Origin of the sequence: Pseudomonas fulva (assembly GCF_023517795.1) — a bacterium.
Classification (GTDB): Bacteria; Pseudomonadota; Gammaproteobacteria; order Pseudomonadales; family Pseudomonadaceae; genus Aquipseudomonas; species Aquipseudomonas fulva_D.
Map to the genome: position 1 here is coordinate 3,243,749 of NZ_CP082928.1, position 57,671 is coordinate 3,301,419.

Annotated in this window: 41 protein-coding genes and 3 pseudogenes (2 of these 44 running past the window's edge); 25 read left to right on the forward strand and 19 right to left on the reverse strand. The window is 53.1% G+C overall.

The features are described from left to right. The 5 genes from K8U54_RS14835 to K8U54_RS14855 all read right to left on the reverse strand — a co-directional run. Positions 1-372: the beginning of an FAD-dependent oxidoreductase gene (locus K8U54_RS14835; protein ID WP_249906534.1), read on the reverse strand. 900 nt of this gene lie to the left of the window's left edge; only the first 372 of its 1,272 coding nucleotides appear in the window; its start codon is at positions 370-372; the stop codon falls past the left edge of the window. 60 nt (positions 373-432) lie between these two features. Beyond that, positions 433-1,887 (reverse strand): APC family permease, encoded by a 1,455-nt coding sequence (locus K8U54_RS14840; RefSeq protein ID WP_249906535.1) that lies wholly within the window; start codon positions 1,885-1,887, stop codon positions 433-435. Between the two features lie 117 nt (positions 1,888-2,004). Continuing rightward, positions 2,005-3,186 (reverse strand): cytochrome P450, encoded by a 1,182-nt coding sequence (locus K8U54_RS14845; protein ID WP_249906536.1) that lies wholly within the window; start codon positions 3,184-3,186, stop codon positions 2,005-2,007. A gap of 13 nt (positions 3,187-3,199) precedes the next feature. Continuing rightward, positions 3,200-3,634, reverse strand: a complete 435-nt coding sequence (locus K8U54_RS14850; RefSeq protein ID WP_249906537.1) for a flavodoxin domain-containing protein — start codon at positions 3,632-3,634, stop codon at positions 3,200-3,202. A 64-nt stretch (positions 3,635-3,698) separates the two neighbouring features. Next, complete coding sequence (locus tag K8U54_RS14855) at positions 3,699-4,604, reverse strand: phytanoyl-CoA dioxygenase family protein (RefSeq protein WP_249906538.1); 906 nt, start codon at positions 4,602-4,604, stop codon at positions 3,699-3,701. A 616-nt stretch (positions 4,605-5,220) separates the two neighbouring features. Between K8U54_RS14855 and K8U54_RS14860 the strand changes: the two genes are divergently transcribed. Both K8U54_RS14860 and K8U54_RS14865 read left to right on the forward strand, forming a co-directional pair. Continuing rightward, positions 5,221-6,066, forward strand: a complete 846-nt coding sequence (locus tag K8U54_RS14860; protein WP_249906539.1) for a fumarylacetoacetate hydrolase family protein — start codon at positions 5,221-5,223, stop codon at positions 6,064-6,066. Positions 6,067-6,178: 112 nt separating this feature from the next. Further along, positions 6,179-6,958 carry an AraC family transcriptional regulator gene (locus tag K8U54_RS14865; protein WP_249906540.1) on the forward strand — a complete coding sequence of 260 codons (780 nt, stop codon included), beginning with the start codon at positions 6,179-6,181 and terminating at the stop codon, positions 6,956-6,958. 57 nt (positions 6,959-7,015) lie between these two features. Here the strand turns inward: K8U54_RS14865 and K8U54_RS14870 are convergent, their stop codons facing one another. From K8U54_RS14870 to mdoH, 5 genes and pseudogenes are all read right to left on the reverse strand, one after another. Further along, positions 7,016-8,323 carry an MFS transporter gene (locus K8U54_RS14870; RefSeq protein ID WP_249906541.1) on the reverse strand — a complete coding sequence of 436 codons (1,308 nt, stop codon included), beginning with the start codon at positions 8,321-8,323 and terminating at the stop codon, positions 7,016-7,018. 68 nt (positions 8,324-8,391) lie between these two features. After that, positions 8,392-10,497, reverse strand: a complete 2,106-nt coding sequence (locus K8U54_RS14875) for a N,N-dimethylformamidase beta subunit family domain-containing protein (RefSeq protein ID WP_249906542.1) — start codon at positions 10,495-10,497, stop codon at positions 8,392-8,394. A 365-nt stretch (positions 10,498-10,862) separates the two neighbouring features. After that, complete coding sequence (locus tag K8U54_RS14880; RefSeq protein ID WP_249906543.1) at positions 10,863-11,726, reverse strand: LysR family transcriptional regulator; 864 nt, start codon at positions 11,724-11,726, stop codon at positions 10,863-10,865. 205 nt (positions 11,727-11,931) lie between these two features. Further along, positions 11,932-12,960, reverse strand: coding sequence for a proline racemase family protein (locus K8U54_RS14885; RefSeq protein WP_249906544.1), 1,029 nt, complete (start codon positions 12,958-12,960; stop codon positions 11,932-11,934). Between the two features lie 251 nt (positions 12,961-13,211). Then, a pseudogene (mdoH, locus tag K8U54_RS14890) lies at positions 13,212-15,506 on the reverse strand (glucans biosynthesis glucosyltransferase MdoH); the annotation flags it as partial. Between the two features lie 222 nt (positions 15,507-15,728). Between mdoH and K8U54_RS14895 the strand changes: the two are divergent. From K8U54_RS14895 to K8U54_RS14920, 7 genes and pseudogenes are all read left to right on the forward strand, one after another. Then, a complete protein-coding gene (locus K8U54_RS14895) occupies positions 15,729-16,832 on the forward strand; it encodes a dihydrodipicolinate synthase family protein (protein WP_249906545.1) in 1,104 nt (367 codons plus the stop codon). A 181-nt stretch (positions 16,833-17,013) separates the two neighbouring features. Then, positions 17,014-18,252: pseudogene (locus K8U54_RS25360) on the forward strand (PDC sensor domain-containing protein); the annotation flags it as partial. 390 nt (positions 18,253-18,642) lie between these two features. Then, a pseudogene (locus tag K8U54_RS25365) lies at positions 18,643-19,158 on the forward strand (methyl-accepting chemotaxis protein); the annotation flags it as partial. Positions 19,159-19,314: 156 nt separating this feature from the next. Next, the gene (locus K8U54_RS14905; RefSeq protein WP_249906547.1) at positions 19,315-20,481 is read left to right on the forward strand and encodes an ABC transporter substrate-binding protein; all 1,167 of its coding nucleotides are present in this window, start codon (positions 19,315-19,317) and stop codon (positions 20,479-20,481) included. Between the two features lie 113 nt (positions 20,482-20,594). Further along, the gene (locus tag K8U54_RS14910) at positions 20,595-21,446 is read left to right on the forward strand and encodes an ABC transporter permease (RefSeq protein WP_249906548.1); all 852 of its coding nucleotides are present in this window, start codon (positions 20,595-20,597) and stop codon (positions 21,444-21,446) included. After that, complete coding sequence (locus K8U54_RS14915) at positions 21,446-22,231, forward strand: ABC transporter permease (protein ID WP_249906549.1); 786 nt, start codon at positions 21,446-21,448, stop codon at positions 22,229-22,231. Before K8U54_RS14910 ends, K8U54_RS14915 begins: the two co-directional genes overlap by 1 nt. Before the next feature lie 9 nt (positions 22,232-22,240). Next, positions 22,241-23,326 (forward strand): ABC transporter ATP-binding protein, encoded by a 1,086-nt coding sequence (locus K8U54_RS14920; protein ID WP_249906550.1) that lies wholly within the window; start codon positions 22,241-22,243, stop codon positions 23,324-23,326. 133 nt (positions 23,327-23,459) lie between these two features. Here the strand turns inward: K8U54_RS14920 and K8U54_RS14925 are convergent, their stop codons facing one another. Further along, entirely contained in the window at positions 23,460-24,497 is a 1,038-nt protein-coding gene (locus tag K8U54_RS14925) for a substrate-binding domain-containing protein (RefSeq protein WP_249906551.1), read from the reverse strand. 352 nt (positions 24,498-24,849) lie between these two features. On the opposite strand from K8U54_RS14925, the gene K8U54_RS14930 reads away from it, so the two are divergent. Beyond that, on the forward strand, positions 24,850-26,337 hold the full coding sequence (locus K8U54_RS14930; protein ID WP_249906552.1) for an aldehyde dehydrogenase family protein: 1,488 nt from the start codon (positions 24,850-24,852) through the stop codon (positions 26,335-26,337). 106 nt (positions 26,338-26,443) lie between these two features. Further along, a complete protein-coding gene (locus tag K8U54_RS14935; protein WP_249906553.1) occupies positions 26,444-28,093 on the forward strand; it encodes a choline dehydrogenase in 1,650 nt (549 codons plus the stop codon). Between the two features lie 1,105 nt (positions 28,094-29,198). On the opposite strand, the gene K8U54_RS14940 is transcribed toward K8U54_RS14935, so the two are convergent. From K8U54_RS14940 to K8U54_RS14950, 3 genes are all read right to left on the reverse strand, one after another. Then, positions 29,199-30,569, reverse strand: coding sequence for a purine-cytosine permease family protein (locus K8U54_RS14940; RefSeq protein WP_249906554.1), 1,371 nt, complete (start codon positions 30,567-30,569; stop codon positions 29,199-29,201). Positions 30,570-31,023: 454 nt separating this feature from the next. Next, positions 31,024-32,040, reverse strand: coding sequence for an Ldh family oxidoreductase (locus K8U54_RS14945; RefSeq protein ID WP_249906555.1), 1,017 nt, complete (start codon positions 32,038-32,040; stop codon positions 31,024-31,026). 88 nt (positions 32,041-32,128) lie between these two features. Next, positions 32,129-33,697, reverse strand: coding sequence for an aldehyde dehydrogenase (NADP(+)) (locus K8U54_RS14950; RefSeq protein ID WP_249906556.1), 1,569 nt, complete (start codon positions 33,695-33,697; stop codon positions 32,129-32,131). 383 nt (positions 33,698-34,080) lie between these two features. On the opposite strand from K8U54_RS14950, the gene K8U54_RS14955 reads away from it, so the two are divergent. Next, entirely contained in the window at positions 34,081-34,779 is a 699-nt protein-coding gene (locus K8U54_RS14955; protein WP_249906557.1) for a GntR family transcriptional regulator, read from the forward strand. Positions 34,780-34,852: 73 nt separating this feature from the next. Here the strand turns inward: K8U54_RS14955 and K8U54_RS14960 are convergent, their stop codons facing one another. Further along, on the reverse strand, positions 34,853-36,139 hold the full coding sequence (locus K8U54_RS14960) for an MFS transporter (protein WP_249906558.1): 1,287 nt from the start codon (positions 36,137-36,139) through the stop codon (positions 34,853-34,855). 221 nt (positions 36,140-36,360) lie between these two features. Between K8U54_RS14960 and K8U54_RS14965 the strand changes: the two genes are divergently transcribed. From K8U54_RS14965 to K8U54_RS14975, 3 genes are all read left to right on the forward strand, one after another. Continuing rightward, positions 36,361-37,122, forward strand: coding sequence for a GntR family transcriptional regulator (locus K8U54_RS14965; RefSeq protein WP_249906559.1), 762 nt, complete (start codon positions 36,361-36,363; stop codon positions 37,120-37,122). Between the two features lie 116 nt (positions 37,123-37,238). Further along, positions 37,239-38,483 (forward strand): NAD(P)/FAD-dependent oxidoreductase, encoded by a 1,245-nt coding sequence (locus K8U54_RS14970; protein WP_249906560.1) that lies wholly within the window; start codon positions 37,239-37,241, stop codon positions 38,481-38,483. A gap of 18 nt (positions 38,484-38,501) precedes the next feature. Then, positions 38,502-39,503, forward strand: coding sequence for a 4-hydroxyproline epimerase (locus K8U54_RS14975; protein WP_249906561.1), 1,002 nt, complete (start codon positions 38,502-38,504; stop codon positions 39,501-39,503). Between the two features lie 21 nt (positions 39,504-39,524). Here K8U54_RS14975 and K8U54_RS14980 read toward each other — a convergent pair whose 3' ends face one another. From K8U54_RS14980 to K8U54_RS14990, 3 genes are all read right to left on the reverse strand, one after another. Then, a complete protein-coding gene (locus K8U54_RS14980) occupies positions 39,525-40,220 on the reverse strand; it encodes a GntR family transcriptional regulator (RefSeq protein WP_249906562.1) in 696 nt (231 codons plus the stop codon). A gap of 456 nt (positions 40,221-40,676) precedes the next feature. Beyond that, positions 40,677-41,735 carry a HAMP domain-containing sensor histidine kinase gene (locus tag K8U54_RS14985; protein ID WP_249906563.1) on the reverse strand — a complete coding sequence of 353 codons (1,059 nt, stop codon included), beginning with the start codon at positions 41,733-41,735 and terminating at the stop codon, positions 40,677-40,679. A gap of 2 nt (positions 41,736-41,737) precedes the next feature. Continuing rightward, the gene (locus tag K8U54_RS14990) at positions 41,738-42,433 is read right to left on the reverse strand and encodes a response regulator (RefSeq protein WP_249906564.1); all 696 of its coding nucleotides are present in this window, start codon (positions 42,431-42,433) and stop codon (positions 41,738-41,740) included. A 235-nt stretch (positions 42,434-42,668) separates the two neighbouring features. On the opposite strand from K8U54_RS14990, the gene K8U54_RS14995 reads away from it, so the two are divergent. From K8U54_RS14995 to K8U54_RS15025, 7 genes are all read left to right on the forward strand, one after another. Continuing rightward, positions 42,669-43,880, forward strand: coding sequence for an efflux RND transporter periplasmic adaptor subunit (locus K8U54_RS14995; protein ID WP_249906565.1), 1,212 nt, complete (start codon positions 42,669-42,671; stop codon positions 43,878-43,880). An 8-nt stretch (positions 43,881-43,888) separates the two neighbouring features. Next, a complete protein-coding gene (locus tag K8U54_RS15000) occupies positions 43,889-45,847 on the forward strand; it encodes a MacB family efflux pump subunit (protein ID WP_349654556.1) in 1,959 nt (652 codons plus the stop codon). Next, the gene (locus tag K8U54_RS15005; RefSeq protein ID WP_249906566.1) at positions 45,844-47,337 is read left to right on the forward strand and encodes an efflux transporter outer membrane subunit; all 1,494 of its coding nucleotides are present in this window, start codon (positions 45,844-45,846) and stop codon (positions 47,335-47,337) included. The genes K8U54_RS15000 and K8U54_RS15005 overlap by 4 nt, the downstream gene beginning before the upstream one ends. A gap of 244 nt (positions 47,338-47,581) precedes the next feature. Continuing rightward, on the forward strand, positions 47,582-48,214 hold the full coding sequence (locus tag K8U54_RS15010; RefSeq protein WP_249906567.1) for a paraquat-inducible protein A: 633 nt from the start codon (positions 47,582-47,584) through the stop codon (positions 48,212-48,214). Next, positions 48,211-48,825 (forward strand): paraquat-inducible protein A, encoded by a 615-nt coding sequence (locus tag K8U54_RS15015; RefSeq protein ID WP_249906568.1) that lies wholly within the window; start codon positions 48,211-48,213, stop codon positions 48,823-48,825. The genes K8U54_RS15010 and K8U54_RS15015 overlap by 4 nt, the downstream gene beginning before the upstream one ends. Further along, positions 48,818-50,485, forward strand: coding sequence for an intermembrane transport protein PqiB (locus K8U54_RS15020; RefSeq protein WP_249906569.1), 1,668 nt, complete (start codon positions 48,818-48,820; stop codon positions 50,483-50,485). The genes K8U54_RS15015 and K8U54_RS15020 overlap by 8 nt, the downstream gene beginning before the upstream one ends. Positions 50,486-50,489: 4 nt before the next feature. Further along, entirely contained in the window at positions 50,490-51,098 is a 609-nt protein-coding gene (locus K8U54_RS15025) for a PqiC family protein (RefSeq protein ID WP_249906570.1), read from the forward strand. A 100-nt stretch (positions 51,099-51,198) separates the two neighbouring features. On the opposite strand, the gene K8U54_RS15030 is transcribed toward K8U54_RS15025, so the two are convergent. Then, positions 51,199-51,816: a TetR/AcrR family transcriptional regulator gene (locus K8U54_RS15030; protein ID WP_249906571.1), complete on the reverse strand. Its 618-nt coding sequence runs from the start codon at positions 51,814-51,816 to the stop codon at positions 51,199-51,201. Between the two features lie 104 nt (positions 51,817-51,920). Between K8U54_RS15030 and K8U54_RS15035 the strand changes: the two genes are divergently transcribed. The 3 genes in view from K8U54_RS15035 to K8U54_RS15045 are tightly spaced (at most 9 nt apart) and all read left to right on the forward strand, a layout consistent with a single transcriptional unit that may run on beyond the window. Then, positions 51,921-53,084 carry an efflux RND transporter periplasmic adaptor subunit gene (locus tag K8U54_RS15035; RefSeq protein ID WP_249906572.1) on the forward strand — a complete coding sequence of 388 codons (1,164 nt, stop codon included), beginning with the start codon at positions 51,921-51,923 and terminating at the stop codon, positions 53,082-53,084. A 9-nt stretch (positions 53,085-53,093) separates the two neighbouring features. Further along, positions 53,094-56,285 (forward strand): efflux RND transporter permease subunit, encoded by a 3,192-nt coding sequence (locus K8U54_RS15040; RefSeq protein ID WP_249906573.1) that lies wholly within the window; start codon positions 53,094-53,096, stop codon positions 56,283-56,285. Further along, positions 56,282-57,671 carry the 5' portion of an efflux transporter outer membrane subunit gene (locus K8U54_RS15045; protein WP_249906574.1) on the forward strand. Its footprint extends 83 nt past the window's final position, so the window shows 1,390 of its 1,473 coding nt (coding positions 1-1,390); the start codon lies at positions 56,282-56,284; the stop codon falls past the right edge of the window. The genes K8U54_RS15040 and K8U54_RS15045 overlap by 4 nt, the downstream gene beginning before the upstream one ends.

Below are 57,671 nucleotides of genomic sequence, written 5' to 3' on the forward strand. Positions count from 1 at the left end.
AGCCCCAGCACCGACGACATACCCTGGAACGTCGGAAACAGCTTCAGGGGTTACATCTGCTTCCAGGCCCGTTGCGACAATGACCACGTCGAACGCTTCAGACAGTACTTCCAGAGGGATGTCACGGCCTACGGCTACGTTGCCAAGAAAATCTACACGCTCACGATGAAACAGCCGGTCGAACTGATCGATCACCGCCTTGGCGCCTTGGTGATCGGCGGCAATACCATAGCGAACCAGGCCGTATGGCACTGGCAATTGTTCAAAGATCGTGATCTCTGCCGTTGGCCATTTCTTCCGGCAAAATTGAGCGCTGTAGCAGCCCGCTGGGCCACTTCCAACGATCGCCACTTTCAGGCTATGCGGGTTCATATTCACTCCTGCTGTACAGAGCGTGCAGCGAAATGCTGCACATGGTGATCGTCAGTGCCGTCAGCCCAGTTGCCGACCAATGCAGCTGTAGATAGAGGGTTTGTTTTTCCGGTAGTACATGCCCAAGCCCACGCCCAGCAGGAACAGGCCGTACAGCAGCCCAATCACCAGAAGTGCGATCCCCTGACTGCCATCAATCAATATGGCGAAGTTCATGCTCCCTAAGACCAGTGCAACGAGCATTCCCAGTACTGCCAGAGCAGGGGCAATTTTGCTCTTGAATGCGCCAATCTTGAGGTCGCGCCGGCGATGTAGGTAGGTGATCACGGCGATCCCGGTCAAGAGCATTAGGAGGATCAGTGCGTATGCACCGACGCCGGCGAAGGCGATGTAAACCTTGGAGACGCTGACGTTGCCAACAAACGAGCACAGCGTGAATATGAGGGTAATGACGGTGACGATGGCCGACGCTCTATAGGGCGAGCCTTGTTTGGCGTGCACCTTGGCGAAAGCTCTGCTCAACACTCCGTCCACACTCAGCGAGTACACATAGCGGGTAGTGACGTTGTGGGTCGACAGTGCGCAGGCAAATAGGCTTGTAATCAACAGTGCATTGCACATGCCCTGAACTGTCTTGCCCAGCGCTACACCGATAGCGGTCAAGGTCGTGCCAGCGGGGTCGTTCAGGGTGGCATCAATAACCGTGCTGCTGCCTACTGCCGTGACGATGACCCAGCTGCAGATCGCATAAAGCAGGCACATTACGATGATCGAGAGGTACGTGGCTCGAGGAATGGTCTTTGACGGGTTGGCAGCCTCTTCATGGTAAATAGCTGCCGCTTCAAAGCCGCCAAAGCAGACGATGCAAAACAGCACTGCCAGGCCAATATTGGCACCCTCAAGGCTGCCGAGGCTGAGCGGTGCGAGGGTAATGCCTTCTGCTCCGCCGCTGGCCAGTGTGGAGATGTTAAACGCGAAGATCATCACCATTTCAATCGCGAGTACCATGGTCAAGACTCTCGCCGAGAGGTTAATCTTGAAGTACCCCAGCACACCAACCAGTCCGATGAGGGCCAAGGCAAACAGCCAGCTCGAGAGCGCCGGTATGCCAAAAGTATGTTGGAGGAAGAGATCTACCGTATAACCGGCAAAGGCATACACCCCGATGGCAATGCTCAGATAAGCAAGTAGTGCCAAAAATGCACCGCCTAAGCCAGCAGGCTTACCCAGACCGGCGGTGATATAGGAGTAGAAGGCACCCGGGTTTTCAAGGTGTTGGCCCATGGTCGTGAAGCCCACGGCAAACAGCATGAAGAACACACCACATAATAAAAATATAAGTGGCACGCCAAGGGTATGGCCTACCCCGATGATCACCGGGGCATACCCGGTCACGACAGAAAAAGGGCCATTGAAGGCGAGTACCGAGCAGACGATTTCCGTCGTGCTCATGGTGCCTTTAAGCTTTTTGGTCTCAGTTTCAGGCAGGGTTGCCTGCAGTGAAAGAGTACTCATGATCCACTCCGAAAGTTGAGTTATCCATTCGGATCTGCATCAGGCAATACAGATCGAGCACACGGGTTAAATCTAAAATTTGGCAAGGAAACATCTAATTTTTATAGGGGTATGGCGTCAGGCGAAGAAACGCAGTGGCAGCTCAAGGTAGTTGCGTATCCGGTCATCACTCAAAGTCAATGGCTCACCCGCAGACTCAATTCTGCTGTAGCGCTCGGTGACGATGTTCAATACAGTTTCTACTTCCGCGCGAGTAATAACTTGTCCTGCGCAAGAATGAGCGCCAATGCCGAATGACACCTGCTGGCTCTCTTGGCCACCGCGTAGTGGGTTGAAGGTGTGTGGTTGTGCGAATACCGCAGGGTCGCGGTTCACCGCTGCCGTCATGAACCGCAGGCAGGAACCTCGCGGTAATAGCTGGCCGTGGATTTCCAGATCCTCTGTCAGGAATCGAGTAAACGACATCTCTGGGGGATACAGTCGGATGAACTCGTTGATCATGGCCGCGCGTTGCTCGGGGCTCTCACGGTACATGGTCAGCAGCTCTGGCTCACGAGTGAAATGATCCAGTATCGATGCCAGGATGAACGCGGGGTTTGGCGCACCTGAGAAGTAGAACAGCAGCAGCGTTTCCAGTACCTCTTTTTCACTGAGCTCTCCCTTATCTTGAGCGCTCAGCAGGGCGTCCAGCAGACCATCTCCGGGCTGTTCGCGCTTGGCCGCTATCATTGCCCGGCATTTCCCAAAGAGAAAATCGAACCCTTCGCGGGCTGTTGCCTTGTTTGCTTCAGTGGCGGTGGGGCTTTGGGCCCCGACTATTTTGAGGGTGTTCTGAATAACGCGGTCGACATCCCCTTCATCAACCTGCAGAACGCGGCACATGGTTACGTGTGATGGCATCACGCAAAGATGGTGGTGTGCCTCCAGATAGCCAGCGGCGTCCACATGCTCAAGCGATTGCAAGGTAATCTCCGCAGCGTGTTTCACCCACTCCTTTACCAGCTTGGGTGTAAACCACTTGTTGCTGTGTCGACGCAAACGCGTGTGGTCAGCGCCTTCTGTACCCTGGACGGTGCTTTCGATTGCGCGCCATGGGTGAGTACCAACCCATTCGGGCTCGACTATCGTCATTGCCGGGTGGCGTACAAATTCCATGTAGTCGCTGTAGCGAGTAATGACCCAGGTTTTATCGTTTTCACGATAAAGCGGGTGCTCTTTCTGGAGGCGGGCATACCAGGGATACGGGTTCTTACGAAAATCCGTATTGCCCCAAGGCAGTAGGTCGTGATTGATGTTCATGTCTGTCCTGCCCTCAGAAGCTTTGGTTAAACCAGGTTTGTGCTGCGCTGGTAAGACCCACTCCGCTATTTCCATCGTGCATCCCGATGTTGCCGATCAGCGTTGCGCCCAGGCCTTGTAAGCTATCGGTCAATACATGAATTGCCCGGTTGTAATTTGCGTAGGTACTGTCCCCGAGACCAAACGCGAAAAACTCGACACCAGCGAGGCTCGTTACGTCTTTTAGGGCATCGAAGAATGGCTGTGTGGTTTCTGGCAGCTCGCCCTCACCGTAAGTCGAGGTGATGAACACATAACGCTCACTGGGCGAGATCTCATTTGCTGCGAACTCGTCCATGGGAATGGCTGCGGCTTGCAACCCTTGGGCCATCAGCGCGTCGACGATATCGTCCGCAATGACCTCTGCGTTACCACTCTCTGTCCCAAATAAAACTTTATAAATACTCATATTTAAAAACCCAGCCTTACTGCATCCAAGAAAGAGTACGATACTGCCTATGGGGGCAGTCCGTTTATTGTTTCGAAACGAAGTTGAATACACCCTTGGCATTTTCAGAGTAGGCTGATGCTTTCTCCAATAATTGCATGAAGATTTTTCCGTCGCCTTTTCTCTCTGGGTAAAGAGAAACGATTGGGTCTTCGAATTCGCGAACATAGCCGAGCGCGGCGGCACCGAAGTCATAACCGATCAACCGCTGCATATCTTCGGGGAGTTTCTTGGCAAGCTCAGGGGGAACTACTAGGTACTGGTTTTCTTCTTGGCGCAGCCAACCAATGCAATAGTCAATGTTAAGTGCGCGACGCCAGTTGTCGGTCTTGTTGGGGCCTCCGCCATGAATTGTTTTGCCGGAGTAAACTAGCACCGAGCCTTTTTTCATTTCAGCCGCTACTGTATCTGCCAAACCGAAATCGGTTGGGATCTTTGTGTGCTTGTGGCTGCCCGGAATGAGGCGTGTAGCGCCATTGGCGTCGGTGAAGTCATCCAGTGCCCAGATGGTGCTGATCTGAGTTTGAAACTCGAGCGGAAAGTGATCAAACCATTCCCAGCAGCCCTCATCACGATGGAGGAATTGTTCTTTGTTACCCGGGCCAATGGAGATGACTTGCGTAAGGTGTAGCTGGATTTTTGAGGCATTTCGCCCCAAATACTTCTGAGCAGCACCCACAACTGCTGGGTGCATGATGACTGGGTGCGCCGCAGGGCAACGGGCAATGATGGCACCGCTACGGCGTGTTTGTTTACCCAATGCATTGTTGGCACCGTCATCGGTCTCGCCAACGTAGGGTTGCATCTGATCATTTATTGCATCAACCATCTCTTCAGAGATGGCGTTGTCGATAATGCAGTAGCCTTCGGCGTCCAAGCAGCGGACGACGTCTTCAACCGAGGCATCGTGTGGAAGGTGGATAAGCGACATAAGTACTCCTAGCAGGCATTTATGGGCTGATCGCAGCAATGACATCAAAAGCGAATGCTAGCGAACGTTCGTTAGGTTTCAGCAAGCGGTGTGCCACCTTGATGCTCAAAAGCGGGTTTGGAAGGTGATCGCATCCATGCCTTGCAACGAACACTTATATTTAGTGCATATAAAAATCAATCGGTTAGTGTCTTTGTGATCGACATAAACTGGTAGGAAAAAGCAACGCGTAACCGAGCGTGACAGCCCCATAGGTCATCAGTGATGAGGCGGCGTGTGCTGATGTTCGGTGCGCTTTGTGCACCACATTTCAGCGTGCTGGCCCTGTTTTGATGCACGGGATTTCGTGGAATCCTGGTTTGGATTGGGGATTCTGACCGGGGCGTGGCACGTCATTTGTTTTCTACGACGCGCAGAGGGCTTAGAGCTATCATCGAGTCGACATGAGTCGGTGCTTCTCCAGATGGCAGCCGTAATTAGGCGGCGGGAAGATTCATAAAATATTTTCAAATGCGCTACACCTCAGTACGAATTTATACCTGGGATGGATGAAAACGATTACACTGAGCATCAGTTAAATCATTAAATCTATCTTAGTGTTTAGGTAGGTATATCTATGAAGCTTCTCCGTTTCGGCCCTCTAGGTCATGAGAAACCAGGTATTCTTGATGATGCAGGAAATATTCGTGACTTGTCCGCCCATGTGCGTGATCTCTCTGGTGAGGTGCTTTCGCCAGAAGGGTTGAGGAAAATTTCTGAGCTGGACTTAGGGCAATTGCCTCTCGTGGAGGAGAATGTGCGGATTGGTGCCTGCGTTGCGGACGTCGGAAAATTTGTCTGTATTGGACTTAACTACTCCGATCATGCTGCCGAGACTGGATCTGAAGTACCTTCAGAGCCAGTGGTTTTCATGAAACCAACCTCTGCGATAGTCGGGCCTTACGATAATGTGCGTATTCCGCGCGGATCGAATAAGACTGATTGGGAGGTCGAACTGGGTGTTGTGATCGGCAGTGCTGCGAAGTATGTGAGTCCGGAAGATGCGCTTGAGTACGTAGCGGGCTACTGCATTGTTAACGATATCTCCGAGCGTGATTATCAGTTTAAGCGCCAAGGAACTTGGGATAAAGGTAAGTGTTGTGACACCTTTGGCCCCATCGGCCCATGGCTCGTGAGTCGCGATGAGATACGTGATCCACAAAATTTGAATCTGTGGCTAGATGTAGACGGAAAGCGATTCCAGGACGGATCTACAAAAACAATGGTTTATGACGTCTCTTTCTTGGTGTCGTACCTGTCGCAGTTCATGACGCTACACCCCGGCGATATTATCTCAACGGGCACGCCACCAGGCGTTGGTATGGGACAACGCCCTGAGGTGTACCTGCGTGCAGGTCAGAAAATGCGGCTCGGTATCTCTGGGTTAGGAGAGCAACAGCAGATCGCAGTTCAGGATGAGTAATTTAAGGATTTGGCTGTATGCGTGCTCACTAATGGATTAAGGTTGCGCGAAGCGCTTTTACTACAATAAGTAATCGCAATAAGTAAGGCTTATAAAAGCAGTCGGGGCAATAGTGGATATTTCGGCGAGAGTTGAAAAGGTAAGCCTGTATAGAAAAAAGGAGGTCAATGGCTATGCTCAATTGGTCTTTCCAATTGCCGGTCAAGTGAATTGTTTGACTTCAAATCGCTGCTTTCAACTTTCGCCGGATACCGCACTGCTTATACCGATATCCGAGCTATTTGAGTTTGAGGGGGAGGGTGATGAACAAGAGGTGGTGTTACTTGAAATTCCTCCGCATGACTCCTACTTGGAAGCCTTGAAGTTCACCGAGCATTTAAACTTCACGCCATGGCTTAATCAGAGTGTGATATCTGCACAGATAGGTGACTTTGGGAGGCAATTGGTGGCCTATATCTCGAGCAAAGAGATGATGAGCCGTCAAAATACATTCATTTTGCGGCAAAGTGCCATACTCTTAATGGCTATATTCTTCGGCGACCCTGCAACCCCACAGCAAACCCCTGAGGGCCGGCTAGGCGTTACGAAACAACAAGTTGATCTTGTGATTGATGCACGAATAGGTCGGCATATATCAAATGAAGAGCTGGCAGAGTTGCTGCATATCAGTAATAGCTCTATGACGGACATTTTCAAAAAGCTTTTTGGGGTGCCGCCTCAAAAATATGTAGCGAGTAGGCGTTTGGAGTGGGCCAGGTTCCTCATTCAGAATAGGGGGGATAGCCTGGTTGAGGTCGCCTACGACTTAGGGTTTTCTAGTCAGTCAGTATTTTGCAGGGCCTTTAAAAGGCATTTCGGATATAGCCCGAAAGTGGCAAGAAGAGGCGGGTGAACTAAAAGAGGGGAGGCGGTTTGTGCGCCTCCCTCCGAAATTGTTGACTTTTATCTTTTAGGTATTAGCCAGCTTGAGGTTTCTTTTCTTAAGGCCTGCAGGTGCGGTTTCCCTCATGGAGACAACGCTGATAATTGCGATTAACCCTGTCGCAATTACTAGGATTGAAGGGGAGAGTGGTGAGCCTGTCAGGGATATCAGCCAGGTAGCAATGAATGCGGAGCTTCCCCCGAAAATTGCAATTGCCAAGCCGTAGGCAATGGAAAATCCTGCATATCTTACTTTGGCTGGGAAAATTTCCACCAAAGCAGCACCGGATGCAGACATGAATGTAGCAAGGCATATACCTAATGCAGTGTGTCCAAGAATAATCAAGGAATACTCTTTGGTCGAAAATGCTAGGAAGACAGGGTAGATTATCGCCGTGCTGAGTGCGGCCCCCATTAACATAATGGCGCGTCGGCCATATTGATCTGACAAGTACGCAAAGAGAAAGATGCTTACTGATGCCGCACAAAGGCATGCAATGTTTGATATGGATGCCTGCATGTAGTTTAGGTCAAGCTCTACTCTTAGGTAGGTCTCTATGTATACAAATATGAAGTAGAACGCCGCACCTTGGAAAGCCATGCAACCAGTTGTTTGCAGTACTTCTTTTAGGTTTAAGCTCAGCACGTCCTTAATCGGTGATTTGCTTTTTTCGTTCGCAGCCTCTAGAGCTAGGAACGTAGGAGTTTCCTCCAGTTGACGTCTAATTAAGTAAGCGATTACGCCAAGAGCCCCTGCAAGAAGAAAAGGGATTCTCCAGCCCCACGCTTCTAATGCCTCTTCGCTGATTAATGAGGTGAGGCCGAAGACGAGCGCGGAAGCCGATGCGTTAGCTAGGAAGCTTGAGCAGTGCCAAACACTAACTGTCATCGCTCGTCGAGCCGGTGCCGCCGACTCAGCTAGTACTGTTGCTGCTCCGCCTGGCTCACCTCCAGATGCGAATCCTTGCAGCATTCGAAATAGAACCAGGATGATAGGGGCGGCAACGCCTAAGGTTTCGTAAGTAGGGAGTAGACCTATGGCAAACGTAGATCCGGACATGAGCAGGATGACTGCAACCAGAATTCTCTTACGCCCTACCGTATCGCCGAGTCGTCCAAAAAAGAGAGCGCCGAGAGGAGCCATCAGAAAAGAGACGCCAAATGCTCCAAAGGTCATTAGCAATGCCAAACCTGGGGAGTCCATAGGGAAGAAAATTCTGCTAATTACTACAGCGAGAAAGCCATATGATGCAAATTCGAACCAGGTTATGTAGTTCCCGATTGCGGTAGCGATTACTACTTTTAAGGGGATTTTTTTAGGAATATTTGAGTTCATGAGTTTTCCTGATATCTATATTGGTATTAGGGTGATATCGAGTAGGCATGCTCGGGTTTTCAAATTTCTTAAGTTGTTGTTTTAATGTTGTGCGGTGTTGGCTCGGAAAGGAAGTCGAGCAATACGTTCGTAGTAAGTTGTGCGACAGAATTTTTATAATTCCTGTGATCTAAGCTTCCACACCAGTTAATGGAACTCGCTGAGAAAACTTTACCACCCGTTTTTCGCTCTAGAATGCATACCTCCGAACGTACGCGGGAGTTTCTATCTCCTCCCAATTCGTGTTGTATTTCTAGCTCCTCTTCAATGCTTGGCATGAAACTACGGCCGTGGGTTGATCTGGCCAGGATGACGGTTTCTTTTGGTGTTCCTACTTCAAAGTTTGTGGCGTCAAGCTCATCGCCTGCTGCTCCGCCGAAATATCCATGGTCTCCTATTGGGTCTGTAACACCCTCGAATAAATGAGCGTACTTCTCCGAAAAGCAGACCCTTGAATAGCTTGATGCTTTCGAGAAACCTACTGCAGCAAAACCCACTCCAGTTAGTTCATTGGGTGCTAGTCCTCTGTGACGCCAGAGGCCACCCGTTTCACCTGTACTTGATAGCCTTAGCTCTAGTGGGTCAGAGTTCCAGTTGCGAGTCCCGGAGTAGCCGCGTCTTGCTTCGATTATTCCAGTATTCTCAGGGTCAGCACCTGTCACCCAATAAAATCCATTGGCCCCCAAATACATGATCTTGCCTTTGTGGGCGTAGCCATGCCATGCAGCCAGCATTTTTGTAGTTACGTACTCAGGGTGTGTGCCAGTCAGCACAACCTTGTAAGCATCTAGAAGATCTTGTCCTTGAGTGTGAAGGTCTTCATCAGTAGCAACATCGAACGGTTGCTGGATATGTTCGAGCCACTTAGCGATATTCAGATCTGCGAGGAAGTGTCTGGGCGCGTTAGTGCACCACCACGCTTTATAATCCGAGGATAGGTTTAGTATTGGACGATGACGGGAAGAGTAGTGAACGCCTGAACCGTCACTGTGACGATCGTAAAGGGATGCGCCTAAGCATTTCTGGCGATCCAAATAATGATCCAACTCTGACAAAACCATACCATCGGTTTCGCTGCACAGAGCTTCTCCTCGATCGCTGAATGCGAGACGCTCATTTGCATATGCAAGATAGGTGTAGGTGGGCAATATAAGTAAAATCTTTTCCCGAGTGTCTGCATGGGCGCGAACAACAAACGGTAGGTGTAGGCTTTCACCACCAGAAGTGATGGAAATTGTGTATATCCCACTTTTGAGGTTTTTAGGGAGAGAGAATGTGGCTGAAGGCTCCCAGTTCGCATCTGTCAGATCATATCGGTGGCAATGAACTGCGGTGTAAGCGCTCGACTCTATGTCTTGGTAACCTTCAATAACATTAGGTCGATGGTGGCCAATTATTCTCCTAGTCGGGTGGTTAATGAACTTTCCTTCAATTGCTGCTCCCTCTGTCGATCGGATTACTTGCGTTGAGAAATCAGAGGTGAAGTCAAAGCTGGCCACTACAGACTGTGAATCGTCTGCGCCATTTACGGCTATGATGCGCGGGCCTTCAAACTTACAGTATGAGCCATTTCCTGATCTTGAGTAGTCACGCCCTAGTCTAATGCTGGTAGGGGCGTTATCTGAACGTGGAGCGCTGGTCTTTGTTCTTTGATGAGAGGCTGAGCCAGCATGTAATACTCCGTTCGCTTCACAGGTTATTACTAGTCTGAACCATTCTCCTACGGGAACTGCGACTGACTCTGATGTATACCCAGGGTTTTTCCAAAAAATCCCGTCGCTCGTCACCATTAGCGTGTAAATCGCTCCAGATATATTCAGGGCGGCCAGTGCATGCTCTGATGCTTCAATCTTCGTGATTAGCATCCAGGTAGAGACTTCAAATGTTTTGTCTTTGGTGTGTAGGAGGGGAACTTCGAAATCGAAGCAGCTGCCAGTGTCAGGTGTTTGCTTTTCTAGCTCGATTTCTATTTTCTGTATGTCTGGTATGAGCTTGAAAGAGCACTCGCGATCCTCCGCTTTATGTAGGGAATGGAGTTGGATTTCTGCGCTCCCACAACCGGAAAGATATGCCGATAATTGGTCTCCGGCCAAAACGCTTAAGTGGCTGAGATAACCTGTGATTTTGTTGTTCATTGTTTTTCTCGCGGTTTTATAAAACTATGGGCGTGCAGTATCCAGAGCCCGGATTAGAGTTCTATTAGTGAAAAGGCAGGGTTGTATTTCTAGAGGGTGTGGGATGGTAATACTATTTTTTTTTATGGGTTCAGCTGGTTGTAAATTCACTCTAAGATTTAGATGCAAATTAAAATTTGCATTTTTTGTCTATGTTTTTGCAGATTTTGCGATTTAGTTAGGCCTTGATTGACCTGTGCAGACCTGGCGTAAGTGTTCGTCTACTGCTCGGTAGCGGTAGGCGGGTTTCTAATGCTAGATGGTTGCAGGGAGGCGTACGTGCCGCTAGGTAGTGCTATTGAGGGGGGAGCGTTCGAAGGGAGTGATCAGATGGCGCGTTTCAGCGAGGCAATGATGAGATTGTGCAGGTGATCAACTGAGCTCTTTCTGGCCGAGGTTCTGCTTCTCAAGACTGACACCTCCAGTGGCTTGATATCTCCGAGCCCTTGTTCCTCTCCTAGTATTTTCAGCGAAGAAGGCACGCTGCATTGGGTGAGAGCTGCGATTGCCAACCCTCCTTCTACGGCAGCATATTGCCCAGCAAGACTAGCGCTGTGATAGACGATCTTAAACTCTCGCCCTTGCTGTACCAAGGAGCTAATAGCGTTATTTCGTGCGAGGCTGTGCTCTTCGAATACAGCCACAGGAATGGTTTTTCGTCTCCAAAGCTCAAAGTAGGGAGAGCCAACCCAAACCATGGGCTCCTCGAAAAGAAAAGTACCCTGAGCGGGCGAGCTCCGGGAGACCAATGCGAGATCAAGTTTTTCACTCTGAATGAGAGGGATCAACTTGCTTGACTGGTCACATACTAGTTCTATTTCGATTTCAGAGTGACGCGAAGAAAAGCGCTTTAATAGAGGCGTGAGATAATGTGCCGCGTAGTCCTCTGTTACGCCTAACTGAATTTTTCCGTGAAGCTCACTGCCATGGAATACTGTTTGAATCTCTGTGTGTAGTGAGACCATCTGTCTTGCATAGCTAAACAGCGTGAGTCCATCCTCAGTGAGGTGCATGTGTTTTGGGCTGCGGCTTAAGAGTTGTCGCCCGGTAGCGGCTTCCAACTTCTTTATCTGCATGCTGACAGCAGATTGTGATCTGTTTACTTCAAGTGCGGCCCTGGACAGGGAGCCAGTGTCAACGACGGCGAGGAAGCACTTTAACCAATCTAGCTGCAACTCATTGTTGGTCATCTGCAAAGCTCCTGTTCAATTTCCGAATGAGAGCCACCAGAGATATTTTTCCTTCGCATGAGATCTCTTGCCATCAGGTTTTCGCTTGGGAGTGAAGCTCTAGGAGCCTGAGGTGTACGAGGTAGTTAGAATCGGGGCGCTGGATTAATAGCGGGTATATGAGAAACCTTGGGGGGATAATTTATCCCCCCAAGGTCTGTGCTACTTACGAAAACCAGGTGTCGTTCAGGCGGTAGCCGTTCGGGAATGGATCTTCTGGGTCTACGCCGTAGTTCGAGATACCGGTGACCCAAGCACGGCCAGTGACTTGCGGGATGACCGCGTCAACTGGGCCCGCCTTGGCGGTCGAGATGACGCTGCTCTCGAAGACGGTGTCAATGATCGACTCGTGGTGAAAGACTTCCCCTGCTTTGATGTCACCGCGTGCGTGGAGAAGGGCAAGACGTGCGGATGTCCCTGTCCCACATGGGCAGCGATCAATCCGGCCCGGTGAAACCACAACAGCATTCTTGGAACGTTTCTGGCCGTTCTCGATGCGAAGGGGGCCTGCAAACAACGTCTGGTTAACAGTGTGGATGCCTGGATTCTCAGGGTGTACCGATTTGAGCTGCGTAGCTGCCGCTGCTTTCACAATCTCCCCAACACGTACCAGTTCGCGTGCTTCGTCCCGGGCCAGTGTGAAGCCAAGCTTGTCGGCGTCCACAATCACGTAAATCATGCCGCCGTACGAAACGTCGACCTTAACGGAGCCGTAGCCTTCGACTTCGATCATCGCATCGCGGTGCATTACAAAGGAGGGGACATTACGGAATGTGACTCGACGGCATTTGCCGCCTGTGCAGTCAGCAACGACTTCCACCAGGCCGGCCGGAGTATCCACGCGAACGATGGTATTGGCGCCGCGCATAGGAAGCATGCCTGTTTCCAATGCTGCCGTGACCGTGCAGATCAAGTTTGAGCCAGACATCGGTACGTAGTAGTCAGACTCGATCACGATCATGCCGATATCGGCGTCAGGATGGATCGGAGGGGTGATCAGGTTGATCGCTGTGTTGACGCTGCCACGCGGATCGAAAAGCAGCATCTGGCGTACCCAGTCGTCTTCACGTTGAAGCGTCTCCATGCGCTCGAACATGGTTTTGCCCTTAGGGGGCAGGATGCCACCTGTAATAACGCGACCCACTTCGCCTTCAGCGTGGGCGCCGACAACCGTCACCATACGATCCAAATGCACTTTATTTTCCTCGTGAAGAAATTTCAGAGTAGTGATCAGCGTTCATCGCATCTGCCTGCAAAAACGCATCTTCTCAAGTAGCTTATACGGCAAGTAGGATACTGGATACAATATCCTCCTTGCTGTTGTTTGGATTTTTTTTGATAGGGCGCGAGTCTTTGTCCTCTCTACCTCCCGGGTACGCTCCGTCCTGTGCGCAGCCTTGGTGAGGGTGAGAAGAGTTTAGGTGCGCGCCGTCAGTCCTGCCTTGTCCAGCTGCAGGCTGGCGTTTTCACGATAGCGCTATGCAGCATCTGCAATTGAATGGGGTCACTGAGGATGCTCAGCTTGAGCTCGTCAGTCGTGTTGTTAGGCCCGAGTCCAAGCGCTTCTGCCACGTTTCTAGCTCTGGCCCGCTCTATCAGCGCTGTGCTGCGGTGACGGGCCGGTGCCATCGCTGCTGAAAACTCATTTTGAGTCCTTTCTGTGACTGCTTTTTTGAAGCCGTCCAGAGGAGGACGCTCTCTATTCAGCTTGGTGTAGTGCATCGTCGAGGCGAGTGCTTGGGGAGTATCGAACTCCTCGGGTATGAGAAATAGATTTCTCGCACGGTAGGCCATCCCTAGCTTTGAGCGGCTGGTGATGACCGATACAGGGATCGAGAGAGTCATTGCGATAATGATGGGGGCAATCCACCACAGAAAGCTTGGATCGAGCGAAACGATCAGTCCGGCCCAGACAAGTCCCAGGATGGTCTGTCCGCCGTGTTTGCTGGCAGCTTCACTCCACGGTGTGGCATCGTCATCACGCTGAGGGGATTTCCAGTGGAACTTCCACCCTAGAAATGCCGCAATCACGAACCGGGTGTGGAAGATCATGCGTACTGGGGCTAGCAATGCAGAGAGCACTGTCTCAATGCAGACGGAGAGAAAAACCTTCCAGGGCCCGCCCAGTTCTCTTGAGCCCTTCACCCAAACAAGAATGACGCTCAGCAGCTTTGGCAAGAAAAGCATAGTCATCGTGGCGCAGAACAGCGCCACAGCTTGCCCTGGATTCCATTGAGGCCAGACAGGAAAGAGCTGTCCTGGGCTCAAGAAATACTGCGGTTCAAGCAGGGTATGCACGGCAAGGAGCGTGGTCGAAAGGAGGAGGAAGAAAAACCATAGGGGGGCGGACAGATAAGACATTACGCCAGTAAGAAAAACGGCCCTATGCACGGGGTGCATGCCCTTCGCCAGAAAAAGCCGAAAATTCATCAGGTTGCCCTGGCACCACCTGCGATCACGCTTAAGCTCATCAAGAAGATTGGGTGGCAGCTCTTCATAGCTGCCAGGCAGGTCATAGGCAATCCATACGCCCCATCCTGCGCGGCGCATTAGAGCAGCCTCCACAAAGTCGTGAGAAAGAATTGCTCCAGCGAACGAGCCTTTGCCGGGGAGAGGGGCGAGAGCACAGTGTTGCATGAATGGCTCTAGCCGAATGATCGCATTGTGCCCCCAGTAGTGAGACTCTCCTAGCTGCCAGTAGTGAAGGCCGGCCGTGAACAGGGGGCCATACATGCGTGTGGCGAACTGCTGCATGCGTGCATAGAAGGTGTCCATGCCAAACGCTTTTGGCGAGGTCTGGATGATGCCGGCGTCGGAGTTCTCCTCCATGAGCCTCACCATTCCTACGAGCCCCTCACCTGTCATGACGCTATCGGCATCAAAAACAATCATGTACCGATACTCGGCGCCCCAGCGGCGACAAAAGTCGTCGATGTTGCCGCTCTTACGTTTGACCCTTCTACGGCGGCGCCGGTAGAAAATTCTTCCAAAGCCACCTGTGTCTTTACACAGCTGCAGCCACGCATTCTGCTCGGCAACTGCAATATCTGGATCGCTCGTATCGCTCAGGATGAACATGTCGTATAGAGCATGATTCTTCTCTAGCTTAAGGGACTCGAAGGTCGCCCTAAGGCCCGCGAACACGCGCGTCGTGTCCTCGTTGCAAATGGGCATGACAATGGCCGTTCTCGCGCCGACATCGATCGGGCCGCTGCTTAGATTCTTACCTGAAATCCTGTACTTATCTTTGGTGCTCAGTAGCTCCCAGAAGCCCATCAGTGCAGTCCAAAAGCCAGCTGAAACCCAGCAAAACAGGATGGCAAATAGAGTCAGGATTACGACTTGCAAAGCGTAAGGGCCTGCCTTCTGTAGGGTGAGCCAGAATCCGTCACTCATGATCAGGTCAGCATCGAACATTCTCCATCCCTGGTAAGGCATGAGCTTCGACATATAGAAGGACGCGGCGCTCGTTTGGATGATAAGAACACTGAGCAGCAGCAGCCTTCGAATCAGACCGATCAAACGCCATTTGCTTTCCCCTGGGCGAGTCCTGTGCCGATTACTGATCTGCTCCTTTCCTCGCATCCGTTGCACGAGTCGCACGACAGGATTCGTTATCCAGGGCTCGGGAAGCATGGATGTGCGCTTCAGGGGAGGGGACACATTGCGCACATAGGCGATGCCGTTCTTATCCGTGTCGTACAGGTGGTCGTCAAAGAGACCCAGGGGCTCGCTGAGCGTACTCGTGCCCGCAGTCTTGAGCGTATTCATAAATCTCCGTGCGCTTGGCTAGCCAAAAAATCGTAAATTTTCGAGAGCTCGCCTATATATGGGCTTTAGGATGCGGTATATCGGATCATGTCATTTGTCATCTTGATGTCGAGAATTGTGGGGCTTCTTGCGGTCAGTGCTTGATGTTTTCCTACATAACTCACTGAAAAATATCGAAAATAATTCGTTTTTTTGAGTGATTCACGCTGTGGGCGCATTCAGATCGACATCCAGCTTTTCCAGGAATTCAAAATATTCTCTCCGTTCGTGTTGCGGGGATCCTGGATCCAGGATACATTCAAGCCATCGACGGATCGGTTCGTCGACTCAAAGGCCTCTAGTGACGGTTTCGCTGAAGTGCCTGAAGAATTCTTTCTATTTCAGAGGTTGAAAATGGCTATCAACTGGCGCGGTGTGTTCCCAGCTGTTACTACAAAACTGCAAGCTAACGGTCAGCTGGACGTGGTTGCTATCAAGGCAGGCCTGGAGCGTCTGATCGAAGGCGGCGTCAGCGGCGTGGTCATGATGGGGATGGTTGGCGAGAACGCCTCCCTGACTCATGAAGAGAAAGTGCAGGTGCTTCAGATCGCAGTCGAGACCGTAGCCGGTCGCGTTCCGGTCATCTCTGGTGTTGCAGAAACCAACACTCAGAGCGCCATTGCTTTCGCCCGCAAGGCTGAAGAAATCGGCGTGCAGGGTCTGATGGTTTTTCCGGCCCTGACCTACAAGTCCGATGATCGTGAAACCGTCGAGTTCTACAAGGCTGTCGCTCGCAGCATCAGCATCGAAATTCTGCTGTACAACAACCCGCGCGGCTACGGTGTTGACCTGACTCCAGATGTTCTGGATCAACTGAAAGACGCCAAGAACATCACTGCCATCAAAGAAGAGTCTTACGACACTACTCGTGTTACCGACATCTTCATCCGCTTCGGTGATCGCTTCAACGTCGTTTGCGGCGTAGACAACCTGATCCTGGAAAGCGTTGCTCTGGGCGCTGTGGCCTGGGTTTCCGGTATGGCGAACGCGGTGCCGCGTGAGTCGGTTGACCTGCTGAACAAGGCGGTCGCCGGTGATTGGGAGCAGGCTCGTAAGCTGTACCGTATCCTGACTCCGCTGTACCACCTGGATGTCCACGTTAAGCTCGTTCAGTACATCAAGCTGTCTGAGCACATCACTGCTGGTTATTCCGAAGAGCTGAAGGCGCCTCGTCTGAAGCTGGAAGGTGCTGAGCGTGAAAAAGTGATCAGCATCACCAATAAAACTGTAGAAGACCTGAAGAAATTCTACAGCTAAAAGCGGTACTGGCAGTGAAGGATTCGTCCTTCACTGCCCTGAATTAATAATAAGAAGAGAGACGTTGTCTCTCAAAGAAGTCTACGCGCTCTCGCTCTGTGGAGTGCTAACCACCTAGGTGGATTTCTCTTATTGTCTCTGCACCAGGATTGCTTACCCATTTATCCTAGAGGCATTCGGCATGTTTACTCAGAACATATCGATCAAGTGGCGTATAACTGTTTTGTCCGGCATATCGCTACTTTTGGTGGTTGCAGCCGTTGTCGGATTTTCAATATATCGAACCCAGGCGATTGCCCAGGTTGTCGGTACATCAAGTTCTAAGCTGTTCCACGACAGTGCTGTGCTCTATTTACAGCAGCTAGGGCGTGGGCAGTCCCGTGACTCCTCCCGCAGGTTCGAGCAGGCCTATCTGGTTGGCAGGGAGTTGAGTCGGCAAGTTCTTCATTTGCGCGAAAGCGTTTCCCGTCAAGGCGAAAACCTGTCCTTGTCTCGGCAGAATTTAGCCTCGCTGATCGAACGCACAGTTTCCGGAAATCCTGAAATCCTGGGAATTGTTGTTGCATTTGATAAAAATGCATTTGATGGTGAGGATGCTTCTTTTGTCTCCCAGTCTCTCCCCGGCGTGAACGACGCGGGGCGGTTCTCTTGGTATGTGGCTAATACGGATACCGGGAGTGTGGTAGGGAAACCCATTCCAGAGAGCGAGATTCTAGATACAACAGTTGGGCTGAGCGGTGATCCTGCAAATATCTGGTACAGCTGCCCTCGAGCTTCAGCTAAGACGTGCGTACTTAATCCGTATGTCTATCCGATTGCTGGTGTCGATACTCTAATGACAAGCATTGCGATACCGCTAATCGATTCAGGGCGAGTGATTGGTGTTGTCAGTTTGGACATCTCACTTAAGGGAATTCAGGATGCAGTTTCTAGAGTAGGGCAGTCTCTCTTTGACGGAAAGGGGGTGGTGACTGTCATAAGCAGCAACGGGTTGGTTACCGGAAGGGGTGGACAGCCAGAGGCTTTAGGAAAGCCATTTACAGGCACAGATCCTGACACTTCTAGTTTGGTCAGGTCGACCATCGAAAGCGGGAAAACTTCAGTTGTTGAGGGGGAGGATACGCTTAGCGTAATCACGCCCTTCACACCTGTTGACGGTGCATCCCTGTGGGCGACCGTAGTTGATGTTCCACAAGAAGTCCTCTCTGTGCCTGCACGTCAACTGCAAGCGCAATTCGATTTAGAAAACCGTACCAGTATACTTTGGCAAATATTGATTGGTATTGCTGTATCTGTAGTTGGTCTCTTATTGGTTTATCTTTCTGCTGTCAAAATTACAAATCCGATTGCGCTGGTGTCAAACTTACTTATGGAGTTTGCAACAGGGGATGGCGACCTTACGAAGCGTCTTTCTTACAGTAGGAAGGATGAGTTGGGCGTATTGTCTGGTTGGTTCAATCAGTTTCTAGAAAAAATCCATCCGATTATTGCAAAAATTGGTAGCTCGGTTGAAGTTGCGAGCAGAACCGCCGCAGTGTCTGCAGAAATTTCTAGCAGAACAAGCGAGGGTATGGCCCAACAGTTTCGTGACGTTGACCAGGTTGCGACTGCTGCGCAGGAGATGAGCAGTTCTTCTTTAGAGGTTGCTCGTAGCGCGTCAAGTGCCGCTGAGGCAGCTAGGCAGGCAGATAGAGCGACTCAGATCGGCTACGAGGCGATTGAACGTACTACTGGAACGATAAATAGGCTGGCTGCTGAAGTTCGTGTCGCCATGACAGAGGTTGAAGGCCTTTCGGAAAGCAGCACTGAGATTGATCTCGTACTCGAAGTTATCCGTTCTGTGGCGGAGCAAACGAATCTTCTTGCATTAAATGCTGCTATTGAGGCCGCTCGGGCTGGTGATATGGGCAGAGGATTTGCTGTCGTTGCAGATGAAGTTAGAAGCCTGGCACGGCGGACACAGGATTCTGTGGTGCAAATTCAGGGTGTCATAGAAAGAATTCAGCAGGGTACTCAGTCGGTCGTCAAGAGTATGGGGTCTAGTTGTCAGTATGCGGGGCAAGGTGTTTCTGATGTAAGTAGCGCTGCTGTTGCACTAAAAGCTATTGGGCAGGAAATGGACGTTATAGCCGAGATGAGCGTTCAGATCGCAAGTGCTGCCGAGGAGCAGAGTCAAGTTTCCGAGGAAATAAGCCGAACAGTGGCTGGGATTCGAGATGTCACGGAGAAGTTGTCAGAGCAAGCATTCGAGGCGGAAAAAGCGAATTCAGCTCTCACTGTAATGGCGAATGAGCAATATGAGCTGGTGGGGCAATTTAAGGTTTGATTGCAGGAGGGATATACAAGAATAAAGCAACTCAACGACCGTCATGGTCAGTCGCACCTAGCGTCAAAGGCAAATTTCTACGGCGTCTACGTCGATACAGAATTTAGCCTGCTAGATTTTTTTACTGCCGTTATTCTCGCTAAGGTAAATAAATATATGAAAAATACAAGCGTAATGAGTGGTGATCGGGTGGCTTCAGTGTTTTTGAAGTCTCAATCAAACAGTGCAGTAAAAAAAGCGGCTCGCATGTGTGTGTGTGCAAGCCTGTTCGCGGGGCTCGTTGGGGGCGCTCAGGCTGAAGATGTTGGTGGGGAGCTGCAGGTCATGGCTTGGGAAGGCTATGATCTTACTGTTCAGGCAGAAGCCTGGCGGAAAGCTCATAACGTAACTCTCGAGTCGGCATCGATTGCATCTCAAGATGATGTTCATACGAAATTTCTAACACCAAATCCACCAGCCATTGATTTGGCTGAATATAATCAGGCTTATAGTGATTTATACATAAATAAGCTAAAAATTGCCAAGCCTATAAATCTTGAGAACATCCCGAATTACAGTGCGGATAAGGTCTATAGCGTATTTTACGATAAGCCTACTTGGTCGCAAGATGGAAAGCAGTGGGGTATTCCATGGATTTGGGGGATGTCTACAATTCTTTTCAATCCGGCAAAAGTTTCTGCTGAGCCTACATCTTACACAGATCTTCTTAAGCCGGAGTATAAAGGGAAAATTGCAATCATGGATGATGCGACCGGCTCCTGGCCAGTCGCTGCTCGCGTAGCAGGCTTTGGTGAGAAGTACCCACTGCTAACCCGCGATGAACTTAAGGCCGTGTTTAAGGAGTTCTCGAAATATAGAAATCAAGCCAGGTTGATTGCTCTGAACCAGGGCGACTTGGCGAATTTCATGGCCTCGGGTGAGGTAATTGCGGCGCTCAGCGCTGATCCGGCAATCATCTCTCAGGTCGAAGCGCAGGGTGTTGAAATTAAGACTGCCAAGCCGAAGGAGGGTGTTGTTCTCTGGGTTGACGCATGGTTCATGCCGCCTGGTGCTGATAATGTTGCGACCGCTGAAGCCTACATGAACCAGGCACTTGACCCTAAAGTGCAGGCTGAAGTTGCAATGGCCTTATCACAAGCGCCGGTCTCCAAAGATGCTCAGAAATTTATGGATCAAAAAAGTCGTGATCGTTACGACTTAGATAACATTGATCAGACATTTGATGCAGGCTTACCGGGGATTCCTCCCGTCGAAGATGATGGTGCTCACGCGACTTATTCTGACTGGGTTTCTGCATGGCAGGAATTTAAAGCAGGAATGTAATCTAGTTTTTTGTTAGCGACGTTGCTGTCGACTGATCTGCTGGTCGACAGCAAAGACCTAAAACTACTCGTGAGGTAACTGCCGTGAGGCTGTATCATTTTAGGTTAGGAGCCTTGCTGGCTTCCCCTGCAGTGCTGTATCTGTTCCTGTTTTTTGTAATTCCCACCGTTTTCCTGTTTACCTACAGTTTTTGGACTGCTGCAGCCTTTAAGATCACGCCCGGGTTTGATTTTTCGAACTACTTGACTTCGCTGCAATCGCCTTTGTTCTGGAAAGTGACTGTCAATGCTATTTTTATAGGTTTGTTGACCGCCACTGTGACGTTGGTTCTGTCTATTCCTGTGGCGTATTATCTGGTCTATGTTAAAAAGTCTCAGTTTATACTCTACCTGGTGTTGATAACTTGGTTTTCAAGCTATTTGGTGCGCATCTATGCATGGCGCACATTGCTGGGGACAAATGGGTTGATCAATACTGTATTGCTACAGCTGGGGATAATTGATACTCCGGTTGAAGCATTCTTGTTTAGTCCGTTTGCTGTAACGTTGACGCTGATACACATCTACTTGCCTTTCTCTATTTTGCTAGTGGTCTCCGCGCTTAGTGAAATAAAAAGCGACTTGATTGTTGCTGCCAGAGATTTAGGCACATCATCCTTTGGGGCCTTCTGGAGGGTAATTGCTCCTAACGCAGCAAATGGTTTAATAGGGGCTTTCATGCTTACCTTCATCCTCGTCGCAGGAGACTACGTAACTCCTCAGATGTTGGGAGGCTCATCTGGTCAAACCACAGGGCTTTTGATTGCAGATCAGTTTAGAAAAACCGGTAACTGGCCTATGGGGGCCGCTCAGGCTTTCTTGATGTTTCTGGTCAGCCTGGCTGTTTATCTGGTTCTGATTAAGCTTGGGCACTGGAGCGGCATTGTTGTTAAGCGTCGTAGGGCCCATAAAGGGGAGGTCGCGTGATGTTTTTGAGAATCATGGTATTCGGCACGCTGGGTTTCTTGATTGCACCTATTTTAATCATCGTGCTTTTTAGCTTTAACGGGTCTCAGTCCTTATCGTTTCCTATCCACAGTTTGAGCCTTCGGTGGTATGCCCAGGTGTTTCAGGATGCTCAGCTGGCAAAAGCTCTTCTGAGTAGCCTGAACATCGCTTTCTGGACAGCATTCACTACGCTTTTATTAGGGACAGGGGCCTCATTAGCTTGGCTTCGAATTACCAGGCGGCAACGAGTGGCCCTTGAGTTTCTCAGTGTTACCCCCATCGCCTTGCCAGGTTTGTTCTTAGGGGTTGCTCTATTGGTAATGTTTTCTCAACTAGGGATTACGTTGTCTTCATTCACGATTATTCTTTCGCACGTATTATTGACGCTGCCTTTGCTGATCGTTTCAATGAAAGCCCGCTTGGGGTTGTTTGATAGCTCGCTGGAGGAGGCATCTCGCGATCTTGGTGCATCCGTTTTGCAAACGTTTCGTCGCGTCACCTTGCCGCTCATCGCTCCTACTTTAGTTGCTTGTACGCTCTTGGCATTTGCTGTGTCCTTTGATGAATTTGTCGTTACTTCTTTTGTATCTGGCACAGAAACGACGTTGCCAATGTATATTTGGTCGATGATGCGACGCACAGTTACCCCGCTTATTAACGCTATCTCAACGTTGGCACTATTGTTTTCAATCCTGCTTCTGGTGGGTGCATGGCTTGCTGGGCGTCTGAAAAGGGCTTCCGCAATTGCGGAACGTGTTTCTTGAGGTGTTGAAATGACTACTAAAAATATTATTGAAATTTCCAACGTACAAAAGCACTTTGGCCCGTTTCAGGCGTTATTTGATATAAACTTGTCTATCCGAGAGGGTGAGATTGTTACACTTCTCGGGCCCAGCGGCTGTGGCAAGACCACTCTTATGCGTCTTATCGCAGGCTTTGAAGATCCCACGGGTGGTTCAATTCGAATTGACGGCGCTGAAATGTCTGGGATCGCACCTGAAAAGCGCCCGGTCAATATGGTGTTTCAACGTTATGCTCTGTTCCCGCACCTAGATGTTTTCGAGAACGTATCTTTTGGTCTTAAAGTTAAGGGGTTGGGTAAAGCGGAGGTTAAAGATAAGGTTAATCGGATGCTGGAAATTGTTCAATTGGATAAATTTTCAAGCCGATACATCGATGAGCTCAGTGGTGGCCAATGCCAGCGTGTCGCGCTTGCACGTGCTTTAGTCAATGGCCCAAAGGTCTTGTTGCTTGATGAGCCCTTGGCCGCGCTTGATCTTAAAATCCGACAGCACATGCTCGCGGAGATGAAAAGGATTCACGCCGAAACTGGAGCGACTTTCGTATACGTAACCCATGACCAGGATGAGGCAATGATTCTCTCTGATCGGGTTGTCCTGATGGAGAAAGGAAAGATCGTCCAAGTGGATCAACCGCAAGATCTCTATTCAAAGCCTCGGACTATTTTTGCCGCCAAATTTCTTGGAGAGACAAACATCTTCGAGGGGGAGGTTATCGAGAAGGGGCCTTCGCTTATCGTCGTGCAGACGCCGGCCGGGCAGCGCTTTGCATCGTCTGCTCATCAAGGAGGGGCTAAGTCAGATCAGGTATTTGTCTCGATTCGGCCTGAAGATTTTTCCTTCGATGCAGTGAAGGGCTGTGAAGATCATTATTTGGAGGGGAGGATAGATGACATCGTCTTCACCGGAAGTCGGTCTTTTTATACGGTCGGATTAGAGGCCGGAGGGAGCATTCGCGTACAGGTTCAGCGATCTACTAAGACGGCTTGCCCAGTGGTTGGAGCTAGTGCCCGGGTGTATTGGGATGCCGCAAGCGTCGTGATTGTTCCTGTAGCTTGAGCTTGACTGACGCCTGCCAACCCTTGGGGGAGCCCCACCTGTGATATGCATTTGCAGGGGGGCTGTGTCTCGGTGTATCAGTTCAGCACGTTGGTGCTGCACTGGTACGCTCACTGAGCTCTGTTCACAGCCGTCATTCAGTGAGGTGTTTATTTTTTCTTGGTTTGCTGGTCGAGTCTCTTACTATGAGGTGCGTGTCAAAGCGGCTTGAAATAATAGGGCGCTTTGCGGAAAGGGCGCTTAAAAGTTCTTTCGCTGCATGGCTGCCGACTTCTGATGCGGGTACCGCTAAAGTAGTCAAGGCTGGTGTGAAGAGGCTCGTGTAAACGTCGTTATCAAAGCCTGTCACTGACAGGTCTTGGGGAACATCGATTCTGAGCTTGTGACATTCAGCAATAATGGAAAAAGCAAAAACATCGCTGTTGCAGATTACAGCAGTGGCCTCAGGGAAATGGGTGCGGATGTACTGCATTGTTTCTGCACCTTGGCGCGATGCATCCGAGTAGCCTTTTTCAACAACTCTGCCTTCTACAGTGCCAGATGTGGCTGCGATCGTTTCTGTAAATGCTCGGATTCGTCCTAGCTGGCGATCGTTGCCTTGACTGGGGCCTGCAAACATAACCAGCTTTTTGTGGCCCATTTTGATCAAAAATTCAACGACCTTACGCGCAGAATCATAGTTGTCGAAGCCGATAGAGGGTATGTCAGGGTCAGTGGTGTAGGAGTATGTCGTAACGCATGGGATCTGCTTGAGGAGAATATAGTCCCTTAACTCCGAGTCGAAGATCTGACCGACTACCATCAGTGCATCAATGCCTCGATCGATCAATTTTTTAACCGGAGCGTGAATCGATTGGTTGTCGAACCCCGTGGTCAGTACCAGGACGTTGTACCCGGCAGCGGTCATCGTTTCCTGGAAGCTCTCAACCAGCCTGGCGAAAATTGAGTAATTGAGGGAAGGAATCACTGCGCCAATCGTGAAGCTTTTTTGCCTGCGAAAGGCCTGTGCTGCTGCGTTTGGACTGTAACCCAGGTGCTTTGCCGTGGTCATAATTTTACTGAGCACTTCGTCTCGCACCTTGTCAGGTGTGTTGAACGCCCTAGATACGGTGGCTACCGAAACACCTGCAGCAGATGCTACGTCTTTCACGCTTGTTTTTTTTGTCTTCAATTATTTAATCCTGCGTCAGCTCAGCGCCTTGATCTAGCATGGTAGCCGATGGTCTAAACCTTCAATCCTACCGTAGCCAGGCAGTTAAAAGCCTGAAATTGATTACATATTTTTATGAGCGCCTGTGGATTAATGGATTTATCCTATAAAGTCCTTTTAAATCAGTAGGATAGATAGTCGTTTCAGGATGGTAATTGCTAACTATGCAGATAGTATCCTGGATCCAGTAGTCGACATCCATCATGGTAGTGCTTATGATGGTTTCGTGCGCGAATGGTCTGAGGTGCATCAGTGCACCATGCCAATCAAGGCGTCGACTCGCGAAATCCCCCCTTACGTTAGGAGTTTGCAAATGCCACGACACTATGAGCACTGGATCAATAACTCAGAATCCAAGCCTTCCACAGGCCGTTACCTCAAGCGTTTTTCTCCTGCCCATGGTGCGGAGCTTGCTGAGTTCGCTGAAGGTTCTGCGCAGGATGTGGATGCAGCTGCTAAAGCTGCTCGTGCTCGCTTCGAGGACTCTGCTAGCTGGTCGAAGCTTTCTGGATCGGCTCGTTCGAAGATGCTCAATGATTGGGCAAATCTGATCGAGCGCGATATTGAGCAACTGGCAGTAGTAGAGGCAGAAGAGGTCGGCAAACCCATTGAGCTGGCTCGTGGCGAGCTTGGCTGGTCTGTGGAGTTGCTGCGCTATGCAGCTTCTCTGGCCTGGCAGGTAGGCGGAGATGCGTTCACCAACGTGGGCGAGGGAAAACTCGGCTTGATGACTCGAGAGCCGCGCGGCGTGATCGGCATGATCACCCCTTGGAACTATCCAATGGTGACCCTGTTCCAAAAGCTTCCCTATGCGCTCGCTGTCGGCTGTACCGCTGTCATTAAGTCCTCTGAGCTGACTTCTGGCACTACGTTTGCCGTTGCCCGTCTTGCTGCCGAGGCCGGTATCCCCGCTGGCGTCATTAACGTCGTGACGGGTGTGGGCGGTGTAGTGGGCGATGCTATTTCTCGTCACCCTGAGATCGACATGATCTCGTTCACCGGGTCGACCCAGGTGGGCAAGCTGATCTCGAAGGCTGCTGCGGACACCAATAAGTACGTAGGTCTTGAGCTTGGCGGGAAGTCCGCGAACATCGTTTTTGATGATGCGGACATCGACGCTGCCCTGGACGGTGTGTTGTTGGGCTTCACTCTTAACCAAGGCGAGGAGTGTGTAGCAGGTAGCCGTCTGCTTATCCAGGACACTATCGCAGAGTCGTTTGTCGCTCAGTTAGTAAAGCGTGCGAACAAGCTCGTTGTTGGCTTGCCCTTGAATAATGAGACTCAGATTGGTGCTTTGATCCATGAGCAGCACCTTGAGAAGGTGCTTGAGATGATTCAGTCCGGTGTTGATCAGGGTGCCAAGCTTGAGTGTGGCGGTAGTCGTCTGACTCAAGGCGCTCTGGAGAAGGGGTTCTTCGTAGGCCCTACCATTTTCTCCAGCGTGACCCCTGAGATGCGGATCTTCCGTGAAGAGATCTTTGGGCCGGTGCTGACGGTTACTACCTTCAAAACTCAGCAAGAAGCTGTTGCTCTCGCGAACAATACGGAATACGGCCTAGGCAACGGTGTCTGGAGCAAAGACATCGATAAGGCGCTCGGTGTTTCGGAGAAGCTGCGCAGCGGTACCGTCTACGTCAACACATACTTTGAAACGAGTCCCCAGCTTCCATTCGGTGGTTACAAGGCCAGCGGTGTTGGGCGTGAAAATGGACTCAGTGGTCTGTTGGAGTTTACCGAGACCAAGACTACCTTCGTTAGCATGGGCAAGCGCGAGTACGCATATCCCAGTACCGTAGGTTGAGTATCGGCGCGATCGTCCTCGGGCGGTCGCGCTGTTCTTTTTTGGGGCGATCCCATCAGTGTTCACTTCGGCCACCGATGCCGGACAAGTGTTCTCGGAGAATCATATGAAAGACATGTACGGCCGTCCTCTAAAGGCAGAGTACGACTATGTTGTGATCGGCTCTGGCTCAGCAGGTGCCGTTGTTGCCTCTCGTCTTGCTGAGGACGCTAGCAAAACTGTGCTTCTAGTTGAGGCCGGCCCTAAAGACTCCAGTATTTATATCCGAATGCCTGCAGCCTTTGGCTTTCCACTGGTGGATGACAAATACAATTGGTATCTGCACTCCGAGCCTGAACCCTACCTCAACAACCGCAAAATTTATGAAGCCCGTGGTCGTGTCTTGGGCGGTTCCTCTAGCATCAATGGAATGAACTGGGTGCGAGGCAACCCATGGGACTATGACAATTGGGCTGCGCTCGGCAACAAGGGATGGAGCTACGCTGAAGTCCTGCCATACTTTAAGAAGGCCGAAACCTTTTCAGGTGGGGCCGATACTTATCGCGGCGACAAAGGGCCGATGCAAATCGAAACCTGTAAAGCCGAAAATCTGATGTATAAGGCCTTCTTGGAGGCCGGGAAGCAATATGGTCTCGAGCACGTCGAAGACCATAACGGATATAAGCAGGAAGGGGTGCATATCACTCAGCGCAATGTCCACGCAGGGCTGCGCTGGAGTACTTCTCGTGCTTACTTGCACTCTCAGCCAAAAAGACAAAATTTGCATGTCGCAATTTTGACTTTCGCTGAAAAAATTGAGTTCACCGGCAAGCGTGCCACCTCTGTTCGCTTGGTTGTGAATGGTGAAAAACTAAACGTGCGTGTGGGGCGTGAGGCAATCCTCTGTAGTGGTGCTCTCCATTCACCTCATTTGCTCATGCATTCTGGTATTGGTGATCAAGCGCAGCTTGAAAAGCTCGGTATCAAGGTAGTTCACCACCTTCCAGGTGTTGGCGAAGGCCTCAAGGATCATACTGCCGCACCAGTGCAGTATTCAGCGAAACTGAATGATTCTGCTGCCAAGGAGTTTTCGAAGTTCGGTCGCCTGAAACTGGGTGCTCAATGGCTTTTCCTCAAAAAAGGCATTGGGGCTACTAACCTGTTCGAAACGGGTGCATTTATTCGCACGCATGATGATGAGAAGATTCCTAACGTACAGTTCGAGTTTCTTCCGCTTCTGGGCGAGATGATGCACGGTGATGCTGTACTGGGTAATGGATTTCAGTACTTCTTCAGCCTAATGCGCCCAACAAGTACAGGTCGCGTCTGGATTGATTCTAATGATCCAATGAAACCGCCGAAGTTTGTATTTAACTTTCTCTCAACCCAGTATGACCGAGATGTAGCAGTTGCCGGTGTAAAGGCTATTCGAAATATTATTTCTCAGCAGGCGTGGGATATCTATCGTAAAGAAGAAATCATGCCTGGGGCTAAATACCATACTGATGATGAGATTCTAGAGTTCCTTAAAGAAAACGCTGGTACAAACTATCACCCCTGCTGTACTTGTCGTATGGGTATCGATGATATGGCAGTTGTCAACCATCAAGGCAAGTTGCACGGTATAGAAAATGTTCGCGTGGTTGACGCGTCTATCATGCCTGAAATTGTCAGCGGCAATTTGAACGCACCGGTTATCATGATGGCAGAGAAGATTGCAGATGATATTCGTGGCAAGAGTTTGCCAGCGGCAGAAGTTGATTATTTCCGTCTGTAAGAACAACTGAGCCTTTACGGCGCCTTTCGGCGCCGTTTTTTTTTGCACTGGAAGGGCGCATTCTTTCAGCCTTGTCTATGTGTCCTGAGTAACCGGGATGGTTATTCTTTGACTGTGCGGGAGCTGAGTCGAGGTGGGCCGTGGCCGCCGCAAGGGTGGGCGCTCGCGCAGGCCAGTCTACGTTTTCCAAGATCTTCTTTGCGGTGAAGTGGTGAGTCAGGTGCTTGCTGCAACTCGGCTCGCCATGTAGTCGAGATGCTTGGAGTCGCCGAAATCCTGCTGTACGGAAGCGAGCGGTAGGGTGACGATGATTTTAGAAATGGTAAGAATGATGACAGGGCAACGCTTCCCTGGCTGCATCTTTACCATTGAGGTGGTCGCCGATCGTTATCCTTTAGCATTGATGTGCCTGCTGCAGCGGATGTCTCGCAGCGACTAGCAGCCAGCCTCGACGAGAGATACTACAGCTGGGCCAGGCTCAAGCCATCCGCCCGGTATCTGTCTCACCTCCACATCAAAGTTGTGCAATCGGCCATTGGGAATCGTTGCTTGTCTGGTGTGCGATCGAGCAGGCAGGCCTTGACGGCTTGCTTGCGCAGTCATCGTGGTCTCCGAATTACCTAGTTTGCATGCTCGCTTCTGATCGTGCCAATCGCCATTACGTTTCGGGCGTGAACTGAGCTCGAGCCGCACAAGGCCAGGCTATGCCCGGCAGCCCTCGAACTTCCGACAGGTCGCCAGGTACTTTTGCATGTAGCGCTGGGAGTGCTGTTGTGCACTGCCAACGAGTTTGAGCTAGCTCAGTCTGAAAGGATTGATCGGAGAAAGATGGACAGTAGTACCTTAGACTACCTGTCCACTGGCCTAGGGCCAGGCAAGTGTTACTTTTATACACTTATGGCTATTTAGTGAGGGATTCGAGCCCAAAAAAACCCCACTGTAAAGTGGGGCGGGTAAAAATTTAGATTTTCTTAGGTTGGGTTACAATCTATTCGACTGATTGATGTCCACATGAAACTGGGTTGTGAGTTCGCTGTTGGCCAGGGATGTCAATGTAACTTTGACCCATGTGAGAACTGTCTTCATTGTTCCTCTCCTCATGGTCTCAGGCTGTTTGGCTGCAGTATTTAACTGACTTTCCCAGGTTTCGATTGCGCCACAGGTACAAGGCTGCAGGTACTATGAGGGCTGGCACCCAACTGATATCAGTGCCGATCAGTTGGGCGAAGTAGCTCTTGTAGAACGAGAGCTCCATGAATGGAATGCTACTGGCTACGCCGATTAGATAGATTGCAACTGTCCAGTGATTATGTTTTCCGTACTGGCCGTCGACGTCGAAAAGATCCTCGACATTATACTTGCCTTTCCGAACCAGATAGTAGTCGGTCAGATTTATCGCGCTCCAGGGCAGGAGGAAATATATCTGACAAATCAGGATGTCCGCAAAATATGCGTTGAAATTGTACTGGGTATGTATGGCAATCAGAGTTGCTATGGCAGCGGTAACAGCCATTACAAAAAATTTGGTCTTGTTGCTGATCGTGTACATTTTCTTGAAGCCACTAAATATTGTGGCGGAGGACATGTAGGCGCTGTACAGATTGAGCACGTTGATTTCGAGGACGCCTATCACGATTATAATCAACGCGACCTTAGAATAGTCACCAAATTGCTGGGCGATGATTGAGCCTGGGTTCGTTGCCGCGTCGGTGTAGATTGTCGCCAACAGTGCACCAAGAAGCATCACGAGCGTCGCACCAAGGGCATTGCCAATGTAGGTGAACCAGAAGGTAGCGCGAGCAGAGGTGTTTGCGGGCAGGTAGCGTGAGTAGTCAGCAACATAGGGCCCGAAACCCATAGTCCATGACGTCGCTTGGGTGATGGTCAGTAGGAAGGCGCTAAGTACAAAGCCGCTTTCACTGAAATCCATTGCGCCAGTCGGCAGGGGATCTTGCAGCAGGGCGATTGCTACGAACAGGAAGAGAAGTCCTGACAAGGCGGACATCCAGGCGCCGAGCTTGTGAATAAGTTCGTAGCCTACATAGCTGATGATCAGGGTCACCAGCCCAAAAATTATGATGGCCATGTCATCACCGACAGGGATGATGGATTTCACTGAGTCGCGCATCACTACGCCGTTGGCCGCAGTGAACAGGGTGTAAACCGCCACCACAATAAAGAGAGGGAGGCCGGCACCTACTACCCCGAATTGGGCGCGGCTCTGGATCATCTGCGGAATGCCCAGGTGCGGGCCTTGTGCAGAGTGAGCCGCCATGAAAAATGTGCCAATGAGGTTGCCGAGAATCAGTGCAACGGCCGTCCAAAATAGGTTAAGTCCAGCGATGATGCCTAGAGTGCCTACTACGAGGGTGGTTACCTGCATATTTGCGCTGAACCACATAGTGAAAAGACGGCGTGGGTGGCCGTAGCGCTCGTTCAATGGAATGAACTCGATGCTTCTGTTTTCAACTTCCATCATGACCTCTGTGTTGCACGCAGTGTGCCTTGCTGTGCCGCAGCACGATTAACGCTTTGCAGAGTAGAGGGGTTGCTTTCGGAATCTACGGATGTAAACGATTACATTCCTTGCTGTGATGATCCATCTGGGGTTTTTACCCCCTTAGCGCTACCGATCTACTCAATTCATTGCATCTGGGTTTTGTTTTTAGCCGCGTTGCTAGGGTTTGAGACCATGCCTAGCAATGTAATCGATTACACGCACATTTTGTGCCAAGTGGCGGTGTTGTTTATCGGCCGTAAAATCTGGGTGTTCTGGCCTATTGATTGCGGGGTTGGTGCACTGTGGTGGGGCTATCTGTGGCTTTCCGCATCACTCTGATGCACGGCGCCGAGGGCGGCGCCATTAGGGAGGGGCTTGCTTTAGGGATGGGGCGTCGGGGTGCTCCTATGGAGCTCTCCGGAGCGGGGGGTTAGTCGAGGAGTCGCAGGATGTCTTCGAAGAGTGCTGCCGGCACTTGTACGCCATTCGCTTGGCTTCTTGCTCGAGCATCAAAGCGACGTTGTGAGGGGAGGCGGGCGCCCTGCTCTGTAATGAGGTTGAACATTTGTTCTGCGCTATCTAGGCCTCTTTGGTACGCGTCTCCAAGAAACACTTTGGGGTCAAGCGCTATCACCAGTTCGCCATGGCAGGGCGTCGCGCCGACTCCACCATCAAACGCTTGTGATTGAGCGCTTGTGAGATCGCCGATCAGTGAGCCCGCTAGCAGCTCGATCATTGCCGAAAGTGCTGAGCCCTTGTATCCGCCAAATGTGCGCATTGCACCCTTGAGTGCTTCTTTGGGATCGGTAGTGGGGGAGCCGCTTGCGTCGACGGCCCACTCCGGAGGGATCGGTTGATTGGTTCTTGCGTGAAGCTCCAGGTCGCCCCGGGCTACGGCGCTCGTTGCAAAGTCGAATACAAATGGGTTTCCGTAGGGGCGTGGCCACGCAAACGCAAGCGGGTTCGTGCCAAAGACAGGCTTGTTGCCGCCAGCGGGTGCGACCCAGCTGTGGCTCGGGCTCATGGCGATTCCGACAAGTCCTCTTTCTGCAATTGCCTCAACTTCAGGCCAGAGCGCTGAGAAATGAAAGCAGTTGTTAATTGCCATGGCGGCAATCCCATTGGTCTTGGCTTTGTGGATTAGGGTGGGTAATCCAGTGTCGAAGCCCAAGAGGGAGTATCCGAAGCGAGAGTCAACGGTGACAATTCCGGGCGCCACGTCTTTCACAGTGGGAAGCGCTTGCGGGTCTACCTTGCCGTTACGCAGGGTGTTGACGCACACCAGTAGTCGGTAGATGCCGTGGGATTGGCATTCATCTCGCTGGCCTTGGGTGATCACCTTGGCGATAGAGGTTGCGTGTTCGGAAGACATTCCGTTGTGGATCAATACCTTGCGGGAGAGGTCATAAACCTCGTCCAGGGTTAGCATGACGTGGTTATCCGACATCTTTTTCTCCTTTGTAGCAGGCGGGGCTGTATCCACCTAGGTGGATACAGCTTTTCAGGTCACTCTCCTTTCTTGCGTGCCGGTTGCCTTAGAGCGAGCCGTTGATGCGCTGAGGAATGACGAGAGGGTTTGAATCAAGCAGTTCTTTCGGCAGCGCTTCTTCAGGGAAGTCCTGGTACGAGACCGGGCGAAGAAACCGGTTGATGGCCAGGCTGCCCACGGAAGTGGTTCGAGTATCAGAGGTCGCAGGGAATGGGCCCCCATGAACCATGGCGTGGCCAACCTCTACACCGGTTCCGAATCCGTTAATGAGTACGCGGCCTGCTTTCCTTTCGAGCGTTGGCAGCAGCTTGCGCAGCGAAGCCTGATCCTTGCCTTCGATGTGTACGGCGATAGTCAGTTGGCCTTCTAGGGATTTAAGCACCTTGAGTACTTCCTCTTCGCTTGAGCAGCGAACGATCAGGGAGCACGAGCCAAACACTTCCTCTCGCAGTTCGTGCCGGCTCAAGAAGCTTTCGCCAGTGGTCGCGAACAAGGCTGCTTGTCCTTGCAGGGCGGCACCTTGCTGGCCTTTTGCGATTGCTTCAACTGCATCGTTGGCTTCCAGCTTGGCAACGCCTGTGCAGTAGCTCTTGTGAATTCCTGGTGTGAGCATTGTTGCGGCAGCGACCGACTCGAGCGAGGTTGCGGCGGCAGCTTCAAACTTGCGCAGTTGCTCGCTGTCGACAGCGATCAATAGGCCAGGATTGGTACAGAATTGGCCTGCACCAAGGGTCAGCGATGCGACGAACGATTTTGCAATTTCTTCTGCTCGAGCATTGAGTGCGTGTTGCAGCAGGATGACCGGGTTGATGGAGCTCATCTCGGCGTAAACTGGAATGGGCTCTTCACGCGATGCAGCAATCTTCATCAGTGCAACGCCGCCCCCGCGAGAACCTGTAAAGCCCACGGCTTTGATGCGAGAGTCTGCGACCAGTCCCTGGCCAACGTTGCGCCCAGAGTCGTACAGAAGAGAGAAAACGCCTTGGGGAAGGCCGCAGGTGATGATGGCCTGCTGAATCGCCTTGCCCACCAGCTCGGCAGTTCCTGGGTGGGCTGAGTGTGCTTTTACGATTACGGGGCATCCAGCGGCCAGGGCTGATGCGGTGTCGCCCCCAGCGACAGAGAAGGCCAGTGGAAAATTCGAGGCCCCAAATACTGCTACTGGCCCCATTGCGATGTTCCTGAGGCGCAAGTCGACTCGCGGCGCGGGTTGGCGGTTTGGAATGGCCGGATCAATACGTGCGTCCAGGAATCCGCCCTCGCGCAGGACTGCGGCGAAGAGAGAGAGCTGACCAACGGTTCGGCCTCGCTCTCCTTCAACGCGCCCTCGGGGTAGGCCTGTTTCCAGCATGCATCGTTCAACGAGCTCGTCGCCGAGCTCCATGATGTTCTTTCCGATTCTTTCCAGGAACGCTGCTCGATTTTCGAGGCTGGTCTCCCGGTACTCATCGAATGCCTCGTCTGCCAGCCTGCAGGCATGTTCGAGATCTTCGAGGGTGGCGCCACCAAATGCTGGTTCCAGTCGCTCGCCGGTTGCAGCGTTCAGTCCGTAAATTTGACCGTTTTGACCTTGAAAGCTGAGCTTGCCGATCAAAAGCTGACCTGTAATAGACATTCAAATCCTCGCTTTAGGCAGTTTCACAGGGGCAGTCGAGACCGCCTTATTCATTGCGTTTCAGCCTGGATGGGGTGGGGTAGCCGCGCCGGAAAATTGAGCGTGACGGTTACCTCCATCTAGCTGTCCTTTGTGCCATCGCTGTTTCTCACGCTGCCTTGTTAGCCATTTCTGCGAAAGCTGAAGGCCTTTACTCAGGTGTGTGAAATGGTGAGCATGGTGGACACTGTATCCAATCTACAGTTCATCTGTTCGTTAAGTCTAGACAATTGCAGGCTTCATTGAAAATTTTCATCCAATTAAGACTGTCTATAGGTCATAATTCTCGATTCAAGGGATTATGGATGCAGGATCCCTGATCATATCCAGCTTCACTCTGAGAAATGCTAAAAATACTGATCGCTCGTCCGTCGCATAAAATTCAGCGCCGAAGCATTTCGGAAGCTCTTGCTGAGTCGCTACGTGGAAGAATTCTTAACGGTGAGCTGAAGGAAGGCACACCCCTGATTCAGGAGGCGATTGCTGCTGAGTACGAGGTCAGCCGTATGCCGGTTAGGGAGGCTTTTCGTCAGCTAGAGGCTTCTGGTTTCATTGCTAGTCGAATCCACAAGGGGGCGATTGTGACTGGATTGCCCCTGGAGCAAATTCACGAGCTTTTTGATCTTCGCGTAGCGTTGGAGTGTGAGCTTCTGGCTCACGCGATCCCTGGAATGACCGCAGAGCACCTGGGTGTTTCTGAGGCTGTTCTCCCTGAGCTCGAGGCCGCGTACCTTTCCCAGGATGTATTACGTTGGGGGGCGCTTAACTGGGAATTCCATCGCAGCCTCTATGTCCCTTCAGAAAAGGTTCAGACGTTGGCTATTGCTCAAGGGGTGAATCAGCAGACGGATCGATATATACGCTTGCAGCTCGTGCTGACAGAGAACGTCAGCACTGCAATCAGTGAGCATCGTCAGCTTCTGAAGCTCTGCGGGGAGGGCAATGTTCAAGAGGCTGTGAGCCTGCTGCGGGATCACATATTTCATGCGGGCGTGAATCTGAAGCGTGCCTTGCAACAAGCACAGATGAAGGTGGCTATCTGACTGTTATCGAGGCAGCGAGCGCTCTCGGCTTAGCTGGGCGCCATAAGTGCAGATGGCGCCTTCCGATTGGGTGCTAAGCCGCTACGGCTTGAGCGGGGCGTCCTCGCCAGACCGCTACTACGGATATCATTGCGCAAATGAGTATGTAGATTGCGATTGATGTCCAAATGCCCCCTGCTTCTTTCAGTAGCCAGGTAGCGATCAAGGGGGCTGTTCCTCCAGCAATGGCAGCACCTATCTGGGAGCCAAGTGTTATGCCAGTAAACCGAACCTCGGTGCTGAAAAGCCCGGCCATTATGGTGCCCAGTGTCGCCACGATTGGTGCCCAGATCACGCCGATTGCAATTATGGATGCGAGGGTGATGCCCCAGGTTTCCCCTGTGTCGAGAAGCATGAAGTAGGGGGCTGCGAATGCGGCCATTGCAAGGCTGCCGGTGATGTATACCTTGCGAGCGCCAACACGATCGGCGAGCAGCCCCATGAGCGGTATCGCTAGGCAGGTGACCGTGGCTGCGATCGTAATCGAATTCAAAACGGTTACGCGATCAAAGGCCAATGTTCCTGTGGCGTAGCTCACGACGAAGGTTGTGAATACATAAAAAGGTGCAGTTTCTACCACCTTTGATCCAGTCGCGACGATAACCGCGCGCCAGTGGTGTTTTACCGTTTCGATAATCGGGGCGGTCTCTACTTTTCCGCGTTGCTTGGCCTTGGCGAATTCTGGTGTTTCGTCTATGCCACGGCGGATCCATAGCCCGAGAAACACTAGGCCTGCGCTAGCTAAAAACGGTACTCGCCATCCCCAGGCAAAAAAATCTTCGTCTGGCAGTGTGCTCATGGCGGTCATCGCGAGAGTGGCTAATAGCATTCCTAGCGGTACGCCCATCTGTGGCACGCAGGCGTAGAGGGCTTTGCGATTCTCCGGGGCATATTCATAGGCAAGCAACAGTGCGCCTCCCCACTCGCCCGATATTCCGAGGCCTTGCACTATGCGCAGGAGGACGAGCATCACGGGCGCCCAGACCCCAATCATTTCGTAAGTTGGAAGGCATCCGATTAGTACCGTTGCACTTCCCATCATTGCAAGCGTGAGCACTAACGTTTTCTTGCGCCCAATCCGGTCGCCAATGTGCGAAAGCACGATGCCGCCGAAAGGTCTTACGAAAAAGGTCAAGCTGAAGGACAGGTAAGAAAGCAGGAGGCCCACAACGGGATCGAAGGTAGGGAAGAACAGTTTATTGAATACGAGTGCCGCGACTGTTCCGTAGAGGAAGTAGTCGAACCACTCAATCGCGCTGCCGGTGAGGCTGGCAATCAGTACTCGTCGATGCATGGGGGGAGCGGGTTGTGTAGAGGTCATTCCTTGTTTCTCTGGGGTGGTCTGTCATTCATGTGGAATGTATCCTGGATCCACAGAATCTTTCAATTGTGTTCTAACTAGCCTGAATAACCTTGGTATCAAAGTAGCGAAGCCCGATAGGCTGGATCATGAAGATTGTGCTTGACTGCCACTGTCTTGCGGATTCAGGATCCAGTATTATTTAGCCGTATTCCGCTTGTGGCTGCTGTCTTGGGGCGCAAGTGCAGAAAGGCCTCATGCTGTGCGGCTGGGAGCATGCTTGCGCAGGCCGGTTCATCGAAGTGAGTGATATGGCGAAGAATTTAGCGTTACCAGCAAGCTATCGGATCAAGCGGATGAGCTTGCCTGCCGCACTGGCTGAGTCGCTCCGTGAGCGGATACTCAATGGTGAGTTCAAGGAGGGAGATGCTCTCATCCAAGAGGCTATCGCGGCCGAGTACGATGTGAGTCGTATGCCTGTTCGGGAGGCTTTCCGGGAGCTCGAAGCCTCTGGGTTGATCAGTCTCAAAATTCACAAGGGAGCGGTCGTCACAGCAGTGCCGACTGACCAGGTTGGCGAGCTGTTTGATCTGAGAGCCTTGCTTGAGTGCAGACTTTTGGCTGTGTCGGTTCCCCTGATGACTGCAGACCATTTAGCGGTTGCAAAGTCGCTGCTGGTTGAGTTGGACGATGCGTACCACAACCGTGATGTCGGTCGTTGGGGGGGACTGAATTGGGAGTTTCACAAAAGCTTGTACATCGCAGCAGGCCATGCACAAACGCTGTCAATCGTGCAGAACATTAATGTTCAAACTGATCGCTACATTCGGCTGCAGTTGCTTCTGACGGATGATCTCGAGGATGCCGAAAGAGAGCACCATGAAATCCTTCGCCTTTGCGAGGCCCGTGACGTGGAAGCGGTGGTGGCATACATGCATAAGCATATTTTGGATGCAAAAGAGCACCTATTACTTGCGCTGAGGAAAAGTCGCTCTGGAACTTAATAGAGCGACCGGTATCGTGACTCTAGGTGTTGCACGCTGGTGAAACCCAGTGCGTTCTTCTGATTGTCGCTATCAGGCTTCAGCTTTCGGTAGTTCTGTACTCAAGGGACAAATTCATGACGCATATTGTGGTGGTGGGGGCTGGAATCGTCGGCCTGTCTGTTGCTCATCACCTGCTCAATGAGGGGGTCAGGGTCACGGTGGTCGACCCTGACCCTTTGGGCGATAAAGCATCAAATGGAAATGCTGCAGGCATTGGTGTTACAGAGGTAATTCCAGCCTGTGTGCCTGGTGTGCTGAGGAAAGTTCCTGGGTGGTTGCTTGATCCTCTTGGCCCGCTCGCAATTCGCCCCATGCATGCGCCCAAGCTGATTCCTTGGCTACTGAAGTTCTCTAAAGCGTCTAGCGAGAGCGAGCTCCAGCGCCTCTCAGAGGCTCTGGCTCAGATCAACAAGAGGGTCTACGACGATTTGTTGCCTATGCTGGAGCAGCACGGCCTGATGGGAGATTTGCATCGTGAGGGGGCTCTAACCGTTTATGAGCACCAGGATGCATTTCAGCGCGATCAGAAATTTTGGGATTTAAAGGCTTCCCATGGTGTAGAGGTGATCTCGCTTTCTGGAGCCGAGGTCAGGGAGATGGAGCCGGCACTCAGTCATTCCGTTGTAAAAGGTATCTTCACTCCGCAGTGGTCGCAGGTGAGTGATCCAAAGGCATTGGTAGATAAGCTGCGTGAGTCTCTTGTTCGAAGCGGCTTGCTAGTTGTGCAGGGGAGGGTGAGAGATATTTGTTCCACGGTGGGTAGAGGGGCGGCAGCCTTAGTCTTGGACGGTGGTCAATTTATCGAGGCTGACAAAGTTGTGGTTGCCTGTGGCGCATGGTCGGGAGTTCTTGCGGCGCGAATCGGTGACAGGGTGCTTCTTGAGAGTGAGCGGGGCTACAACTCCACCATTGCTCGGCCGGGAGTAAAGCTTGGGCGGGAGGTGATTTTTGCAGAGCGCCATTTCGTGGCGACGCCCCTGTCCATCGGACTGCGCATAGGAGGGGCTGCTGAGTTCGGGGGGTTAGACGCAGTACCCAATTTCAAGCGTTCTAAGGCGCTGGTTGAGCTTGCCTCTATGTATCTGCCGGGGCTTCGGTCGCAGGGTGGCGTGCATTGGGCTGGCCATAGGCCGACGACACCTGACAGCCTGCCGGTGATAGGCACATCTCCTTCTAATCCTCGTGTGGTTTACGCGTTCGGTCACGGGCATCTGGGTTTAACCCAGGCGGCGACAACGGGTCGCCTCGTCTGTGATCTGGTGTTTGGCAAGCCCGCTTTAATCGATCTCGCCCCTTATGCAATTAGCCGCTTCGCCTGAAGCTAACTGGAGTCCCAAATGACCCGACACACGTTCTTTTGCATTGATGCTCACACATGTGGGAACCCTGTTCGAGTTGTGGCAGGAGGGGCTCCGGTATTGCCAAACGTTTCGATGGCGGAAAAGCGCAAGCTATTCGAGCGTGACCATGATTGGGTGAGGCAGGCACTGATGTTTGAGCCACGTGGGCATGATGTGATGTCTGGTTCGATCTTGTATCCATCGTCTCGTTCTGACTGCGATGCGGGGGTGCTTTTCATTGAGGTCAGTGGCTGTCTGCCTATGTGCGGACACGGAACCATAGGAACAGTGACTGCAGCTTTGGAGGCGGGTTTGATTGTTCCGAGGGTTGATGGCAGCCTTGCGATAGAAACGCCAGCCGGACGCGTTGCGATTGAGTACACCAAGAGCGGGGATTATGTTGAGCAGGTTCGCCTTTTCAATGTGGCCAGTTACCTGCACTCACGTGACGTTGTGATCGATGTTCCTGGTCTTGGGCCGTTAACGATTGATCTCTCCTACGGTGGCAATTTCTACGCGATAGTGGAGCCTCAAGCGGGGTGGTTGGGGCTAGACGGTATGTCTGTGCGAGACATCGTGCGTTTCAGTCCTCTGGTGCGCGAGGCTGCTCAGGATGTACTGAAACCGATCCACCCTGAAGATCATCGTATCAGTGGCGTTAGTCACGTAATGTGGTGTGATAAGCCTAAGAATCAACGAGCTGACGCTAGGAACGCAGTGTTCTACGGTGATAAGGCGATCGATAGATCTCCTTGCGGAACCGGATCTTCAGCTCGCATGGCTCAGTTAGTCGCGAGAGGGCGCCTCGCTCTGGGCGATACGTTCGTACATGAGAGCATCATCGGTACTCTCTTCGATTGCCGTGTTGAATCGAGTACGGCCGTCGGTGACTATCAGGCAATTCTGCCCAGTGTCGCTGGTTGGGCGAGAGTGATCGGACACAACACGATCTTTGTTGATAGCCGAGACCCCCTTGCCCACGGATTTCAATTGAGCTGAGGAGGGCTCGGTCACGCCGGCCTAGCTGGCGGATTTTCCGCGTTTCTTGCCCAGCACCTTAAGCAGGTTGGTGCCTGCTTCATTGATGTGCTGTCGTAGGAATTTAACTGCTTTTTTCGTGTCTCGCGCTTCGCAAAGCTTGAGAAGCTCGCGGTGGTCGATCTCTGCCTCTTCCTTGCCTTCGGTTAGCAGTAACTGCAGCCGAATGTACCTGTCTGTCTGGATGTTGATGCCCTGCACAATCGATAGTGTCTGAACCCGATCTGCACCCGCGTAGAGGCTCAGGTGAAACTCCCAGTTGAGCCTCCCCCAGTTCGACATGTCGTCATTGTGATACGCCTCTTCCAGCTGTGGCAGCAGTTGTTTGGAGTAGGCAAGCTGTTCGTCTGTCAGGTTGGGAAGGGAGTACTGCAGCAGCTCTCCTTCGAGGTTTGACCGCAGATCAAAAAGCTCTTGGATCTGTTCCATTGGGATTGAGCTTACAACTGATCCCTTGTGGGCTTTCGACGTGATCAGGCCCGAGGCCTCCAGCTCCTTGAACGCCTCTCGAACAGGCATCCGGCTGACGTCGTATTCGGCAGCAATCGTTTCCTGGATGAGCGTCTCCCCTTCTTTGAACTCGCCGTTCAAGATGCGCTCTCGAAGCGACTCGCTCAGGGCCTCGGCCACAGTTTGACGTTTGATTCGGTGATTTGCCGGCGATTGTAGTTTTGACATGAGGCCTACTGACGGTTAGGAATCCAGTGCGCAATCGAGCATATGACAGTTCCCGCCGAAATTGAAGGTGTCTTTGGATTTCTAGAACCACCTGTTTTAGCTGAGATCTTGGCAAATGGGAGGTGCTTTCGGATTATGTATCCATGTAGCATTAGTCGTTTGCTGCCTCTGTCATCGTGAGGCGATCAGCTTAGCTCTGTGCAGCAGGTACTGTGCCAGTGATCAACGCTTGGCTGTTAGAGGTCATCCGTTAGTACCCGCGTACTACCTGATTGTAGGAGGCGTGCTGGGGCTTTTGGTAAAGACCGGGCGGGGCAATCTATGCCGCGGTAGGATATAGACAACACTGATCATGCTTGTGCTGAAAAGTCATAGACGAGTGCGGCGATGGCGGGCTTGGTTTCATGCGCGTCACTCATTTCTGCGATGCGTAGCGACTGGATCAGAATTGGACTGCTAATGAGGCCACTGCTTCAGAAGCATCATCTTGACAACCAGTCCACCCCCATTGCGTGGCGCTGCACTCACTTTCCCACCGTGCAACTCGATAGCTCGCCTTGCGATTGCTAGCCCCAATCCAGTCCCCTGGATCGACTCAGTCCCTCCGACCCGCACGAAAGGATCAAAAATGTTATCCAGTTGATCCCGTGGTACGCCAGAGCCGCGATCACTCACCACTATTTCCAAAGCCTTGCCATCATTAATGATGGTGCCTTCGATTTCGACTCCCTTCCCCCGCGGACTGAATTTAACTGCGTTTCTGACAACATTTTCGATCGCTTGGTACACCAGCTCGCCATTTACATCGGCAATAAATTTATCCGGTGCCCGCAAGACGACAGACTTTAAAGCGGCTTGCGCTTCAAAGTGTGCATCCTCTGCAATTGCATCGACGAGTTCTATGACGTCCAAATCGCAATGAGGGTAGGCGACTGATCTCCCATCCAATCGATGCAAGGTCAACAGTTCACCCACAAGTGAATCTAGCGCTTCGCTCTCCCTCCTAATTCGCTGGGTCAGAGCATCGAGGTCTTGAGGTGCCGTGCTCTTCCCCATGAGACCGAGCGCGGCCTGTATCCGCGCCAGTGGAGAGCGTAGTTCATGCGAAATGTTATGGAGCAGTATCGTGCGCGACTCAGTCAATTGTTGCAGTTGAGACGCCATCCGATCAAAGTCTTGGGCCAAATCAGCAATCTCGTCATTACGACGGTGCATCAAGGGCTGTATACGCGTATCCAGCCGGCCCTGTGCAACCTCATGTAACGCCCAGCGCAAGTGCTGAAGCGGTCGCGCCAGGTACCAAGCCAATACCAGGCCGGTGCACAGAATGGCGAGCGCACCTGAAATCATTGGAACGATGGGGAAAATGCCAATGGTGGCAAGGTCGTCCGCAGGTGGTGGCTGTCGGCCAGTCAACAGAAGAAAGGCCACTGCCCCTGCGACGGAGAGCACCATACTCATGCAGAGCGCAAACACCAGTTTCCAAAACAACCGTCCCGGTTTCCAGTGAACCATCTTCAGTCCTCCAGGAGCTGATAACCCAAGCCGCGGACACTCTGTATCCACGACTGGCCGTCAGGGCGCATGCCGAGCTTCTGCCTGATGCTGCTGATGTGAACGTCGATACGTCGGTCGAAGCGCGCGAGCGGACGATTGAACGCTTGTTGAGAAATCTCCTGCTTGCTTATCAACTTGCCGGCATTAAGAGCCAGCACCTCAAGCAGGCTGAATTCGGTGCCAGTCAAGGTTAAGGGCGTTCCTTGCCAGATGACCTTGCGGCTGCCAGGCCACAGGCAGAGGCCACCTGTCTGCAGTACGCGCGACGTGCCTCCGGCGCTAGCCGCGGACAGGCCATCCGCACGCCTCAAGATTGCCCTGACACGTGCCACCAGTTCGCCGGATGTGCATGGCTTGGGCACATAGTCGTCTGCGCCCATGTCGAGCCCGACGATACGGTCAACGTCGTCGCCCCGTGCCGTCAGCATGAGAACGGGAACGTTACTCGTGCTCCGGATCCTCTTGAGCACTTCGATGCCGGAGAGGCGCGGCAACATGATATCCAATATCACCAGTGCGTAGCTCTGCGTGAGCGCCTGAACAATTCCTTGCTCTCCGTCATTTACGCAAGTCACGGCAAAACCCTCGCCCCAAAAGTATCGGGAGAGCATCGCGGTCAGTTCGGTGTCGTCATCGACCAGCAGTAGCTTGATCATGAGCGAATTATTTCAGATATCCATCCAAAAAACAGTGGTGGATCGACCACTTTTACCCAGCTTAACGCTTCAAGACCGCCGTTGACATTGGATGGGGATAAGCTCTTCTCCCAGTTACAGGTGTCATCGCTATGCACTTTCAAGTCTTGGCCTAAGACGCCAATCCATCCACCTCAACTGTCATGCGTATGGCTGCGGTGATAAGTAATTTTTCTTTGAAAAGAATTGGCTTTCCATGAGTGGCGCAAAGAAAAAAAAACAGCACTTTCGGCTGGTTATCGGCTTGGTCGCATTGGGTCTGGCTATCTACGGCATAGGGTCAGTGCTCAAGTCCGATCCAAGTCCGGAGTTACTTGCTGCGCCGGTGACACGTGGCGATATCTCGCAGACCATCGAGGCGACGGGAACAATCAAGCCGTCCAATCTGGTAGGGGTCGGCGCACAAGCCTCAGGGCGTATAGAAAGACTCAACGTCAAACTGGGTGACCATGTCGCTGCAGGCGATCTGATCGCCGAGATCGATTCACGCACGCAGCGTAACGCACTGACCAAGGCGCAAGCCGCGCTCGAAAACGCAAGAGCCAACCGACAGGTTCAGGTCGCCAACTTGCGCGAGTACGAATTGGCGCATGCACGGCAACGCACAATGCTGGCTGCCGATGCCACCTCGCAGGCTGACTATGACAGCGCCAAGGCGCGACTCGAATCCACCCGTGCCCAAATCAAGGCGCTTGACGCCGACATTGCACAGCAGCAGACCGAGGTCGCGAATGCGCGCACCAACCTAGAGTACACAAAGATCACTGCACCGATCACGGGCACCGTACTTTCCGTCGTGTCCAAGCAAGGACAGACAGTCAATGCTGCGCTCAGCACACCCACTATCGTGATGCTCGGGGACTTGTCGACGATGACGGTCTATGCAGAGGTATCCGAAGCGGATGTGGTTCACACCCAAGTAGGCCAGGAGGTTTACTTCACTATTCTGGGCAAACCCGGACAACGCTACACCAGTCAGTTGCGCGACATCGCACCTGCGCCTGAGTCGGTCGTTGATGAGGAAAGCAGCAGCACCTCTTCGGCCACAGACTTGGCGGTTTACTACCATGGACTATTCGATGTAAGTAACCCCAAGGGTGATTTGCGAACCTACATGACCGCGCACGTGAGCATCGTGATGGACAAGGCGAGTGGGGTCTTAATCATTCCGTCCGCCGCACTCAGTGACGATGTCGAGGGGGGGCGCCACACTGTTCGCGTGCTTGATGACAGCGATCGCCCCCATGAGCGAACGGTGCTCATCGGACTCGACAACGGTGCCGAGGTTGAAGTTCAGGAGGGACTGCAAGAGGGAGAGCGCGTGGTCATCGGCGAAGCTAACAACGCTGATTCAAAGCTCGCACAAAATAGTCCAGCGCCTGCCGGCATGCCTGCGCCCCCGCTATGAACTCGATCATGAACGACGCGTTGATTCAGGTGCGCCGATTGCAGCGCGAGTACCCGACGGGTGACGAGACCCTGGTCGTTCTTAACGACGTGGATCTGGACATTCGTGCGGGAGAAATGGTGGCCATCGTCGGCCAGTCCGGTTCAGGCAAGTCGACACTTATGAACATCCTGGGTTGCCTGGATCGCCCTACGTCTGGCAGTTACCGCTTTGGGGGCCGCGAGACGGGTGGCATGGAGCCAGATGAACTGGCGACTTTACGTCGCGAGCATTTCGGCTTTATTTTTCAGCGCTACCACCTGCTGGGCGAACTCAGCGCCACGGGCAATGTCGAGGTGCCAGCGATATACGCGGGCATGGGGGCGCACTCGCGTAGAGCGCGCTCGCAACATCTGCTTGCCCGGCTTGGGCTCTCACAGCGCTCGGAGCACACACCCAGTCAGCTCTCCGGAGGCCAGCAGCAACGCGTCTCTATTGCTCGAGCGCTGATGAACGGCGGCGACATTATCCTGGCCGATGAGCCGACGGGCGCGCTGGACTCGCGTTCTGGCGCTGAGGTCATGACCATCCTCAAAGAGCTACACGCCGAGGGGCATACCATCGTGCTAGTGACTCACGATATGGGGGTGGCCGAGCACGCCCAACGGGTCATCGAGCTTCGCGACGGCCGCATCGTGGCCGATCGGCGCAAGCCCGAAAGTGGTTCTGAGGCCAAGGAACAAGGCCTGCGCGCACATGCGCCGCAGAGCAACAGCCAATGGCAGGCGGCACGAGACCGCCTTTTGGAGGCTTTTCGCATGGCGCTGCTGGCAATGAATGCGCACCGCATGCGCACATTCTTGACGATGCTCGGCATCATCATTGGCATCGCCTCGGTTGTCTCCGTGGTTGCACTGGGAGCAGGGGCACAGCAGCAGATCCTGTCGAGCATTTCTTCTCTGGGAACAAACACGATCGACATCTTTCCGGGCAGCGGCTTCGGCGATCTCAAATCGAAGAAAATCGAAACGCTTATGCCCGGCGACGTTGAGGCCCTCGCCAAACAGCGCTATGTGGATGGTGCGACCCCGAATGTTTCGACCTCGGTGACCGCGCAATATGGCAACCAGTCGGCAACGGCGTCTGTGAACGGCGTGGGCTATGGCTATTTCATCACGCGTGGCATGGAGGTCGAGCGGGGCCGATTTTTTCGCGCCGATGCAGTCAATCGTCTTCAACAAGTGGTCGTCATCGACCAGAACATGAAAGAGCGCTTTTTCGCAAGGCAAGAGGAACCCATCGGAAAGATCATTCTTCTCGGCAAAGTGCCGGCCAGGGTGGTCGCCGTTGCTAAAAAGCAGAACAACGCGATGGGTGATACCTCAGCCTTGAATGTCTGGGTGCCCTACACAGTGGTCAGCTCACGCATGCTTGGCCAGCAACATCTGTCCAGCGTCACCGTGCGAGTGGCGGACAACATGTCCATGAGCGCCGCTGAAAATGCGATCGGCAGCCTGTTGGAACGCCGTCATGGCACGCGCGACTTCTACATGAGCAACAGTGAACAGATACGCGAGACGATTGAGAAAACCACGGGAACGATGCGGGTCATGATTGGCGCCATTGCCGCCATCGCCCTCGTGGTAGGCGGCATTGGTGTGATGAACATTATGCTGGTCTCGGTGACGGAGCGCACTAGGGAAATTGGGGTTCGCATGGCGGTGGGGGCGCGGCAAAGCGACATCCAGCAGCAGTTCCTGATCGAGTCGGTCATTGTTTGCCTGCTTGGCGGCATGGCTGGAGTGGGGGTGGCACTTACCTTGGGGGCAGCTCTCGATGCCGCTCAGATCGGCTTCTCCCTAGTGTTTTCCACGACCTCAATCATCTCTGCGTTCGCTTGCTCATCGCTGATCGGCATCGTGTTCGGATTCATGCCCGCACGCAGCGCAGCCCGACTTGACCCCGTAGAGGCTTTGTCTCGCGAATGACGTATTTTTCTAAATCCTCACTGCTGTTGGCGATGTGTCTGGCCGGCTGCACCACTGGCGATCAGTATCGTCAACAGGTCGCGCCACTCGAAGCCCCTTTGCATTACGGCCAACGGGATTTCGCTGGCAGTGGCAGCAGGCAGGTTGTGGCAACTGGCGCGACCTTTCCTGCGCAAGCGGTGACCGAAGATCCCTGGTGGGAGAGCTTCTGGGATCTACGCCTCAATCGCCTGGTCGATCAGGCCCTGAGGGTGAACTCAGACCTTGCCTCGGCCGGATTTGCATTACGCAAAGCACGCTTGTCCGTTGGGTTGGCGAGCAATGACCTGCTCCCGCAGCCCAGCGCGGATCTCTCGGGCAACGCGAGCCGTCGACTTGATTCGAGCGACAACACGACGCATCAGTACGGCAGTACGAACTCTCTGAGTTGGGAGATTGATCTGTGGGGACGCTTGCGCGCAGCACGCGACGCGAAGCGCTGGGCAGCCGAAGCCAGCGCGCAGGATTTGCAGTACACGGCACTGTCGTTGGTTGCGGACGTCTGCCGCGATTACTGGACGCTCGCTTATCTCAACCAGTCCATCTCGGCGGGTGAAGAGAACCTGACAGAGTTGTCGCGTATCGTCGAGTTGGTCAGCGTACAGCGTCAGGCAGGTCAGGTCTCTCTTCTGGAGCTGCGCGAAGCGCAGCAGAATTTGGAGAGCGAGCTGGCGGCACAGAGTGCGCTGGTGCAGCAACGCGAGGAGACGCGCAATGCCATCGCAGCCCTCTTGGATGGCCAATCGCTTCCGCTGAACGACGAACCGCAGACTCTATCGGATGCACAGATGCTCACCGTCGAAGAGGGCTTGCCAGCGGAGCTATTGGGTCGCCGCCCCGACCTGCGCGCCGCTGAGCTGCGCTTGCGCGAATCGCTGATTGAAGTCGATGTGACGGCTCGCAGCTATTACCCCAGGTTGAGCCTTACAGGTTCCATGGAGAGTGGAGGCACGTCGCTTGGTAGTGTGTTGAGCAACCCGGTGGCCACCTTGGGGGCAGGGCTGAGTCTGCCATTTCTCAACCTGGGTCAGATGAAGTTCAACACCGAGATCGCCGGCACCACTTACCTGCAGTCAGCCAGCCAGTTTCGGACGACGCTCTACGAAGCCCTGAAAGAAGTCCAAGACTCGCTTTCGGCACGAGACCAGTATGCGCTGCAGATTGGCGCGAAGGCGCGTTCATTCGATGCGGCTGTCGATGTAGAGCGAATGTACGAGGTGCGCTATCGCACTGGAGCCAGCACGCTGCGCACCTGGCTGGATGCTCGCCGCACGCTCAGAAACAGCGAACTCGCGCTGGCGCAGGCACGGCGCGATCTACTCATTAACGATGTGTCTCTGATGCTTGCTCTCGGCGGCAGCCTATCCGTGAATTTGGGGGTGACGTCTCGATCTTCACTGTCGGAAGACGCTGAGAAAATTGCTCATCTTCCCTCTGTTTCACATCAATGAGGTGGCATATGAATCATCGGCCAAATCAAGTCTTCGGTCGCATAATTGGCACCAGCAGACTACTGGAAATCCTTGCCAAATGCGGTGTCGGCCTGTCCGTCGTTGCAACGCTTTCAGCGTGTGTCCCCTTGGTTCCTGCCCCACCGCCGCCCGCTCCTGCGGGGCCTCCCGTCTTGGTTCCTGGGCCCGGCCCAGCGCCTGGCCACAGGTACCATCCCACCGCCGAGCCATGGAAATAGACCGTATGGGCGACCAAGAGCGTTCCTTGGGTTTGAGTGTTCGCTGGCTAATATGCGAACACTGCGATTCATTGTACGGGAGGATACCGTTACAGCCGGGTCAGGTGATCGAATGCACGCGCTGCGGTGCGGTACTCGAACGTCATCGACTCATGAGCATCCAGGCTCACCTGGCTTTGTCCATCACTGCCGCGTTGCTGTTCGTATTTAGCAATACGCTGCCGCTCCTTACCATAAATATACAAGGCCTAACCAACCAGACTACCTTGTCGCAGTCGGTTTTCGCGTTGGGACATGGCCTGATCATGCCCGTTGCGATTGTCGCGGGTGCGACTGTGATTCTTGTGCCGATGGTGCAGATTGCATTGTTGTGCTGGTTATACGGTCATGCTTGCTACGGAAGGGTCGCGCCCGGTTTCAGGGTTTGCATGCGCGCAATCGAACGATTGCGCCCTTGGAACATGCTTGAGGTCTGTCTGCTTGGCATCCTGGTGGCTCTGATCAAGCTTGCCGGCATGCTCGACGTGCACCCCGGATTCGGCTTGTGGACTTTGAGCATGCTTGCGGTATTGCTGATACTCGTTTCAGACAAGAGCGTCCGATACCTTTGGGAAGACTTCAGGGAGCAGCTGAAATGACGGCTCTCGCCTATGCGCGTCAACTCGGCCTGGGGCTCTGCCATGATTGTGCGAATGTCTGCCGGATAAATGTGCACAGCTGTCCTCGCTGCGGGGCTAGAGTCCATGCGCGTAAGCCTGACAGTTACGCCCGTAGCTGGGCGCTGTTGATTGCGGCGCTGGTTTTCTACGTTCCCGCCAACGTTCTACCTGTAATGCGTACCAATCTGCTGGGCAGCGCTGCGGAAAGTACCATCATGAGCGGTGTTGTGGAGTTCTGGAAACATGGCTCATGGGACATCGCGGCGCTGATCTTCTTTGCCAGTATGGTGGTTCCCTGCCTCAAGTTCATCGCGCTGGGCATTCTACTGGTCTCGTGTCAGTCCAAGAGTCTCTGGGCCATGCGCGAACGTGCGCAACTCTATCGATTCATAGAGTTGATCGGCTACTGGTCGATGTTGGATGTTCTGGTGGTGGCGCTGGTCGCCGCGTTAGTGCAGTTCCGTTCGTTGAGTTCCATAGAGCCGCTGCTGGGTATCGTTTTCTTCGGCCTAGTGGTCGTCCTGACGATGCTCTCCGCCATGGCTTTCGATCCACGTCTGATCTGGGATGCAGAGGCTGAAAATGTCTGACTCTACGGTTTCCATTCCATCCGCGGCGGCACGGCCTGCCGTGAAAACTCGTCGCTATGTCGTCTCACTAATATGGCTGGTGCCCGTTGTCGCTGCTTTGATCGGTTTGTCGATGTTGATCAGCAGCAGCTTGGAGCAGGGGCCAGTGATCACCATCAGCTTCCAGACGGCCGAAGGGCTAGAGGCGAACAAGACACAGGTCAAGTACAAGAACGTGGTCATCGGCCAGGTTATCGCCATCACCCTGGCGCCGGATCGCAGTCATGTGGTCGCCACGATTGAACTCAAGGCCACGGCGCAGTCATTTACCGCCGAAGACTCCTTGTTTTGGGTGGTACGCCCACGGATCGGGGCAGGGGGCGTTTCCGGGATAGATACTCTGCTTTCCGGTGCATTCATCGGTGCAGATGCCGGCGAGGCGAAAAAGACCATGCGTGCCTTTGTCGGTCTGGAGACTCCGCCGCCGATCACTTACGGGGAGCAGGGCAAGCGATTCAAGCTGTCCACCGAGGATCTGGGCTCACTGGATATCGGGTCACCAGTTTATTACAGGCAAATCAAGGTAGGGCAGGTGGTGTCATATCGACTGGCCGACGATGGCAAAGGGGTAGACGTTGAGGTTTTCGTGCGAACCCCCAACGACCAGTACGTGACCTCGGATACACGCTTTTGGAACGCCAGCGGTGTCGATGTCAGCGTGGGTGCCAATGGCCTGAAGGTCAACACCGAATCGCTATCGACCATTCTAGCGGGGGGGCTGGCGTTCATTGAGCCCCGTTACAGTCCTGACGCCAAGCCGGCCCGAGAGGGTGACCGTTTCGAGCTGTTCAGTGACCAGGAGTCAGCGCTGGCTCCGCCCGATGGTGAGGCTCACTACATCAACATGAGTTTCAAGCAACCGCTGCGCGGGCTTGTGCAGAACGCACCGGTGGAGTTTTTAGGGGTAAGCATCGGTCGTGTCGTTTCGGTCAACCTTGACTACGATCCGGCCAGCAAGGGTTTCATGAGTCAGGTCGGTGCGGTCATCTATCCTGAGCGTCTGGGCAAGGCCAACGAGAAGCTGCTTTCGATCATGGGGGCGCAGGGCGAAGAGGGGGCCGCACGGTTGCTGCAGACGTTCGTCAAGCAGGGGCTGCGTGCGCAAGCCAAGAGCAGCAACCTACTTACCGGCCAACTGTATGTATCGCTGAGTTTCATCACCGGCGCCATGCCGGTCGATTTCGACGTGGCCGCTCGACCGCTGAGGATTCCCACGGTGCCCGGTGATCTCGATAAGGTTCAGGAGCAATTGCAGGGCATTGTCGAGAAAGTGAGCAAATTACCGCTGGATGAGATCGCTGGCAATCTCAACCGTAGTTTGAGTGAACTAAACAGGACGTTGCGGCAAGTGAACGGCGAGTTACTGCCTCAGGTTAACGATACCTTGGCCGGCCTCAGCACCAGCCTAGACTCCGTCAACGCGGCGCTTGCTGAGGACTCGCCGGAGCGCCAGCAGCTGGGCCAGATAGTTAGTGAGTTCCAGCGAACTGCCCGCTCTGTACGTGTATTGTCTGATTTCCTGACGCGCAATCCAGAGTCCCTGATACGGGGGCGCGGTATTCAACGAAGCGTGGAGGCCTATGAGGCACCCTCGAGCGTACCTGTTCTGGATCAGGAGTAGTGCCATGAAAACCCTCATCATCGTAGTGTTCGCCAGTATTGGCCTGTTTGGTTGTACGTCGCCAACGCCGAACTATTACACGCTGCAAGATGTGCTCGAAGAGACAGTGCCGTTGCCTTCCACCGCTGACTACCAGTTCGAGATGCTCGGCGTGCGCATGCCGGCCCAGGTCGATCTGCCGCAGCTCGTTGTACGGCGTGACCAGGGTCGTTTGGTGATCTTGGAGAGCGAGCGTTGGGCCACGCCGCTGGCTGACGAGTTTCACGATGCTCTGACTGCTCGGCTTGAGCGCCGCTTGGGCGTGCGCGATATATCTGGGCTGGTCAAGGATCCAAAGCGAGCGACGTTGTCCGTTCGAGTCGACATCCGGCGTTTCGAATCGCTCCCTGGGAACTACGCGCTGCTGGATGCCATATGGCGTGTCAATCTACGCGCAGTCGGGCAGGCGCCGAAAGTTATCACCTGTTCGGGGCGCTTTCGTGAGCCTGCTGACATAGCATTGAGCAGCCTGGTGTTGGCGCACCAGAAGATTATTGATGAGCTCGCTACAGCCATCGCCGGTAACGCCGGGAAACTGCTGATTGATGTATCGCCTAGTTGTCAGGCGTTGTGACACGAAAGTGGTGGGGTAGCCCGTTCGATCTAGCTGAGCTAGTAAGGCGATGGGCGGGCAGGTTGCGCATGCGCATAGAAAGACTTACATAGGGTTTCTTTCAATCCGGCTCTCGCAGTAGAAAATGGATGATATTGTTCACTTCATTTTCCACGGCGGCCAAATCAAGGCCGGGGTTGCATAGCACGCGCAGCCGCAATCCCTCCATGATTGCAACAACTATCTGCATGCGAACATGAAGCTTATTTTCGTCAATGCCAGCGGGGGCTCCCATTCGACGGACTTTTTGCTGGAAGCCACTGCCTATTTCACGATCCGATTGCTGAAGAATATCTCTTACAGCAGGATTCCGCGTCGCTTCGGCCGCCAGTTCCAGTGTGAGACTTGCATGGGCGGGATCAGTGCTGCGCTGAATCATTTTGCCGGTGTGTGTGGCTAATATCTCGGCCAGATCCTTGCCGACATTCTCCTCAAGATCTTGCTGCAAGTTGGCAATGTCATGCTCTTCGCGCTCGGCAATGGCCTGAACGATAGATTCCTTGCTGGCAAAAAAATGATAGATATGACCAGCGCTCATGCCAGCAGCTCGAGAAATTCTGGCAATGCTCGTGCCATGAAATCCTTCTTTCCGGAAACACTCGGCTGCTGCATCCAATAGTCTCTGACGGCTGAGCTCGGTTTTGCTCAAGGGCGTTTCTGTCGCGCCTGCGTCCTTCATCTTTTCCTCCTGTCATAGTGGCGAACGCATTATGAGTTGAAATACCCTTGCAGGCAAAATAGAATGAATGTTCATTCTATTTATGGCTTTCCATGGTGTCCGCAATGAAGATCAGTTCACGTGCCGCATACGCGACTTTGCCGTTGCTCGCTGCTTTCGTGCTCGCCGGGTGCGATGCAGGTAAGCCCGGAGGTATGCCGCCTCAGGGGCCTGCGGAGGTGGGCGTATTCACCCTGCAGCCAAGCGATGTCACGCTGTCCTCCGAGTTGCCTGGGCGTACCACGGCCTTCCTGATTGCAGAGGTGCGTCCGCAAGTGGGCGGCATACTTCTCAAGCGTCAGTTCGAAGAAGGGAGCGAAGTCAAGGCAGGCCAGATTCTCTACCAGATTGATCCGGCCCCATATCGCTCCACCTTGGCGCATGCTGAGGCCACGCTGGAATCGGCCCGGTTGCTGTTCGAGCGTTATGATCGTCTGATCGAGAAGCGCGCTATCAGTCAACAGGATCGTGACGATGCGCGCGCGCAGTACCTGCAAGCAAAGGCGGATGTTGAAACAGCGCGCATTGACTTAGGCTACACCCGCATAACCGCACCTATCTCAGGTCGCATAGGCCGCTCCTCTGTGACTCAGGGCGCTCTGGTCACTGCCAATCAGACCGAGGCACTTGCCACAGTGCGGCAACTGGATCCCATCTACGTCGACATCGTTCAGCCCTCCACCGCGATCCTGCGCTTAAAGGAGGACATGGCTAGTGGTCGATTGAAAACCGCTAGTGAAGATCAGGTGCCGGTTAGCCTCACGCTTGAGAACGGCAAGGCATACCCGCATATGGGCAAGCTGCAGTTCGCGGAGGTCAGTGTCGACCAAGGAACCGGGGCAGTGACCCTGCGTGCAGTGTTCCCAAACCCGGACGGTACGCTATTGCCGGGTATGTTCGTGCGCACGCAACTGCAGCAAGGAGTCCGAGAGCGAGCGCTACTAGTGCCTCAGCGCGGCATCACGCGCGACTCAAGGGGTACAGCGACTGCTTTTGTCATCGACGATGACAATAAAGTGCAACTGCGTGAAGTGACCATCGACCGCAGTATCGGAGGGGATTGGCTGATCAATGACGGCCTCGAGCCAGGCGACCAAGTGATCTTGGATGGGGTTCAGAATGCGAAGCCTGGGGCGGTAGTCAAGCCCAAGCCTATACCCAATGGATCCAGTTCACCAGCTGAGGGCGAAGAGCCCCTTTCTCGTTCATCCGCTGCGTCTTCGCTGTAAGGGGGCGTTATGTCACGCTTTTTCATTGATCGACCGATTTTCGCCTGGGTTATCGCACTGGTCATCATGTTGGCTGGTGCTCTCGCCATCCGCTCGCTGCCTATAAACCAGTACCCCAATATCGCACCGCCAGCGATCCAGATTAGTGGTAGCTATCCAGGTGCCTCCGCACAGACCGTTCAAGACACGGTAGTGCAGGTTGTTGAGCAACAGCTTAATGGTCTGGATAAGCTGCGCTATATCAGTTCGGCCAGTAACTCCGATGGTACCTTCAGTATCACCGTTACTTTCGATCAGGGCACTGACCCGGACATCGCTCAGGTTCAAGTGCAGAACAAGCTATCACTGGCCACGCCACTGATCCCTGAAGAAGTCCAATCACAAGGGATTCGTGTTGCGAAATACCAGATCAACTTTATGTTGATCGTTGGGTTGATCTCCACCGACGGTCGCATGAGCGGCTACGATCTGGGCGATTACATCGTGTCCAACCTGCAGGATCCTATATCACGCGTCAACGGAGTTGGCGATTTTATGGTGATGGGTGCGCAGAATGCCATGCGGATATGGCTGGATCCCCTGAAACTCAACAGCTACAGCTTGACACCGCTGGACGTGAGTACCGCGATCAAGGCGCAAAACGTGCAGGTGTCCTCCGGACAGCTCGCTGGCCTGCCCACCCGCAAGGGGGTGCAACTCAATGCGACTGTGATCGGTAAGACACGGTTCGAGACTCCCGAGCAATTCGAAAATATCTTGCTAAAAGTCAACCCTGATGGTTCGCAGGTGCGGCTGCGCGATGTCGCGTCGGTCGAGCTGGGTGCCGAGAGTTTCTCTGTTCAGTCCAGATATGCTGATGGCGATGCAGGATCCGAGGGGAGTGCCGAACGGCCCTCTGCGGCCATCGCCCTGCGTCTGGCAACCGGGGCGAATGCTTTGGAGACCATGAACGGGGTGCGCGCAACCCTCAATGATCTCGAAGCAACGCTGCCCGACGGTGTGAAGGTCGTCTACCCCTACGACACTGCTCCAGTGATAAGTCAGTCGATCGAAGGAGTGGTGCACACCTTGTTGGAGGCCATCGCGCTCGTGTTTCTGGTCATGCTGTTGTTCCTGCAGAACTGGCGCGCGACTCTCATTCCAACGCTGGCAGTGCCTGTTGTGTTGCTCGGCACGTTCGGCGTCATGGCGGCATGCGGCTTCACCATCAACATCTTGACGATGTTTGGCCTAGTTCTGGCTATCGGCCTGTTGGTGGACGATGCCATCGTGGTGGTGGAAAACGTGGAGAGGCTCATGATGGAGGAGGGCTTATCGCCCTACGATGCCACGGTCAAGTCGATGGGCCAAATTACCGGTGCCCTCGTTGGCATTGGCCTTGTATTGTCCGCGGTGTTCGTGCCGATGGCGTTCTTCGCAGGGTCAACGGGTGTGATCTATCGGCAATTCTCCATCACCATTGTTTCGGCAATGGCCCTATCGGTACTGGTCGCGCTTATCTTCACGCCAGCGTTGTGCGCGACTCTGCTTAAGCCTGCCTCGCACGATCAGCATCAGAAGAAAGGTTTGTTTGGAGCTTTCAATCGCGGTTTTGATCGAATGACCCTCCGTTATCGCAATGGCGTCGGGCGACTGCTGGGGGCCCGCAAACGAGGCATGGCGGCATTCGGTGTTGTGGTTGTGGGCCTGCTCGTGCTCTTCCCGATGATGCCAACTTCCTTTCTGCCTGATGAGGATCAGGGCATTTTGTTAGCTCAAGTGCAAATGCCGGCCAATAGCAGTGCAGAAAGAACTCAGGAAGTCCTGACTGAAGTGGCTGACTACTTGATCAAAGAGGAGGGCGATACCGTCGCGTCCGCCATGACCATTGCTGGTTTCAACTTTGCCGGACGAGGTCAGGGCTCGGGTATGGTTTTCATTCAGCTGAAACCATGGAGCGAGCGGGAAACCGGCGCATTCGAGTTGGCGGATCGGGCTATGGCTCGATTCAGCCGCATTAAGGAGGGTTCGGTGATCACTTTCGCGCCGCCAGCCGTGATGGAACTGGGCAATGCCACTGGTTTCAATTTCTTTCTGGAAAACCGCGGCGGGCTCAGTCACGAGCAGTTGATGCAGGCACGTAATCAGCTTCTGGGTATGGCTAGCCAAAATCCTGCGCTGAGCATGGTTCGCCCCAACGGCATGAGCGACGAGCCACAGTTCCAAGTAGTGATTGATGATGAAAAGGTACAGGCGCTGGGACTGAGCATGGCCGATGTCAACGACACTATGTCTGCAGCTTGGGGGTCGAGCTATGTCAATGATTTCATCGACAAGGGCCGGGTCAAAAAAGTCTACATTCAGGGCGATGCTGATTCGCGCATCGCGCAAGAAGACTTCGATAAGTGGTACGTGCGCAATAGCACTGGGCAAATGGTCTCTTTCGCTGCTTTTGCTACTGGAAAATGGGTCTATGGCTCACCCCGCCTGGAGCGCTACAACGGTGTATCGGCCGTGGAGATTCTGGGTTCACCGGCGCAGGGTACGAGTTCGGGCGAGGCGATGAATGCACTCCAAGAGGTCTCAGCTAAGTTGCCAGAGGGCATTCGAATAGCGTGGACGGGTTTGTCTTACGAGGAACGTCTGTCTGGCTCTCAAGCACCCATGCTCTATGCCTTGTCGCTGCTGATTGTATTTCTATGTCTGGCAGCACTTTACGAGAGCTGGTCGATCCCTGCTGCTGTAATGCTGGCTGTTCCTCTTGGGGTAATTGGTGCTGTTGCGGCTACTTTGCTGCGAGGACTGGGTAACGATGTGTTCTTCCAAGTTGGCCTGCTGACTACCATCGGTCTGTCGGCGAAGAACGCGATCCTGATCGTGGAGTTCGCCCGCGATCTTGTAGAGAAACAGGGAAAACCTGTAGTTGAGGCGGCGATTGAGGCAGCACGGCTGCGGCTGCGTCCGATCATCATGACCTCCCTGGCGTTCACAGTCGGAGTGATCCCATTAGCCATTGCCAGTGGTGCTAGCTCAGGTAGCAAGCATGCGATAGGCACTGGAGTGATCGGCGGAATGATATCTGCGACCGTATTGGCCATCTTCTTCGTGCCTCTGTTCTTCGTGGTGGTGTCAAGTTTGTTCGGCAGGAGTCGTTGCAACGCCAACGCCAACGCCAACGCGGAAGCGGTAAGCGGTCGAGTCGAAAAGGGAGAGCATGAATGAATCGCCGTCGAATGATATTGAGCTTTATGGTTATGACCTTGGTTGGGTGTAGCACTTTGGCGCCGGAGTACCAGCGGCCACAGGCGCCAATAGCTACTCGCTGGCCGGCGTCTGTCGAGACTCAGGCGAGTGATGGCGGTGGGGGTGAGGAGATTTCCTGGCGAACGCTTTTTGCTGATCCTAAACTCCGTGAGGTCGTGCAATTGGCGCTGGAGAATAATCGTGACCTACGGGTTGCCGCACTTAATATCGAGAAGGCACGTGCGCAATACCGAATCCAGCGCGCCGAATTGTTGCCCCAGGTGGATGTTACAGGTGGCCAAACGGCCCAGCGTACACCAGCTTCAGTATCCTACTCAGGCATTGATGGTGTCAGTCGTTCCTACACCCTGGATGTCGGCATCAGTGCATATGAGCTGGATCTCTTCGGCCGTTTGCGTAGTCTTAAGGATGAGGCATTGCAAAGCTATCTGGCCACTGCGGAAACGCAGCGTGCGACCCAGGTCAGCCTTATTGCTGAGGTGGCTGACAGTTACCTTTCACTGGCTGCGGATCTGGATTTGCAACGCTTGGCCCATAACAGCCTGAAAACACGGCAAGAGGCATATGATCTGCAAGTCGAACTTGTAGATGTGGGTAATTCGTCGCAGGTAGAGTTACGCCAAGCAGAGGGTGAGTTGGAAACCGCTCGTGCCGAAGCGTTGAGCGCTAATAATCAGGTTGCGCTGGATCGTAATGCTTTGGAGCTGTTGGTCGGTGCTCCATTGCCACCGGCCCTGGTTCCTACCAGTGGACAATTACCTACGATGTTGGGTGTGCGTGAAATCCCTGCAGGTATGCCGTCCGCTTTACTACGCAATCGACCGGACATTCGTTCGGCTGAGCATAGTTTGATCGGCGCCAATGCCAATATTGGTGCGGCGCGGGCTGCATTCTTCCCGAGCATCAGTCTTACTGCTACCGCGGGCCGTGCCAGCGATGATTTGTCCAGTTTGTTCGCTGGTCGTAGCTGGAGCTTCGTACCACAAATATCTCTGCCGATCTTTACTGCAGGACGCCTGCAATCGGAACTCGAGGTTTCCGAGGTGCAGCGCAGTATCGCGCTAGCTGAATACGAGCAGGTTATCCAGACCGCTTTTCGCGAAGTATCCGATGCGCTGGCGGATCGGAGTGTGGTTGACGAGCAATGGGAAGCGCAGCGTAAACGCACCGACGCCGCGCAAGCGGCGTACGACCTGGTGCTGCTGCGTTACGAAGATGGCGTCGCAAGCTATCTAGAGGTACTGGATGCACAACGTACGCTGCTTACAGCAAGACAGGCGTTGATCCAGTCAGATGCTTCACGTCAGACCGCCGTTATCACCTTATACAAGGCGCTTGGTGGCG

Bases quoted from the DNA above. Each gene is read 5' to 3' on its own strand.
- K8U54_RS14840 (WP_249906535.1), bottom strand. From the start codon at position 1,887: ATGAGTACTCTTTCACTGCAGGCAACCCTGCCTGAAACTGAGACCAAA.
- K8U54_RS14845 (WP_249906536.1), bottom strand. From the start codon at position 3,186: ATGAACATCAATCACGACCTACTGCCTTGGGGCAATACGGATTTTCGT.
- K8U54_RS14850 (WP_249906537.1), bottom strand. From the start codon at position 3,634: ATGAGTATTTATAAAGTTTTATTTGGGACAGAGAGTGGTAACGCAGAG.
- K8U54_RS14855 (WP_249906538.1), bottom strand. From the start codon at position 4,604: ATGTCGCTTATCCACCTTCCACACGATGCCTCGGTTGAAGACGTCGTC.
- K8U54_RS14860 (WP_249906539.1), top strand. From the start codon at position 5,221: ATGAAGCTTCTCCGTTTCGGCCCTCTAGGTCATGAGAAACCAGGTATT.
- K8U54_RS14870 (WP_249906541.1), bottom strand. From the start codon at position 8,323: ATGAACTCAAATATTCCTAAAAAAATCCCCTTAAAAGTAGTAATCGCT.
- K8U54_RS14875 (WP_249906542.1), bottom strand. From the start codon at position 10,497: ATGAACAACAAAATCACAGGTTATCTCAGCCACTTAAGCGTTTTGGCC.
- K8U54_RS14880 (WP_249906543.1), bottom strand. From the start codon at position 11,726: ATGACCAACAATGAGTTGCAGCTAGATTGGTTAAAGTGCTTCCTCGCC.
- K8U54_RS14905 (WP_249906547.1), top strand. From the start codon at position 19,315: ATGAAAAATACAAGCGTAATGAGTGGTGATCGGGTGGCTTCAGTGTTT.
- K8U54_RS14915 (WP_249906549.1), top strand. From the start codon at position 21,446: ATGTTTTTGAGAATCATGGTATTCGGCACGCTGGGTTTCTTGATTGCA.
- K8U54_RS14920 (WP_249906550.1), top strand. From the start codon at position 22,241: ATGACTACTAAAAATATTATTGAAATTTCCAACGTACAAAAGCACTTT.
- K8U54_RS14930 (WP_249906552.1), top strand. From the start codon at position 24,850: ATGCCACGACACTATGAGCACTGGATCAATAACTCAGAATCCAAGCCT.
- K8U54_RS14935 (WP_249906553.1), top strand. From the start codon at position 26,444: ATGAAAGACATGTACGGCCGTCCTCTAAAGGCAGAGTACGACTATGTT.
- K8U54_RS14940 (WP_249906554.1), bottom strand. From the start codon at position 30,569: ATGGAAGTTGAAAACAGAAGCATCGAGTTCATTCCATTGAACGAGCGC.
- K8U54_RS14945 (WP_249906555.1), bottom strand. From the start codon at position 32,040: ATGTCGGATAACCACGTCATGCTAACCCTGGACGAGGTTTATGACCTC.
- K8U54_RS14950 (WP_249906556.1), bottom strand. From the start codon at position 33,697: ATGTCTATTACAGGTCAGCTTTTGATCGGCAAGCTCAGCTTTCAAGGT.
- K8U54_RS14955 (WP_249906557.1), top strand. From the start codon at position 34,081: ATGCTAAAAATACTGATCGCTCGTCCGTCGCATAAAATTCAGCGCCGA.
- K8U54_RS14960 (WP_249906558.1), bottom strand. From the start codon at position 36,139: ATGACCTCTACACAACCCGCTCCCCCCATGCATCGACGAGTACTGATT.
- K8U54_RS14970 (WP_249906560.1), top strand. From the start codon at position 37,239: ATGACGCATATTGTGGTGGTGGGGGCTGGAATCGTCGGCCTGTCTGTT.
- K8U54_RS14975 (WP_249906561.1), top strand. From the start codon at position 38,502: ATGACCCGACACACGTTCTTTTGCATTGATGCTCACACATGTGGGAAC.
- K8U54_RS14980 (WP_249906562.1), bottom strand. From the start codon at position 40,220: ATGTCAAAACTACAATCGCCGGCAAATCACCGAATCAAACGTCAAACT.
- K8U54_RS14985 (WP_249906563.1), bottom strand. From the start codon at position 41,735: ATGGTTCACTGGAAACCGGGACGGTTGTTTTGGAAACTGGTGTTTGCG.
- K8U54_RS14990 (WP_249906564.1), bottom strand. From the start codon at position 42,433: ATGATCAAGCTACTGCTGGTCGATGACGACACCGAACTGACCGCGATG.
- K8U54_RS14995 (WP_249906565.1), top strand. From the start codon at position 42,669: ATGAGTGGCGCAAAGAAAAAAAAACAGCACTTTCGGCTGGTTATCGGC.
- K8U54_RS15000 (WP_349654556.1), top strand. From the start codon at position 43,889: ATGAACGACGCGTTGATTCAGGTGCGCCGATTGCAGCGCGAGTACCCG.
- K8U54_RS15005 (WP_249906566.1), top strand. From the start codon at position 45,844: ATGACGTATTTTTCTAAATCCTCACTGCTGTTGGCGATGTGTCTGGCC.
- K8U54_RS15010 (WP_249906567.1), top strand. From the start codon at position 47,582: ATGGGCGACCAAGAGCGTTCCTTGGGTTTGAGTGTTCGCTGGCTAATA.
- K8U54_RS15015 (WP_249906568.1), top strand. From the start codon at position 48,211: ATGACGGCTCTCGCCTATGCGCGTCAACTCGGCCTGGGGCTCTGCCAT.
- K8U54_RS15020 (WP_249906569.1), top strand. From the start codon at position 48,818: ATGTCTGACTCTACGGTTTCCATTCCATCCGCGGCGGCACGGCCTGCC.
- K8U54_RS15025 (WP_249906570.1), top strand. From the start codon at position 50,490: ATGAAAACCCTCATCATCGTAGTGTTCGCCAGTATTGGCCTGTTTGGT.
- K8U54_RS15030 (WP_249906571.1), bottom strand. From the start codon at position 51,816: ATGAAGGACGCAGGCGCGACAGAAACGCCCTTGAGCAAAACCGAGCTC.
- K8U54_RS15035 (WP_249906572.1), top strand. From the start codon at position 51,921: ATGAAGATCAGTTCACGTGCCGCATACGCGACTTTGCCGTTGCTCGCT.
- K8U54_RS15040 (WP_249906573.1), top strand. From the start codon at position 53,094: ATGTCACGCTTTTTCATTGATCGACCGATTTTCGCCTGGGTTATCGCA.